The organism is Dyadobacter bucti, assembly GCF_005869225.1.
In the GTDB taxonomy this organism is placed as follows: domain Bacteria; phylum Bacteroidota; class Bacteroidia; order Cytophagales; family Spirosomataceae; genus Dyadobacter; species Dyadobacter bucti.
Genome location: NZ_SWFP01000002.1, coordinates 170363 through 227156, shown reverse-complemented (window position 1 = coordinate 227156; position 56794 = coordinate 170363). Strand labels below are relative to the sequence as shown.

Genomic DNA, 56794 nt, shown 5'->3' with positions numbered 1-56794 from the left:
TTCAGCTGGCTTGGCCGTGCCGATAATGTGATCAATTCCGGCGGGGTGAAAATCATCCTGGACAAAGTGGACGCCGCAATAGCTGAGGTATTATTTAGGTTAAACCAGCTGAACCCGTTTTTTTCATGGTTTGAGGCTGACGAGAAATTGGGGCAAAAATTGATCCTGGTTGTTGAAGGAACACTGTACGGCATCACCGGGGAAACTTTGCTTATGGAAATAAGGAAGCAGTTTTCGGCTTATGAAACTCCAAAACATGTTTACTTTGCAGATCATTTTATAAAAACAGCTACCGATAAAGTCGATAAACGGCGTACGGTACAAGCGCTTTTCAATTTACCCAATGGATAAAAATATTCAGATACCTGGCCGGTACATCATCCGGTTCCAGACCGCACCCGTCGTTCCTGCCCCATTTTCGCATTATTATACCTTGGAGCTTGATATTACTTCCGGCGATAAGCTTGATGTGGATTTCAGCATCACATATACCGATCGGGATGGTATGGACGAGGACGATATTCTGGACGAAGGATTTTCGCCCGACGATGATTATGCATGGAAAGGGGAGTTTCCGGTAATCTGGATCAGTGAATTCCAAAAAATATTTTCTTCTTCAAAAATCATCAGACAACGTGAAGAAAATGAGTATGAGGATTTTATAGAAATTGAGCTGGAAGAGAACAGTAAAAGGGTTACGGTATATCCGGTAGACAAAGAACGCTGGTCTTATTTCCTGGAAGAGATGATGCAGGCTATTTTTGAAACAAGCGGCAGGGAGAAGCCATTTGAGCTGTCATATCTTGAAATAGAGAATGATAACAAAACACTCCTGGAAATGCAGGCGTCCTTTTCTACTAAAACTTTTACTTTCAGCAAAAATAAAAATGCAGCTACCAAACTGGATTGGGGACAGCTTCAAAAAATAATGGATACCGTTTACAAGGCCGAATTTATACCTGACAATGCATCTTCCTCAACGCCAACCAAGAAAGGTAAATACATCACCGCCGGTGACGGACTTTGGTACCAAATGGGTGTTGCGATCGTAGAAACAACCTCGAAAAGCAAAGACCTTCCCCGGATAGAATCGTTGTTCAATACGCTGTCAAAATAAAGGCTTATTGATCCGAAAAAATTATTGTCTGTATTGATTCAGCTCGGCCTGCAATTCATCTACCAACTGGTTGACCCTTTCCAGGGAAGGCTGAGGTTCAGGTAATTGCAGGCTGATAAATGCCTTCACTTCCCATACTTCGATTACATCCTGCAACGGAACTTCCATGTTTGGAATAGCCGCCATATCCGAAGTCAGCAGAAGTATACCGGCTGACTTGACATGGTTAAAGGCATTCCGGTAAATGAATCCCTGATCGCGGAGAACAAACACATATTGCACGCCATCTTTGATATCGTACCAGTTGCGGACAAACGATCCCACCAGCAAAGCATTGGGATAGGCGAAGTCTTCACCACTTTCAAACGCCCTATAGTAGCCTGCCGGCAAATTAGGAAGCTGAAATGACGGCAGACGCGTCAGATATTCCGGGTTTTGTGAATTAAATATATATTCATCCGCCATGCTTTTCGCTACCCATTGAATGACCGGGTAATTGTTAGTTCTTTCCTGGGCAGGTGCTGCCGGCTGGCTGGGTTGGTATTGATTGTTGAAAACAGGCAGCTGGTCGGAGTGCTGGAGGGGCGAGGTTTCCCTTTGTGCTGCATCCGGAGTACTGTGAACTGGCGGCGGCACATCACCGCTCACTGGCTTCAGATTGACCTGCCTCGACACCATTCTGAGCGGCGGTGCTTCCGGCTGATATTTTTCTATGATTTTTGCCAGCGGCTGCGGTTCCGAAAAAGCGGGAATTCTTGCCGGATTGGCAGGTGGAATAGTTCCGGAGTGTGATACCGTCATGGGCCGGCTTGCATTCAGCGGCAGTGACATATCAGGCGTTTCCCTTAATTTTCGGAGATCGTTTTTTAGCAAATTGTCCACGGTAATACCGAAGGCAGCTGCCATATTCTTCAGATTAGTAAGGTTTGGATTAGCTCTGGCTTCTTCATAAGCGCCAAGAAGCGAACGTTTTATAGCAATTTTTCGTGCAAATTGTTCCTGCGTCAGGCCATTAAGCCTTCTCAGATATTTGATATTGTTGCTGACGATACTCATAAGATAGCCTTTCCGTGAAAGTACGTACTAATTGACAAATCTTTTAGTAAAAATTGAATTGAGCAACTTTATTGAAGTGTTTTTTATTTGGAGCGCGGCATTTGATGAAGTCCTTGCAGTCTTCACGAGCGCAGTCGAAGGATTTTTGCAGAGCGCTTGATGCACTTCGACTGTGCGTAGTGTGACAAAGTAATTATTTGATTGATAATGTATTATCCAATAGATACGGTTTTGAGAAACAGGTAAACCGGCTATTGATAGATTTCTTTTTTAGCAGCCTTGAATGTATTGGTTAGCAATCCGCAGATGGTCATGAGTCCTACGCCTCCCGGTACTGGCGTTATATAGCTTGTTTTTGGTGCAACATCATTGAAATTCACGTCTCCCTTTATTGCAAACCCACTTTTTTTAGTACTATCTGCAACCCTTGAAATTCCCACGTCGATTACCACCGCACCTTCTTTTACATAATCAGCAGTCACAAATTCGGGGCGTCCGAGGGCAACGATAAGTATGTCGGCTGTCTGACAGATTTCCTTTAAGTTCTGCGTTTTGCTATGCGTGATTGTCACTGTGCAGTTTCCAGGATATTCGTTGCGCTGCATCAGTATGCTCATCGGAAGGCCGACGATCTGGCTGCGGCCGATCACGACGCAATGTTTTCCGCTTGTTTCGATGTCGGCGCGGATCAACATTTCGAGGATACCAAACGGCGTTGCTGAAATATAAGCAGGGAGCCCCTTGCACATTTTCCCTACATTCACGGGGTGAAAACCATCCACATCTTTGGCTGGATTTACAGCTTCCATGATGGTGTTCTCTGAGATATGCTTCGGCAGAGGCAATTGTACGATAAATCCATCCACATCCGGGTCATTGTTCAATGATTCGACAGCTTCCAAGAGTGCCGCTTCGGTAATGTCCGGTTCAAATTTGAGCAAGGTAGAAGTAAAGCCTATCTCTTCACAGCTGCGTATCTTGGAGGCCACATAAGTTTCGCTGGCGCCGTCGGAGCCAACCAGAATTGCTGCCAAATGCGGTTTTTTGCCACCAGCAGCCGTCCATTGTTCAACTTCGGCTTTTATTTCAGATTTTATTTGGGATGATATAGCTTTCCCGTCAAGTAGTTGCATTCTTGTATGTAATGAAATAAATTATAATGTTAGATATCGGGAAAACGACCGCTTTCAGGCCAGAGCTTCCAGTTTTTGCGCCAGGATTTCCATCCCCAATGTGGCTTTTTCCCGGATGAAAGTCATGTTCGATTTCAGGCTGATTTCAGGTTGTGCGGGATCAATGATGTAAACGGGCTTTGAAGCAGCAACATAGTGAACCAGTCCCGCTGCCGGGTACACAGCGAGAGAAGTGCCGATCACCACGAAGATATCCGCTTTTTCTGTGATATCGACTGCTGTTTCCATCATAGGAACCTCTTCACCAAACCAGACAATATGAGGGCGAAGCTGACTGCCCAGTTCGCACAAATCCCCTGTTTTGAGCTCCCAGGATGTCATTTCGTAAACTAGTCGCGGGTTCTTAGTGCTTCTTGATTTGAAAAGTTCGCCATGCAGGTGGATCACTTTGGATGAGCCTGCGATTTCATGCAGGTTGTCCACGTTCTGGGTGATGATGGTTACGTCATAAGACTTTTCCAGTTCCGCCAAAGCATAATGCGCGGCATTTGGTTTTACGCTGGAAGCTTGCTTGCGGCGCTGGTTGTAGAAGTCGAGCACCAGCTCCTGATTCTTTTTCCAGGCCTCGGGCGTCGCTACATCTTCAATCCTGTGGTTATCCCATAAACCTCCGTTATCCCGAAAAGTACTGATGCCGCTCTCGGCACTGACACCGGCTCCGGAAAGAACTACGAGTTTTTTCATGGTTGCATTTCGGTTGATTTATACACTTTTGCCACGGATACACGAATATACACGAATTTTCTTCGTGCTGATCCGTGTATTCGTGGCAAGATTAATCAGCTTTTTTTGGCAGCTTTTTTAGCTGCTGGCTTCTTGGCCGCCGTTGCTTTTGCGGCTGGCTTTTTAGCGCCCCGTCCTGCCGGTTTGTCAGGAGTTTCAGCAGCCAGTTTCACCACTTCCTCATAAGTGAGCGAAGCCGGATCAGTTCCTTTCGGGATTTTTACGTTCTTTTTCCCGAATGTGATGTATGGCCCGTATTTGCCATTCAAAACTTTCGCCTCTTTATCTTCGGCAAATTCCTTGATGGTACGGTTACTGTCCTGCTGGCGTTTTTCGGTGATGATCTCTATCAGCCGCTCCTCGGTTACAGCCATCGGATCGTCGGTTTTGGCAAGAGAAACATACTTGCCGTCATGTTTTACATATGGGCCGAATTTGCCGACGTTCACGATCATCTCGCTGTCTTCAAACATACCCACTGTACGGGGAAGTTTGAAAAGTTCAAATGCTTCTTCCAGCGTAATGTTCTCCATCAGCTGGCCTCTCTGCAGGCTTGCAAATTTCGGTTTTTCCTCATCCTCCACATCACCGATCTGTACGTAAGGACCATATTTCCCGATCCTCACAGAGACTTTTTTACCCGTAACCGGATCTTCGCCCAGATCGCGGGAAGTGAGGCTGCGGTCGATTGCTTCCTCTTTTGCCTCAGCTACCTTTTTCTGAAAAGGAGTATAGAAATTTTTGATCATCTGACGCCACGCGAGCTGTCCGTCCGCAATGTTGTCAAAGTCTTTTTCTACGCTGGCGGTGAAGGAATAGTCAATAATATCATTGAAATGACTTACCAGAAAATCATTGACCACCATACCCGTGCTTGTCGGGAACAGTTTGGATTTTTCGGAACCGTAAATTTCTTTACTGACCTTACTTTTTATCTGGTTGTCGGCAAGTGTGATTTCTTTAAATTCTCTCTCATTTCCCGGCCGGTCTTCTTTAACAATGTACTCACGCTTTAAAATCGTGGAAATTGTCGGCGCGTAGGTGGAGGGACGGCCGATCCCCATCTCTTCCAGCTTTTTCACAAGGCTTGCTTCCGTATAGCGGGGAGGGTTTCTTGTAAACCGTTCCGTCGCTTTCATGTCCGCAAGGTTCAGCATTTGTCCGACGTTCAGCGGAGGCAGCATTCCTTTTTGTTCTTCGTCCCCTTCATCATCACTTGATTCCAGGTATACTTTCAAAAAACCTTCAAATTTGATCACCTCGCCCTGCGCAACCAGTTCTTCGCTTGTTGTGGAGATACCTATGGTCGCGGTGGTTCTCTCAAGCTGAGCGTCAGACATTTGCGATGCTATCGCACGCTTCCATATCAGTTCGTAAAGACGCTGTTCATTTCTGTCACTGCTGCCTTTCAGCTCCGAAAAATCGGTCGGCCTTATGGCTTCGTGAGCTTCCTGTGCCGATTCAGATTTCGTTTTGAATATCCGTTTGTTATAATAGTCATCACCGTACTCTTTGGTGATCTGTTGTCTGGCCTTCTCCAACGCCTCCTCCGACAGATTGGTAGAGTCGGTACGCATGTAGGATATTTTTCCCGCTTCGTACAATCGCTGCGCAACCGTCATGGTTTGGGCAACGGAGAAGCTCAGTTTCCGGGATGCTTCCTGTTGTAAAGTAGAAGTTGTAAAAGGAGGTGCAGGTGTTTTTTTGGCAGGTTTTACTTCAAGGTTTTTGATCGAAAACTGTGCGCCTACACACTTTTCAAGGAATTTCAATGCATCTTCTTCCGTTACAAAATTCTTTGGAAGCTCCGCGTTCAGCACTTTTCCATTTCCCAGATCAAAATGTGCGGTAACCTTGAAACTGCTTTTCGTTTTAAATGCGTCAATTTCTCTTTCGCGTTCTACAACTATACGTACTGCCACAGACTGCACCCGGCCTGCTGACAGGTTTGATTTTCCAATCCTTATTTTTTTCCAAAGTACCGGCGAGAGTTCGTAACCTACCAGCCTGTCGAGGATGCGGCGCGCCTGCTGGGCATCAACAAGGTCCACATCGATGATCCTTGGCTTGGAAATCGCATTCTGCAAAGCAGTTTTGGTGATCTCACGAAATACGATCCGCTTGGTGTCATCCGGCAGCCCCAATGCTTCTTTAAGGTGCCAGGATATTGCTTCCCCTTCGCGGTCATCATCCGTTGCCAGCCACACTTCTGCGTCTTTTGCAAGCTTTTTGAGCTCTGAGATCACTTTTACCTTATCTGCTGAAATCTCATAGGAAGGTTGAAATTCGTGCTCGACATCTACACCCATATCATGTTCAGGGAGGTCACGGACGTGCCCGAAACTTGACTTAACCGTGAAGTCCTGTCCTAAATAATTTTCAATGGTTTTGGCCTTCGCCGGTGACTCTACGATCACCAGATTTTTAGACATAATTTCGGGTTTAATATTCTGGGTAGCACTTTGGATGCTCAAATATAGGGGAGAAACAAGCAAAAAATCAAAGTACTTATGAAAACGTAACTGATAAATGTATTTAGCAGGGCCGGTGCAGGAGTGTATTTATCGTCAATTTTTTTAGAGTACCCGGGTGAGGTGAGGAGAAACCAAATTCAGCTGGTCCGGGTTAATTATATGTGTCCTAGTTCATAATAATACTAAATAAGATGAATTGAATATAGGACGCCGACAGATATTCGCGAATTTTGTATTTTCGCACGTTTTAATGACAACAGATAATCCAATTTTGATTAATGAATATTTATAAGGATTACATCAAAGAGATAGAAGAGAGAAAAAACCAGGGGCTTCATCCGAAACCGATCGATGGCGCCGAATTACTGGGAGAGATCATTGCACAAATTAAAGATGTGGAAAACGAGCATCGGGAAGACTCTCTTAAATTTTTTATTTACAACACTTTACCGGGAACTACGAGTGCTGCGGGCGCAAAAGCCAGGTTTTTGAAGGAAATCATCCTGGGCGAATCCGTAGTGGAAGAAATATCCCCGGCTTTCGCCTTTGAGTTATTATCTCACATGAAAGGTGGGCCTTCCATCGGAGTATTGCTTGATCTGGCCCTGGGTGATGATGTCTCTATTGCAAAACAAGCAGGAGAAGTTCTTAAAACACAGGTTTTCCTTTATGATGCGGACACAGACCGTCTGAAAGAAGCGTTTAAAAGCGGCAACGAAATCGCCAGGGAGATTCTTGAAAGTTACGCAAAGGCAGAATTCTTCACTAAACTACCGGACGTTCCCGAAGAAATTAAAATAGTTACGTTTATTGCCGGCGAGGGCGACATTTCAACAGATTTGCTTTCTCCGGGTAACCAGGCCCACTCACGATCGGACCGTGAATTGCATGGTTTGTGTATGATTACCCCCAAGGCGCAGCAGGAAATCAAGGCTCTGCAGGAAGAACATCCGGGCAAGAGTGTGATGTTGATCGCGGAGAAGGGTACCATGGGCGTAGGTTCGTCAAGGATGTCAGGTGTGAACAACGTGGCACTTTGGACTGGTAAACAAGCAAGCCCATATATTCCATTCGTCAATATTGCTCCGATCGTTGGAGGAACCAATGGTATTTCTCCGATTTTTCTTACAACGGTTGACGTTACGGGCGGTATCGGGATTGACCTGAAAAACTGGGTGAAAAAGGTTGATGAAAATGGTAATGTTGTTCGCAATGAAAGTGGTGACCCTGTGCTTGAAGAAGTATATTCTGTTGCTACGGGTACGGTTCTTACCATTAATACAAAAACGAAAAAGCTTTACAATGGCGATCAGGAGCTGATTGACATCTCCAAGGCGCTCACGCCTCAGAAAAAAGAATTTATAAGAGCCGGCGGTTCATACGCTATTGTATTTGGTAAAAAGATACAGACTGTCGCAGCGAAGATCCTGGATATAGAACCCACGCTTGTTTTTGCTCCATCAAAGGAGATTTCCAACGAGGGACAGGGACTTACGGCAGTTGAAAAAATATTTAATAGAAATGCTGTCGGCATAAGTCCGGGTAAAGTTTTACACGCAGGATCCGATGTCCGTGTGGAGGTTAATATCGTCGGTTCGCAGGATACGACCGGTTTGATGACCGCTCAGGAGCTGGAAGCGATGGCTGCCACAACGATTTCACCCATTGTTGACGGAGCATACCAGTCAGGTTGCCACACGGCGTCGGTATGGGATAAAAAGGCGCAGGCTAACATTCCGAAACTCATGAAGTTCATGAACGATTTCGGTTTGATAACTGCCCGCGATCCGAAAGGGGAATATCACTCCATGACCGATGTAATTCACAAGGTACTTAATGACATTACTATTGACGAGTGGGCGATCATTATCGGCGGCGACTCTCATACAAGGATGTCTAAAGGTGTTGCTTTTGGTGCTGACTCAGGAACAGTCGCGCTTGCATTGGCTACCGGCGAAGCTTCCATGCCCATTCCAGAATCTGTGAAGGTAACCTTTAAAGGCGACATGAAGGATCACATGGATTTCCGTGATGTGGTTCATGCTACACAGGCTCAGATGCTTCAGAAGTTTGGCGGAGAGAATGTATTCCAGGGCAGGATCATTGAGGTTCATCTGGGAACGCTTCCAGCCGACCAGGCATTCACCTTCACAGACTGGACCGCAGAGATGAAGGCTAAGGCTTCAATCTGTATTTCTGAGGATGATACCTTGATCGAATCACTGGAAATTGCAAAAGGAAGAATCCAGATCATGATTGACAAGGGTATGGAGAACCATAAGCAGGTTCTTCAGGGATTGATCAATAAAGCGGATAAGAGAATTGCAGAGATCAAATCCGGTGAAAAGCCGGCTCTGGTCCCAGATGCGAATGCTAAGTATTACGCCGAGGTTGTTATAGACCTTGATGTGATCGTAGAGCCAATGATCGCAGATCCTGATGTCAACAATAAAGAAGTTTCGAAGCGTTACACCCATGATACCATCCGGCCGCTTTCTTTCTACGGTGAAGATAAAAAGGTAGACCTCGGTTTTGTCGGTTCCTGCATGGTTCACAAAGGAGACCTGAAAATTGTGTCTCAGATGCTTAAGAACCTGGAAGAGCAACAAGGTAAGGTTGAGTTCCATGCGCCGCTCGTAGTGGCTGCACCTACGTATAACATCATTGAGGAGCTGAAAAATGAGGGTGACTGGGATGTGTTGCAGAAATACTCCGGTTTCGAATTCGACGACAATGCTCCGAAAGTTGCGGCACGTACCGAATACGAAAACATGATGTACCTGGAACGTCCTGGCTGTAACCTTTGCATGGGAAATCAGGAAAAAGCGGCTAAAGGGGATACTGTTATGGCAACCTCAACGCGTCTTTTCCAAGGAAGAGTCGTTGAAGATTCGGAGCGTAAAAAGGGAGAGTCCCTACTCGCATCCACACCGGTAGTTGTGCTGTCTGCAATCCTTGGACGCATCCCTAATGTGGAGGAGTATAAGGCTGCGGTTGTCGGCATTGACCTGACCAAGTTCGCACCGCCGGTTAAGCAACTAAGCAGATAGCAAGAGCGGTCCGGTTGTTGAGATGTGTGAATGTTTAAGCATTAATTTGAGAAAGATATGGCGTTTGACTTAGATATGATCAAGGGCGTTTATGCCCGCTTAAAGGAAAGAGTTGAAGCTGCCCGCAAGGTGACTGGGCAGCCCTTGACTTTGGCAGAAAAAATCTTATACTCTCATTTATGGGAGGGAACTCCTACGCAGGTTTACGAAAGGGGAAAATCTTACGTTGACTTCGCTCCCGACCGTGTTGCAATGCAGGACGCTACGGCACAAATGGCCCTTTTGCAATTTATGCAGGCTGGCAGGCCCAAAGTTGCCGTTCCCTCTACTGTACATTGCGATCACCTGATCCAAGCCGAAGTTGGCGCTGCTCAGGATCTTAAAAATGCCGTGGACAAGAATAAGGAAGTGTATGATTTTCTTTCATCCGTTTCTGATAAATATGGTTTAGGTTTCTGGAAGGCCGGCGCTGGTATTATTCATCAGGTTGTTCTTGAAAATTATGCATTTCCCGGTGGTATGATGATCGGTACCGATTCTCATACACCGAATGCGGGCGGTTTGGGTATGATTGCGATTGGTGTAGGTGGTGCCGACGCCAGCGACGTGATGTCGGGACTGGCGTGGGAATTGAAAATGCCAAGATTGATCGGTGTAAAGCTTACGGGGAGACTTAGTGGCTGGACAGCAGCAAAAGACGTTATCCTTTGGGTGGCTGGTAAGCTTACTGTGAAAGGCGGTACAGGTTATGTGGTAGAATATTTCGGCGAAGGTGCTGAAAACATCTCCGCAACCGGAAAAGCCACGATCTGTAACATGGGTGCTGAAATCGGTGCAACCACTTCGATTTTCGCCTATGATGAAAAAAGCGCTGCGTATTTGAGAGGTACCAACCGGGCAGACATTGCTGATGCCGCCAATGAAGTGAAGGAATATCTTCGGGCTGATGATGAGGTATATGCTGATCCTGCAAAATACTATGATCAATTGATCGAACTGGATCTTTCTACACTGGAACCACATGTGAACGGACCATTTACGCCGGATCTGGCGTGGCCTCTTTCCAAATTCGCTACTGCGGTAAAAGAAAACGGCTGGCCGGAAGTCCTTTCGGTAGGTTTGATCGGGTCTTGTACCAACTCTTCATATGAAGATGTGAGCCGTGCAGCGTCGCTTGCGCAGCAGGCTGTTGATAAAAAATTGAAAGTAACTTCTGAGTATACCATTACGCCAGGTTCCGAGCAGGTGAGGTATACAGTAGAGCGTGATGGTTTCCTGGATACTTTTGCAAATATTGGCGGCGTAGTGCTGGCCAATGCCTGCGGGCCTTGTATCGGACAGTGGGCACGTCACGGAGCTGAAAAAGGAGAGAAAAACTCCATCATCACTTCTTTCAACCGTAACTTCTCGAAACGTGCGGACGGAAATCCCAATACGCACTCTTTCGTTGCTTCGCCTGAAATTGTAACTGCTTTGGCTATTGCCGGTCGTCTCACATTCAACCCGTTGACAGACAAGCTGATCAATACGGAAGGTGAGGAGGTGATGCTGGATGAGCCAACGGGTCTTGAGCTTCCTGCAAGAGGTTTCGCCGTGGAGGATGCCGGTTACCAGGCACCCGCAGAAGATGGCAGTAAAGTTCAGGTTTTGGTAAGTCCTACGTCTGATCGTTTGCAGCTTCTCGAACCTTTCAAAGAATGGGAGGGAACAGATCTGAAAGGGTTGAAATTGCTTATCAAGGCAAAAGGAAAATGTACGACCGACCATATTTCTATGGCTGGACCATGGTTGAAATTCCGTGGTCATCTCGACAATATATCCAACAATATGCTGATCGGTGCGGTGAATTTTTATAATGAAAAGACCAACACCGTTAAAAATCAGCTCTCCAACCAGTATGCCGAAGTCCCTGCTGTTCAGCGCGATTACAAGGCACACGGGATCGGGACGATTGTGGTTGGGGATGAAAACTATGGTGAAGGTTCGTCAAGAGAACATGCCGCGATGGAGCCGCGCTTCCTGGGAGTTCGTGCGATCCTGACAAAATCTTTCGCGCGTATCCACGAAACCAACCTGAAAAAACAGGGAATGCTTGCGCTGACTTTTGCCAACACAGGCGATTATGATAAGATTCAGGAGGATGATACAATTGATATCGTTGGCCTGGAAACATTTGCTGAAGGACAACCGCTGACGATCGTTTTGCATCACAACGACGGTACAAGCGAGGAATTCCCTGTAAATCATACATACAATGAACAGCAGATCGAATGGTTCAAAGCAGGATCTGCATTGAATATTATCCGCAAATCAGTAGGAGCGACCTAGGCCGTTATAAGATTCATTACAAACTAGAAAAGCTACCAGTCGGTAGCTTTTCTAGTTTAACCAGGGTGCATGGAAGATGTCTAGCCAATGAATTATCCCAGGATATGGGTAGCCCCGCTGGGGCATCTGAAGGTTTATCGGCATATTCAGTGCAATTAAGATATTGCCCTGATGAGGCAGGGCATTGATTTCAGAGAATAGTGCAGATTGTTTGAATTACTGCCCGGTAACGTCTACGTAGAAAAATATGCAACTACTACCCGATAGCGGATATTTTAGAAAAACATTGACAACTGTGAAATTATTTAAAGAACAGCAGCTGAACTATGAAAAGCCCCGGAACGAGCCACTTCCAAAATGCCCCATCGGGGCAACCACTGGCATGATCAAATTAAGCTCCTATCAATTCCCAAGATGCCCCGTCGGGGCTACCCCTTTTCTCATTTAACTTTGGAGCACAGAAGATGTGGGTAACCAATGAATTATCCCAGTATATGGGTAGCCCCGCTGGGGCATCTAAGGGTTTATCGGCATATTCAGTGCAATTAAGATATTGCCCCGATGGGGCAGGGCAGTGGTTTCCGAGAATAGTGCTGACTGTTCCAAATAGTGTCCGGTAGCGGCTATTTAGACAAACATCCGAAACTGTAAATTTAAGTCAGTGATAAATATCTGAACAATAAACGGTTCCGGAACAAGCCTCTCCCAAAATGCCCCATCGGGGCAACCCCTGACTTGAACAAATTAAGCCCCTATCAATTCCCAAGATGCCCCGTCGGGGCTACCCCTTTTCTCATTTAACTATGGAGCACAGAAGATGTGTAACCAATGAATTATCCCAGTATATGGGTAGCCCCGCTGGGGCATTTAAAATTTATCGGCATATTCAGTGCAATTAAGATATTGCCCCGATGGGGCAGGGCAGTGGTTTCCGAGAATAGTGCAGATTGTTTGAATTACTGCCCGGTAGCGTCTACATAGAAAAACATTGACGACTGTGAATTTATCTAAAGAACAGCAGCTGAACTATGAAAAGCCCCGGAACGAGCCACTTCCAAAATGCCCCATCGGGGCAACCCCTGGCATGATCAAATTAAGCTCCTATCAATTCCCAAGATGCCCCGTCGGGGCTACACCTTTTCTCATTTTACTATGGAGCACAGAAGATGTGTAACCAATGATTTATCCAAGACTATGGGTAGCCCCGCTGGGGCATTAGAAGGTTTATCGGCATATTCAGTGCAATTAAGATAATGCCCCGACAGGGCAGGGCAGTGGTTTCTAGAATAGCGCAGATTGTTTGAGATAAGGTCCGGTAGTGGCTATTGATAAACATGCGAAACTGCAAATTTAAGTCAGTGATAAATATCTGAACAATAAACTGTTCCGGAACGAGCCTCTCCCCCAATGCCCCATCGGGGAAAAAGCCACTTCCAAAATGCCCCATCAGGGCAACCCCTGACTTGAACAAATTATGCCCACTATCAACTCCCCAAATTCCCCATCGGGGAACCCCTCACCCGATCATATTATGTTCCCTATCATCTCCCAAGATGCCCCATCGGGGCAACCCGTAACTTGAATAAATTATACCCCCTATCAACTCCTAAAATGCCCCGTAGGGGCTACCCCTTCACTAGCCGGGATTTTTGGCGGTTGTAGGATTGAATAAAAAATATGATCATACCCATCATGATCGACACATCCGCCATGTTAAAAATACCAGTCTGGAAAAGTCCGAAATTGATATGCAAAAAATCCGTCACGGAACCATGGATGAGCCGGTCGTATATGTTGCCGATCCCTCCGCCAATTGCGAAGCTGAGTGCCAGCGCGCTCATCAGCGTCAGGTTCTTTTTCACCAGCACATATATGACACCACCCATCAGCGCAATAAGCGGTATAATTGAGAGGATCAGCGTCTTCAGGAACCCTGGCAAGTTGCTGCCAATGCTCAAAAATGCACCTGTGTTTTCAACATAGGTAATGGTAACATGATTCTTAATGACACTGATGGTTTCATAAAAACCTACATTTTCCCGTATCACATTTTTTGAAATCTGATCACAGCCGATATTGGCGATCAGAATAATCAGTACGGCTATATTGCGCGCAGCCCGGTTTGATTTCACGTTTATTTTGTCAGCTGTTTAATAGGAGCAACTTCTATTTTTTTAAATTCTACCTCAGAACCTTCCGCCTGCAGGGCGATTTGTCCTTTGCGGGCAGTTGCATTATAACCGTAATTTACCATTTCCCCGTTCAGCCAGACCTTGATATTATTTTGATAACATTCTATTGTCATTGAATTCCACTCTCCGAGCGGTTTTTCGGTCTCGTCGGTCAGGTTTGGAATTCGGCGAAGCTTATCACCGTTTACGCCCCATTTCTCTTTCGGGCCGCGTCTTTTTTCCATGTCTGGCACAGTAATATCTTCCTGAATACACCAGAAATCGCCTGCATTTTCATGCATCATCTGCACTTCAATCGATTTGGGGAACATTTCATAAAGCGCGCGGGGAGTAGACACAAAAACCAGAGCACCGCAATTGCCCGGCTTTCCCGCAAAGCGATACTGAAATGTCAAGCGGAAGTTTTCGTATTGTGCATCCGTGATGAGGTGCCCGCCGGGGACCCCAAGGCTTACCAGCAGGCCATTACGAATAATAAAAGGGTTTGGCGCCGACGGATTTTTATCCATTTCGGGAATGTCAATGTGCCAGCCGACAAGGTCTTTCCCATTAAAAAGTGATTTCGTTTGACTTTGAGAATGATGAGAAATGCAACCGAAGACAATGGCAAGGATAATAAAGGCTTTTTTCATAAGTGGTTCAGGAATTGCAGGAATGACTGGAAAACTAAAATTTTAGCAATAATAACCCATCTTGCCTGAAATGTTTGCAGCCACAAAAAAATCAACCCTGCTTTTCTGACAAATACTTCCAGTAACGTTTCGGAACGTGGCGGATATGTAATTTCATGTTTTTTCTGGCAGGGATGTTGGTGCTGCGAAAATAATCCTTCCACAGTAACGAATACAACTCCTCTTTTGGATCGAGTACCTGTTGGGGCAGGGCATTGAGGTTTGCTGAGAATTCTGCTGCAAAATCGAATTCAATTTCTTCGACCTTTTCCAGGTCATAAAACAGGCCGTATTTTCTTTTCAGATCATAAATGAGCCATTTTTGATCGGCATATCTGTTTTTGAAATGGTCGGTCAGCAGGGGAAGTACATTGAAATCAGGATCAATATGGGCGTAATAGATCTGATCGGCAGTTTGCTGAAACCTGATGAACGCTTCCATCCTGTGCTTTTCGCGGTGGACTTTCTGGCTCATTTGGGAGATCGCCAGTACATGTTTGTTGCCATAATTTTCCGATGCTCCCTCCGCATGGTCAATAATGTATCTGGCAAAGTCCAGCAGATCCTGAAAAATATCGGGTTGCTCGGATAAAAAAGCTTTGTAAATCCGAAGCATCCATTCCCGGTCAAGTTTTTTCGCAAGGCCCGCCCAAACTCTTTTGGCCTTTTCATCTTCGCTGATCACGGTAAAGCTTTCCTGAAAAACATCAGGATGGAAATGCTCGCGGCTTACCAGCTTCACCTGCGCAGCTTTTTTCTGATAGCTATGAAAAACAGCAGTGAGCAGCCCTTCGAGCGTTCCGTCAAAAACATATAAGTCCATCAGAAAAGCGAAAGCTGGTTTTGTGCGGTCTTAAGATATTTACTGTTGCCCTCAGAAAGTATGACACCTTTGATATGCCCGGCCTCATATTCTCTGAGTTGTATAGGGCTATCCGCGTAACGGATGAAATGTCTGGCTTTTTTAAAAGATATGCCTATTTTTTTGAGCTGGTCCTGGTGCAACCTGCCAAATTTCCTGGCCTGGACAATTTTCAAAGCTGATGCTACTCCGATGCCCGGTACGCGCAGGATCATCCGGTAGTCCGCCGTATTTACATCTACCGGAAATTGATCCAGGTTCCGGAGTGCCCAGCTTAACTTGGGATCAATGTCAATATCCAGGTTTGGATTGGCGTCGTTCAGGATTTCCTGCACGTCAAAACCGTAAAACCGCATAAGCCAGTCCGTTTGATAAAGCCTGTTCTCCCGGATCAGCGGAGGCTGGGAGCCGATCACGGGCAGGCGGGTATCGTGACTAATCGGAATGTAGCCTGAATAGTAAACCCTTTTGAGCGAAAAATTTTTGTAAAATGCATTGGCCGTATGCATAATTTCCTTGTCCGATTCCGGCGTCGCGCCGATAACCATTTGTGTGCTTTGCCCGGCAGGGACAAATCTAGGCGTACTTTTTATCAATCCTTTTTCATCCGAAAATTGCACAATGCTTTGCTGAATGTAGTTGAGCGGCTTTTTGACGTCTTCATGGGATTTTTCCGGCGCTAATAATTTCAAGCCCAGTTCGGTCGGCATTTCCAGGTTAATACTCATCCGGTCGGCATACATGCCTGCTTCTTTCAGCAATTCCTCACTCGCTCCCGGTATAGATTTTAAATGAATATAGCCGTTGAACCTTTCCTCGTTACGAAGTTTTTTCACAATCCTGACCAGCCTCTCCATGGTATAGTCGGCGTTTTTGAAAATGCCCGAGCTGAGAAAAAGTCCTTCGATGTAATTGCGGCGATAAAAATTCATCGTCAGTTCCACCACTTCGTCCACAGTAAAAGCCGCCCTTTTTATATCATTGCTGCGGCGCGACACACAAAAGGCACAGTCGTAAACGCAATGGTTGGTCAGGAGAATTTTCAGGAGAGAGACACATCGGCCGTCCTCGGTATAAGTATGGCATATTCCGGTCCCTTCCGCGTCGCCCAATCCCTTATTTTCATTCTTTCGATTGCTGCCGCTGGATGAACACGACACATCATATTTCGCGGCGTCAGCCAATATCTCCAACTTTTCACGTATCCGCTCGAACATATAACAAAATCAAGAAGTTGTTTTTTATCTAAAATATTGAGACCTGTAAAACTGTTATAGCAACAAAGGTAGCCCGTGTAACGTGCGTTTAAATATCAATCTTTTGATATTAATTCAATCTTTTATCTATCAAAATCGTTCCAGATGAAATTAAAGAAAGAGGGGATTTTCATTTTGGTCAATTTTATTTGCTTGGCGGGGATTGTTCGTGCGCAGTCGGAGGAGCCGAAAGTAACAAGGTATAATGGGAAAATAAGTCAGCAGATTGTCATGACGAGGCCCTCAACGATCATCGATCATGCCACCGGAAAAAGGATCAGCTATGAAACCTATGATCAGGTGTTGAGGAAAAATCCAGGTCAGTATGCTACCCGGCCGGTTTTTGATAAATATGGAAAAGCATCGTCATTCGCTCTCGTCAAAAAGAGCCAGTTGGATATCCGGAGCAACGGAGCTGTAATGAACAATCCCGACATGATGCCTGAGATCGGGGAGCCAATTCCTCCTTTTGTTATGACAGGTCTGGACGGCAAGGAATACAACTCGGATCGGTTAAAAGGTAAATATGTATTGCTGGGTTTTTGGGTTAAATATGAAAAGCCACTTTATACATTGGCGAGCACGAAAGTGATTTCCGATTTTGTTGAAGAAAACCGGAAAAATGGAATCGAGATTGTTTCGCTGGGTACTACCTTGAATACCAGGGAAGAGTGTCTGGAGGCTATACCGAAACGAAACTGTGGCTTTGTTCCGGTCCCCGATTCTTATGGTTTCAATCACCGCTACCACATCAGCGAAACGCCCTATTTTATTCTTGTTGACAAAAACGGGATTGTAAAAGCCATGGCGCCGCATACGGAGTTTTTTCGTATAGCAGAATTGAGGCTTCGGTGATTTTGAATGAGTGAATGAGTGAATGAGTGAATGAGTGAGTGAGTGAGTGAGTGAGTGAGTGAGTAAGTGAGTGAGTGAATTTTTATGTTGCTTGCTAGCGCCGAGGTCTTCTCGGTTTCTCTATTCCGCGGATGCTATTCTCAAAGCAGATGCTACCCCAGCTGCCCGCTAATCCAGTTACAAAGGTTTCGCGGCTGCCAGACTCTCTTAGGGCCCAAATACATTCTCCTGGAAGTTTTCCGGAATACGAAATTGTTGTCCGTCACAAAATCCGCCGAAATCGTATTCTCAACAGGAAAAACCGCATTATCATAAGTCTGTATTCGCAGCTTCATCAATTCGGTACCGGCCACGTCGGTAACCGCGAGGACAGGCCCGTCGCCCCAGCCGGGGATGTAAAAACCTTCCACTTTTGAGTTGTTCACATAAAGCATTGCCGAATCTATAAAATCATTCAGAATCCCGCTCCGGTCTTCGCCCGAAACCTTGCGGTCGAGTTCCAGTACCTCTTGGCTGAATTTTTCTTCATATTCCAGCAGATTTTCTGACAAAACCTGACCTTCCGTTTTTTGATTTCTGATGTAGTGAGCATATTCTGTCTCAACTTGGAAACCGAGCTTTTTGTAAACCGGATAACCAAAATCCGTCGCATCGAGGTAGATCGTTGGATAATGTTTCCTGTCGATGCCATCGATCAATTCCTTCGTAATAGTGTTGCCAAGCCCTTTTTTTCTGTGATCGGGATGCACGACAATACATGCAAGCCACGCGGTATCCTTATGGAACATACTCGTTCCGATGGCTATCACCTGGCCCCGTTCTGTGATTTTAATGGGCTTGCAAAACGGAGAATCGATAAAGTAACGGAAACGGGGTACAAGGTCGCCCCAGTCGGCAGGTTGCAGATCACGGAGCTGTTCGAGATCGCTTGAAAAAAAATCGGTACTGACCATTTAACTTATGGTGATTTGAAGAGCGTGTTTTAACGGCAACTAAATTCTTAAAATTCTTCTTCCAATCGACTAAAATGGTCTATTTTTCTTTTCCAGGTAAGGTACGACAGGATAAAAAGCACCAGGTAAACGAGAATGGCCAGGGACATGATCAGGTATTTTTGGCCAGTAAAATGAATGCCGTTCATAAAAAAGGCCAAAAGTGAAACCGCATAAAGAGCCGAGGAAAACAGGGAAAACAACCTTACCCGTTTGAGTGTGGTAACTTGTTTATACAATGATAGTTTAATGTTAAATTCAGTAGCAGGAGTTTTTATAAAAATATAGCCGACGACATTATTCAGAATGTAAATACAGACGCTCAATACCAACAATACATTGAGGTATAAAGGCTTATTGATCCCGTCGAATCCGTCGTAATATCCGAAAAGGAGGGCCGTCAACATGATAGCTTCGGCAAGCATTTTAACCCGGATTTTTTTCAATGTAGGATGGCTGGTGATCTTCGTCATCATTTCTATTTCTTTTTCTGAATAAGAGCCGTTACCTGCATTTTGCCAGCCGGTCTTGAAATCATCGATGTTCATATTATTTTCTGTTTAAGATGGTTTTGAGTTTTTCTTTAATTCTGTTGATCCGAACTCCCGCATAATTTTCACTGATACCGGTTATTTCTGCGATCTCCTGGTAGGAATAGTCTTCGAGGTAAAGGGAAATAATAGCTTTTTCCGAATCGTTCAGCATTCTCAATGCCCCGTACATCCTCTCTTCGTTTTCCGATGGCCCCGGCTCCTCTCCGGGAAGCTCAGGAAGGTTTTCGGTTGCACGAATTTCCGGTTTTGGTTTACGGTATACCGCAATGGCCGTATTAAGCGCCACCCTGTAAATCCAGGTACTGACCTTGGATTCCTGCCTGAAAGCCGGAAAAGCCCTCCACAACTGGTACACAATTTCCTGAAACAGGTCCTGCTGATCTTCCGGGGTGTTTCTGTACATCCTGCTGATTTTGTGGATGATTTTCTGATGCGTTCGAATGGTTTGCAGGAAATTTTTCTCCATGGAAAGTTGATTTGTTATTGCCTTTCACAATTGGTAGTTTTTTTGAGCCGAAACTTACAGTACGGCATTTTATTTTCGCATAGCCGGTGATGCGTCTTTGTCAAAGTAAAGAGTATTTTTATAAATTGGGCATTCAACTAACCTAGCATCCATGAACATCATATCTGCTGATCAGCTCAAAACATATATTGGACAAGAATACACTGTAATTGTCGATGCGAGGGGAGGCGCAGATGCCTTGGAGAGGTATAAGGCCGGACATCTGAAAAATGCACTTTTTGCCGACCTGGAAACGGATCTCTCGGAAAAAACGGCCAACGCAGCGGATGGAGGCAGGCACCCCTTGCCCGATCCGGAAAACTTCTCCCTGTTTTTGGGGAAACTGGGAATTACGCCCGACTCTGTGGTGATTGTTTACGATGATAAAAAAGGCGCCAATGCGGCAGCGCGGTTCTGGTGGATGCTCAAAGCTGCGGGTCATGCAAAGGTGTACGTAGTCAGCGGAGGGCTGGACTCTATTCGGACTGAAGGTTTTCCTATTTCAAAGGACTTGCCGGCGAAGGGTGCCGGAAAAAGCGGTTATCCTTTCTCAGCGTGGAGTTGGCCGTTATTTGATATCAACGACGTTGCCGGTGCAACAGCGGACAAAGAAAAGCTGGTGATCGACGTGCGTGAAAATTACCGGTTCGTGGGGGAAAGTGAACCGATTGATCTGGTGGCAGGTCATATTCCCGGTGCAGTGAACATTCCTTACACCGGTAACTTGGATGAAACAGGTGAATTTCTTCCGACCGATGAACTGGCCGCAAAATACAGACAAGTGCTGGGTGGGCGCCATCCGGAAAATGTGATTGTGCATTGTGGTTCGGGCGTAACCGCCTGCCATACTTTGCTGGCGCTGGCCGAGGCTGGTTTTGAAGGCGCCGGATTGTATGTGGGATCGTGGAGCGAATGGTCCCGGAATGAGCGCCCTGTGGCCACAGGACAACCCTGAGCGTTTCTCCTGATGAGAGGGCAGGGTTTACCGTTCACGAAATAACCGGGCGTGGCGATGCAAAAGATGCTATTTTCGTAAGCTTTTCAAAGTATTGAAACATCAATTCATAAGAAAGTTTTTCCGAAAATGGCAGCCCTTGTTCTCAATTCCTCAGATATTATTGATTTCTCCACATTTCCGAGCCCGCAGGAAGTAGGTTTGAAGTTGCCGTCAAATACTTCGGGTGACTTTGCGACCCATTATCACCCGAAAGCAGGCACAATCAAATATAAAAGTATAGGCTTTCCTCACATGCATCTGATGGACATCCGCTGGACTACGAATGAGGAAATTAAATTGTATGACAGTACCCCGGACAGTACAGTCAATATCAATTTTCAGATGTCCGGGCAGCTGGACACCCATTTTTTCGGCCTGAAACAGGAACTTTGCATGCGGCCGCACAAGCATAACCTCGTATTCGCGCCGGAGGGAGGGGATCTGAACCATATCCGGGCAAACTCCAGTATTGAAATGTTCCACCTAAGTCTGGACAAGGCTTTTTTTGCTGATGCTATTGGCTGCGATGACGCCTGGAGCGAGGCCGTTTTGAATAATCTTGATCTCGGCCGACCTTTCGCGGGTGCGAAGGGAACGGTGGACACCACGCATCAAATGCTCAGGCTCATCAGTGACATACGTAATTGCACCGGAGCCGGGCCGATGCGTAATCTTCTGATCCAGTCCAAGGCGCTGGAATTGCTCGCATTTCAGATCGGTCAGTTCAGAAATCCGCTGCGAGTGCGGGAGGAAATCAGGCCGGACGATGCAGAAAAACTTCATCAGCTAAAAGATTATCTGGACCGTAACTTTCTTGCTGAGACCAGTTTGACGGAACTGAGCCGTATTTTTGTTTTAAATGAATTTAAGGTCAAAAAAGGTTTCAAGGCATTGTTTGGCACGTCGGTGTTTGCCTATCTGCGGCAGTTGAGAATGGAATATGCGGGGAATTTGCTCAGGAATTGCAATATGTCCGTGGAAGAAGTGGCCGATGTTCTGGGATATGAATACGCCCAGCATTTTTCGATAGCATTCAAAAAATTTACAGGCAGTACACCTTCCGGATTTCAGACGAGAGGCAGTTCTAAAACTGTTTCGGCTTAAAAGTAATGTTTGTTATGAGTAAAAAGAGATATTGCATCGCTGCTTTCGTCATATTCCTGCTAAGTTCATTCAGCCTGGTTTTATTGCACGACTGGGAAATTACCGGAGAGCATATCATAAAGTTTGAAGGTAAATATGCGCATGGTGTTTTCGAAAAATTGTCAGGTTCCATCTTTTTCGACCCGGATCATCCTGCTACATCAAAATTTGATGTAGAGGTGGATGTTAATTCAATCAATACAGGAAATGAGCTAAAAAATAAACATGCAAGAAGTGAAAAATGGTTTGACGCCGGGCGTTACCCCTTGATTCGTTTTGTTTCTTCAGGTATTTCCAGGCTCGACTCCGCATACATTGTGCGCGGCGATCTGCAGCTCCACGGTGTGACCAGGCAAATTTCCATTCCCTTTGTTTTTGTGCAGGATTCCGGGAAAGCAGTTTTTAAAGGAAGTTTTAAGGTGAACCGGGGCGATTTCGGAATTGGCAAAATATCAGGAAAAGAATCCGATTCAACTGCTGTGGTACTCTCAGTCCCGGTTATAGCGAGATAGCTTTTCCACCAGTTCGGCCAATTCCTGTTCAGCTTTCTTCAAGGATTTTGAGTCACTTTCCGCGAGCACATTTTCCGCAGGATCGTCGAAGTTTTTAGCTTCTTCCATTACGTCCGGATTTTCACGGTTTTCTGCCGAGAATTCCGATGTGAGATCCATGTTCGTCTTCTCGAATTCTATTTGCTGCCTTTTTGAAAGGATTTTCTGCTCCAGTTCTTTTTTTTTCGCTTCGGTTTGGCTATCCATGGTTTTTTATGTTTGATGTAGATACACATACCAGCAAAAATTGATCCTTTTACCTTTTGATCAATATAGCCTCCTATGAATAATCAGTTGTGGGAAAACTTTCAGACTTTGTTGAAATTTGGTTATACAGTATCAGCCAGGACCTGCTTTAACATAACACATTATCAGTCATGAAAAATCAAATCGAAAAATTCCTATCCTTCCTTTTTGTTATCGTCAGCATCATGCTGGTAATCGCGTTTGCGGGAAGCGCCTACATTTTTCATATCAATGACGAAGAAGCGAGGGTTAATCGTGCAGAAACGACTGCTTTGACCAAAATCTCCGGAGGTAGATCTGTAAACGATATCAATCGTATTCGAGGGAAACTGGCAGGAAACGGATACTACGCGTCCGACAGCCAACCCTGAATTTACGTTCTGCGTATAGCAGTTACCGGTTAGTGTTGATGTAATTGATACGTTCAGATTAAAACGGCGATATCCGGGTCGGTTAATTCTTCGGACCTGGGCTCTGAGTAAGCCAGCGCGATCTTTTTTCCGGTATTTTCTGCTATTTCGAGCAAACGAAATATTTTCTCTTCCCCTTCCAGTTTAAGCGCCTGAAACAAAATATTCCCATAATGAAATTCTCTGGAACCAAAGCCCTGGCGCTGGGCAGCCGATTGATAGTGATCGAATAATTCCTTTCCTGTCATAAAATCGCAAGGGTAATAATTAAACCTGGTATCCATTTTGGGTAAAGATGTCCAGGTTTAACCAGAAGTTGCATGGCTGACAGATCATTTCATGAATTTGTGCCGGAAAGGTGTGTTGGCAACGTTATTTTCAGGCTCGATTCGTCGGGTATCGGGGTCAGACGTTTTGTTTCCAGAGGAATTATCCCGGACCAGATCGGCAATTCGAGATCCTCTTCCTCGTCTTTGGGCATTCCCGTTCTGATTTTTGCCGATGCTTCTGCAAGCGAAAATGCCAGTACGGTCGTTTTTTTTGTTTCACTTGGTGTTGCGGGCCTGAGGTAGTCCCAGCCTCCGGGAGTAATTTTATCGGTAAGCCACTCAAAAGCAGACAGTTTCTCTTCCGGGTTTTCGATTTTTTCGGCTTTGGCAAAAATGACCACAGACCGGTAGTTGACAGAAAAACTGAAGGCCGATTTGGCAATAACCAGGGCATCCGTCAGCATTACCGTAATGCAAACCGGAATTCCTTTCTCAATTTCCCTGATAAAATGGCTTCCTACGGAACCATGAATGTATATTTTATCTTCGTAGCGAACGAAAGAAGTAGGAATCGAAAACGGCCGGTTATCCATCGCAAAGCTCATGGTACAAAAAAGTGCTTCATCCAGTATACTGTAAATGCTTCCTGCGTCAAAAGTGGCTCTTTTAGCTGAACGGCTGGGGATAAGATGAGATGGGGGAGTGTTCATGGTTTTGTTTTTGATCAAAATTATAGTTTAATTGGATGCTTGTAATAGTCCAATATTTTTAAAAATGGTGGTCCAATTATGATGCAGGTCCTTACAGCTTTATTGCCGGTTGAAAAAAACGGAAAACAGCCGGTTTATCTGCAGCTGGCCAATCAGCTCATGGCTTTGATCCGGGCAGGGACCTTAGAGCCTGGTTACAGGCTGCTGAGTACCAGGCAGCTGGCGGCATTGCTGAAGGTGCATAGGCGAACTGTGGTGCAGGCGTACGATGAGCTGCTTGCCCAAGGTTGGCTGGAAAGCCAGACCGGGAGCGGTACTTTTGTAGCCGGTCACATACCGGAAATAACGCCGGTGAAGTTGCCAGGGCAGTCAGTTCAGAATGCTTCTCCACAGCAGAAAGCTGGTTTTAAGTTTGACACAATGCCGCACCTGAATCGCGCAGTATTGAAGCCGGTTGCGAAATTTCATTTTGACGATGGTTTCCCGGATGCCAGGCTGGCACCGCTGGATGAGTTGTCGAGGGCATACAGGAGCCAGATGTTAAACGGGGATCCATATGTTCGTCTGGGTTACGGGGATACCAAAGGTTCGGCCTGGCTCCGACAGGAATTGTCCGTTTATCTCAACGAAACGCGCGGGATGAAAATAACCGCTGAAAACATACTGATCGTCCGGGGCGTGATCATGGGCATTCATCTGGTCAGTCAGGGGCTTTTGAAGCCCGGCGATCAGGTTGTTTGTGATGAACCGGGCTGGTTCGGGGCTAACATGAACTTTGTCCAGGCAGGGGCGAATGTATTGCAAGCCCCTGTTGATGAGCATGGTATGGATACGGATGCATTGGAAGCGATTTGTGAAAAGACCCGTGTACGCCTGGTTTACGTAACTTCCCATCATCACTATCCGACCACCGTAGCGCTTCGGGCAGACAGGCGGATCAGGTTGCTGAAACTTGCAGAAAAGTATGGTTTTATCATTTTTGAGGACGATTATGACTATGATTTCCATTATCTGAGCAAGCCGTTTTTACCATTGGCTGGTGCAGATCCTGCGGGTATGGTACTATATTGCGGCTCTTTTACCAAAACCATTTCGCCTGCTTTCAGAGTTGGATATCTGGTAGGACCGGAAGATGTGATCACACACCTGGCGCAGCTGCGCAGGATTATCGACCGGCAAGGCGACCAGATTCTTGAAAACGCGATGGCTGAATTGTTGCGTGAGGGAATTATCCAGAGACATCTGCGTAAATCGGTTCGGGTGTACAAGCAAAGGCGCGATGTATTTTGTGATCTGTTAAAAGCCCAATTGGGCGAGTTTGTTGATTTTCAGGTGCCGGATGGTGGCATGGCGGTTTGGGCCAAATTTGATCCTAGCATAGACTTAAAAGACCTTGCAGCAAAAGCATTAAAAAAAGACCTCTATTTTGCGGACGGTTCTATGCAGGGTAATCTGTCAAAATTCCATAATGCAACCAGACTGGGTTTTGCGTCGTCCAATACCGACGAACTGGAACAAGGCGTGAATATAATAAGGCAATTACTGGAGAAAGACTCTAAATAAAGGAAGAACAGACTTTTTATGGTTCAAAAAATTTTACACAGTTATCGTGTTTCTTTTAGCGGGCTGAGCAGGGAAACGTGGCTTTTGAGCATTGTGGTGCTGATTAACCGCTGCGGATATATGGCTGTGCCTTTTATGAGCATGTATATGACGCAGAGCCTGCACCGCAGCATTTCGGACGCTGGCCTGATCATCACATTGTTTGGGGTAGGGTCGGTGCTGGGTGCTATGGCCGGCGGCTATCTGACGGATGTGTGGGGTTTCCGGCCTGTGCAGATCGTGAGCCTGATTGTCAGCGGGATATTTTTTGTCCTTTTCAGCCTGGTAAGCAATTTTACAGGCTTATGTATACTGATCGTCTTCCTGAGTTTTTTTGTAGAGGCCTTCAAGCCCGCCAATAATACCGCTATCGCTTTTTACGCTGCTCCTGAAAACCTGACAAGATCCTATGCCCTGAACAGGCTTGCGATGAACATCGGGTTCGGATTCGGGACATCAACCGGTGGGATACTGGCTGCGATCAACTATCATTTGCTGTTTTGGGTAGATGGGGTGGTGTACATCGTCGCGGGTTTGCTGATCATTATTTTATTACCGGCAGGTATAAAAACTATTGACAAGCCATTGACTACTTTAAAATCGGACGACCGCGGTGGCTCTCCGTGGAAAGATCCGTTCTTCGTACGGTTTCTGATTATGGTTTCGATGTACATGATTTGTTTCGTGCTGCTGTTCAGGCTGGCGCCGGTTTACTGGAAAGAGGAAATGCACCTGGGTGAATCAATGATAGGCATACTGCTTGGTACGAACGGTCTGATCATTGCGCTGTTTGAAATGGTGATGATACAGAACCTCGCAAACCGGTGGCCCGATTCGCATTATATCATTGCCGGGACCGTATTTTGCGGATTGGCATTTCTGGCGTTGATTGTTCCGGGCGTGCTGCCTGTGGTACCAGCGGCAGCAGCAGTTGTATTGTTCACCACGGGTGAGATGCTGGCTTTGCCGTACATCAGCACACTGGTGGTAAGCAGGGCTACGGAGTTTAATAGAGGTAAGTATTCTGCTGCATACTCTGTTTCTCAGGCAGTTGCACAAATAATAGGACCGGCGGCAGGAGGATTTATCGCCGCCAGATACGGATATGATACGTTGTGGATGGCTCTTGTATTGCTGAGTTTGTGCTGCGCTTTCGGCTTCCGGATTTTGTTTTCAGTCAAAATCCGGATAAGCTGACAGCCTCATTTTTTTTCTTCGGGAGTTCTGGATTTTCCCAATTCCTCTGCTAAGCTTTTGTTTTTCTCTTCTTCCCTTTCCAGCGCTTTTCGCTGTAATTCAATAAGATCATCCTTTTTAATAATAGTATAATTTTCCCTTGGTTCTTCAAACATGGGTGTCTCGCCCATCAGATGTGAAACTGTTGTTTTCAGGATTTCAGCTACTTTTCTAAGATCTGATAAGGATGGGTCGCTCCTGTTGTTCTCCCAGCCGGAGATCGTTGCACGGCCTTTTTTGTTCAGTGCGATAGCCAACACGTTCTGGCTGAGCCCAGCGGTGTTACGGCACTTTTTTAATCTTTCTCCCAGTGTTGTCATTAATTGCTCACATTAAGTATAAAAATACTTGACATTGATAAATGAATTGTGTACCTTTGTATGTGTTAAAACCGTAACACGCAAATTACAAAACTATCAGCTAGGCGCAAAGCCGGGCACACACTAAACTTTATCTCATGGAAGAGCTACACGAACGCGTTTCCGAGTACGGCGGACTGTCGATAAAGGAGCGGCTATTGATCAGGTTCATCAAATCCCGGAACCAGGTCGGGAAAAACTGGAGAGGCGTCCTTGCTTCAAAAGACCCGTTTTTCAACACAAAACTAGGCGGTGATTATCTCACCTCGGTTGCACAGGCAGTTTCAGATAGCAGCAGAGGAAATGTGGACCGCATCGAGCGGGTTACCGTCGCACTTGAAAAAGTTGCCGGGATCAAGTCGTTTCCGGTGGTATAATGATGACCAGCTTTTACATTAATGCGCTGTTTCTCACGGAGGACAGTGTGTTAAGGCTTACGGAAGGCTCCGGGAATTACCTGCTGCTCATCATTGTCATCGTGATCATTTGCTTCGGCATTAAGTACATTCGGGAAGAGTGATCAGATTTGCCTTTTGAAAAATGCCCAGGACTCGACAAATATGTCGATGTCGGTAGGGAACTCGTGTTTTCCGTTGATTACTTTGAGCAGACGTACTTCCGGTTTGTTCTTTGCACGGAACGTATAGCTCTCTATCGTTACTCCGTTGCCGGGATCGGCGTCGGGCATATTTTCCTTTACGGGTGTACCTTTAAAACCATTGAGTTTGGTCCAGTAGCCGAAGCTTTCGTCGGTGGAGCGGACATTTCCAAGGGTAACACCGCCGGATATCATATGTCCTCCGTTGTATAGATTGAGAGGATCGCTGGTGCCGTTTGTGATCATGGTCGCTACCGGGATTTTCAGTTCCGGGCAGTCCATATTGTCCGGGGTGGGCATATTGGCTACTATGGCTGATATTGCCCTTACTTTGTCCGGCATAGTCATCGCCAGTTTGTAAGCCATGTGACCACCTCCTGAAAACCCACTCACAAAAACCTGCTTTTCATTGATCTGGTATTTCGTTTTGAAGTACCGGATCATGTCATTGAAAAAGGCATTCTCATCGATATTTTCGACATTGGCTGCGGCTGTGGAGGCTTTACGGCACTCGTTCCAGTAATTTTTATAACCGGCCGGATATACCACGATAAACTGCTCGGTTTGGGACATGCTTTCCAATTTTACAGTTTGCTTCATCATGTGCTCAGGTTTTCCACCGGAGCCGTGAATGACAAATACGAGACTTGAACCTGAGCTGCCGGTTTGTGGCTTATTGAATAAAAAAGACCGGTAATGTCCGTCAACAAGGAGCGAATCTTTGATAAGCTGCGCATGGGCGAGCTGTGTTGTACAAACTGCAAGCAAGAGGAAAGGCAGGATTCGCATCGGATCAAAGTATTTTAAAAGCATTTGCTGAAATTACATATTTAAGGATTCGGGTCTTACCGGATGCGTCAGATTTTCTTTCCCTGTATCCTGAATGCATTTAAAATTGCCAGAAGTGCGACGCCTACATCTGCAAACACAGCCTCCCAAAGCGTGGCAACCCCGCCTGCGCCGAGCACCATCACAAGCACTTTTACACCCATCGCGAGTGAAATGTTTTGATATACAATGCTTTTGGTAATTTTTCCGGCTCTTATAGCGGAAACAATTTTGGATGGTTGGTCATTTTGTATCACAATATCGGCAGTTTCGATCGCAGCATCAGAGCCCATGCCGCCCATGGCGATGCCCAGGTCGGAAAGCGCGATCACGGGCGCATCATTTACCCCGTCTCCGATAAACGCTATTTTTCGTCCCTCATTTTTTAGTGATTCTACCACCCGTACCTTATCCTCGGGCAGCAAATTTCCGAAGCTGTGCGCAATATGCAGCTGGCGGGCGGTTTGGGAAACGATCGCTTCCTTATCTCCGGAGAGCATAATGGTCTCAATACCCAGGCTTTCAAGGTCGGATACGGTTTTTGCCGCGTCTTCTTTTATCTCATCAGCAATGGTAATGTATCCCGCATATGTTCCGTTAATGGCCACCACCACAATCGTTTCCACAATATCAGCCAGCTCTCGGGGATACGAAACCGAAAATTTGTCGAGGAGTTTGAGGTTACCAGCCAAAACCGTCTCAGTGTTTACAGTTCCTTTTAATCCATGTCCTGAGATTTCTTCCACATCCTGCGGTTTCAGCAATTCAAGGGTTTCGTCGTGTTTTACAATTGCTTTTGCGACGGGGTGGGTGGAGTAACTTTCCAGGGAGGCGGTTTTGATAAGAAAATCGGTTGGATCAAGATTGGTTTCTATTTTTTGGACCTTAAAAACACCTTTTGTGAGCGTACCGGTTTTATCGGAAACAACCGTATCAATTTTCGTGATCACATCCAGGAAATTGGCGCCTTTGATCAGAATACCGTTTCTGGAAGCAAGACCGATACCTCCGAAATAGCCAAGCGGAATGGATATCGTGAGCGCGCAGGGGCAGGCAATAACCAGGAACACCATGCCTCTGTAAAGCCATTGTTGAAACTGATAGTCAGCCACAAAAAAGAGCGGGACGAGTATGATGAGCACCGAGAGTAAAAAAACGATCGGCGTGTATATTTTAGCCAGCCGACTGATCAGCAGTTGAGTAGGGGCTTTGCGGGCGGTAGCTTCCTGCACCATTTCGAGGATGCGGGATAATTTTGAATCTTTAAACAATGCCCTTACCTCAATTTCGACCGTCTTTTCTGTGTTGATCATCCCGGCCAGTACCTGCTGATTCCGGGATTTGACATCGGGTTTGGATTCACCGGTCAGTGCGGCGGTATTGAATGTTCCGTTCAAAGACGTCAATACGCCGTCGAGGGCTACTTTTTCTCCTGCTTTTACCAGAATCGTTTCACCGACCTGGACAGTGGCCGGATCGGCCTGCGTATTTACCCCGTTTCTGATCACCGTTACGGTATCGGGGCGGACATCCAGCAGCGCCTTGATCGATTTTTTAGAACGGCTTACGGCCAGGTCCTGGATCAACTCGCCGATTTCGTAAAAGACCATTACTGCCACACCTTCGCTGAACTCACCAATAAAAAAAGCCCCGAATGTAGCAATGGTCATCAAAGTGAATTCATTGAAAAAATCGCCCCGTCCGACACGACGAAATGCAGCTGCAACAGTTTTATTCCCCGCCAGGATATAGGCGGAGGCCATCAGAACAAATTCTGCGACCCTGTTGATCTCTTGTCTGAAAATAAAAGTTGTGACCAGATACCCGCCGAGAATCGTGAGGCTCAGCCACAGCATCCAGCGGCTTTTCAGGATACTGGCATTTTGGCTTTCACCATGATTATGTCCGTCATGGTCATGGTCATGGCTGTGATCATGCTGATGATTTTGACTGGCTGTTTTTGCAACTACCGGTGAGTCATGTGAGCAGCAGTGGTCATGATCATGAACTGAGTGAGTCTGGGTTTCTTGGGTTTTCATAAAAATCATAGTTTCGGGAACGGGACAAATATAGTCCTAAACAGCGTGCAACAGGGTTTCATGTCCTGAAAATCAGTTAATTGCAATATTGTTGCATGCCGGTTACATGCTTTTTATGAATCGGTTACTGTGAAAATTTCCCAATCAATTCTCCCAGTTTTTTCAGGCTTTTATCGATATTATTATTGTACGGACTGCCAAAACTGATCCGGATATAATTTGTAAATCTTGCATCCGTACTGAAAATCTGCCCAGGTGCGATACTGATACTCTCTTGTATTGCGCTTTCAAAGAGCTCGAATGCGTCGACTTTGCTATTCATTTCTATCCACAACGCGTATCCTCCGTTTGGATGGGTCACTTTTATATCTTCCGGAAAATACTCTGATATCGCCTGAATATAGCGGAGGCATTGCGTATGGAGCGCTTTTCTCAGATTCCGCATGTGCAGGTCATATCTGCCGGTTTCAAAGAACAGGGCAATGGCCGCTTGTGTGGGAGTCGCCGAAGAAACCGTGTGCATCAGTTTATTGGTAATCACTTTGTCGATGAATTTTCCGGGAATGCACCAGCCGACACGGTAACCCGGTGCGAGGGTTTTTGAAACGGAAGAGCATAGCATCACCATGCCATTTTTGTCAAAGCTCTTGCAGGTTTTAGGCCGGTTTTTACCAAAATACATCTCTCCGTAAATATCATCTTCGATCAGCGGTATCTGTCTGTCCGCGAGCAATTCCACGAGCTGTTTTTTGCGATGATCGGGCATGGAGATACCGAGCGGGTTCGTGAAATTGGTTACGAAAAGGCATGCTTTTACCGAAACTTCGCCCAGGCATTTTTCAAGATATTCGAGGTTAACGCCATCTTCGGGGTCCACCGGGATTTCCAGGACTTTCAGTCCGAGAATTTTTATGACATTGAAAATCCCGAAATAAACCGGGCTTTCGATTGCGACGATATCCCCCGGCTTAGTTACTGCTTCCAAACAAAAAACCAGCGCTTCCATACATCCTTGAGTGGTTACGATCTCATCTTCGGTAATGTTACCATTCCAGTTGAACGCATGCTTTGCAATCTGTTTTCTCAGATCACGGTTACCCTGGATTTCCTCATATTGCGTACATCTGGTGGGACTTTTTCGCAGTGCTTCCATCATTGCCTTGTTGAGCTTGGCTGCCGGGATCAGTTCAGCGGACGGCGATGCCTGCGAAAGGCGCACGACACCGTCCCGCCTCATCGTCTGGTAAACCAGCCGGATCATATCTTCCACTTCTGTTTTTTGTATGGCCGGGGTGGGCTGGCCGGACTGGAGTTTCTTGGGATACTGGGCTGGCGCAAATTTTACAAAATAGCCGGATTTGGGCCTGGCTTCCACAATGCCCTTGTTTTCAAGCTCGGCATAAGCCTTGTAGGCTGTGCTCAGACTGATCCCCTGTTCCTTACTTAATGCCCTGAGAGACATTAATTTATCTCCCGCCCTGAGCGTATTGTTCCCAATCTGCTGCTCAAATCGCTCCACGACCTGCGCATACAGAAAATCTTCCTTTGGATACTGTAATTCATCTGCCATAAACAGGTATATTCAGATAGATATAAGTGTCGTGAATCTGTTATGGTCGAAATTTAGAAAACTGAATCTGTTTTTACAATTTGTGATCAGCGAATTTTGTGCCGCATTAAACGATTGCAATCATGAATTCAAACACCAGGGCATATTTCGCGTTAGGGTTGGTCTGCTTTTTCTGGGGCACTACTTACCTTGTGGCGAGGATCGGCGTTTCGGGTTTTCCAGCCTTTTTCTTTATGGGTACCCGAAACGTTATTGCGGGGAGCATTCTGCTGACTTGTCTCACGATCCGCCAAAGATCATTTCACTGGAGCGCTGCCGACATCGGATTACAGGTTATTCCGGGCTTGTGTATGGTGACGCTCGGCACGGGCCTTGTGGGCTGGTCGGTGCAGTTTATTCCGAGCGGGCTGGCTGCACTGATATGCTCCACAATCCCGATTTTTACGATGATCATTAATATGATATTCGGGCGGGAGCAGGCGATAAACTGGCGGATCATTGTGGGAATGTTTCTGGGGTTGTGCGGAATCGCGCTGATTTTCAGGGATAATCTCGAATTTGTAAATAACCCCAAAGCATTCATCGGTATCATTGTAGCACTTGGTTCGTGTGTGTTCTGGTGTTTTGGAGGATTGTATACCAAGATATTCGTGCCCAGAACCGATTCCTTTTTTAATGCAGCCATACAAATGTTAGCTGGCGGGGTCGGATTATTCATTTTGAGCAGCGTCAATGAAGACTGGGGCCATTTACCCGCAATGACCACAAAGTCTCTCCTGGCTCTGTTATATCTCATTTTTTTCGGATCTATATTGGCTTTCGGTTCTTACCTGTATGCGTTGGCGAAGCTTCCCGTTGGCCTGGTTTCGGTTTATGCTTATATTAATCCCCTGGTAGCGATTATCCTTGGTTTTTTGATCCTGCAGGAGAAAGTTACCTGGCTCACATGTCTGGCTTTTGTAGTTACCATGACCGGCGTATATCTGGTCAATGCGGGTTACCGGGCTGGAAAAAGATCGGTTTCAGTACTAAAAATGAATATATCCCATGACCAGTGAAGAATTTCAAACATTGTATAGCAGAGATCTGAAGAAATTGCATGCCGAGATAGCACAGTATGCGTCGGATGACCAGCTTTGGAAAGTGCTGCCCGGTACCATCAACTCCGGGGGCAATTTATGCCAGCATCTCATTGGCAATCTCAGAACGTACGTTGGGCTTGCCCTTGGAAACTTTCCATATATCAGAAACCGCGATTCAGAGTTTGCAGACAGGATTTTTACCCAGACTGAGTTGCTGGAACAGATTGTTTTGCTCCAACAGATCGTTGCTGATTCGATCGCAAAAATGACTCCCGAAGCGCTGGTTTCGGATTATCCCCGCAGTGTGCTGGACATGTTTCCGCAGCAGACAATAAGCTTTATTTTAACACATATACTGGCACATCTTTCCTACCATTCGGGGCAGATTAATTACCATAGAAGATGGATCACTGGCGGTACGGGCAATTCGCAATGAATTCAGTTATTAAGAATGATCTGGAAACGATTTCCGAAATTCTGGATGACGTCAAAAATTATGGATTAGATTTTTTGCAAAATCTTCCGGAACTGACAACCTATGCCACGATCCAGGAGAAACCGCAGGGTAGTCTGCCGGAGAAAGGCATTGGTACGGCAGAAACACTTGAATTGTTTCGTAACAACTATCAGCAGCTTATTGTGGCAAGTGCCGGCCCGCGCTATTGGGGATTTGTCACTGGAGGCACCACACCTGCGGGCATTGCCGGCGACTGGCTTACCTCGGTTTTTGACCAAAATACCCAAAGTACAAAGGGCGCGGGGGATGTTTCCGCTATCATTGAAAAAGAAACGATCCGGCTTTTGATGCAACTTTTTAACCTTCCTCAACATTTCGACGGGGGCTTTGTTACCGGTGCAACGATGTCCAATTTTACAGGACTGGCTGTTGCACGCCAGTGGGCGGGAGCGAAATCGGGCAGGAATATTGCAAGGGAAGGTATGCAGGGCGATGTCGTCGTGATGTCGGCTACACCACATTCGTCGGTGATCAAATCGCTTTCGATGCTTGGTTTTGGAAGCAATAATCTGGTGCATGTCAAAACCCTGGAAGATCGTGAGGCGATTGATATACAGGATCTTGAAGGCAAATTGGAGCAATATCGGGGTAGAAATATTATTCTGAATTGCAGTGCTGGCACAGTCAATACCGTTGATTTTGATGATTTGAAGTCGATTGCCGTTTTGAAAGAAAAGTACGGTTTCTGGATGCATGTGGATGCTGCTTTCGGAGGTTTTGCGGCTTGTTCACCTGCACATGAAAATCTTCTGGAAGGTTGGGAACATGCCGATAGTATCACGGTCGATTGCCATAAATGGCTGAATGTACCTTATGAAAGTGCGGTTATTCTGATGGATCAAAAACATGCTGCGTTGCAGGTTGAAACGTTTCAGAACAGTAACGCACCTTATCTGGGCAATCCGGAAGAAAATTTTTCATATCTCAATTTTTTACCGGAAAACTCGCGGCGTTTTCGTGCATTGCCTGCCTGGTTCAGCCTGATGGCTTACGGTAAATCGGGATTTCAATCGGTTGTCGAAAACAGCATTGCCTGCGCAAATGTACTGGGGGAGTACCTAAATAATAATGCTCTTTTCCAGCTGGATGCGCCTGTGCGACTGAATGTGGTTTGTTTCAGTCTGAAAAACAATCCGGATAAAAACCATGAATTTTTGCGATTGCTCAATTCAAGGGGAAAAGTTTTTATGACCCCGACCAATTTGTCTGGAGCATTATGTATCCGGGCTGCTTTTGTGAATTTCAGAACAGCAGAAAAGGACATCAAATTGGCCATTGAAGAAATGGAAGCGGTGTCTGCATTGATTTAATCGGGGCTCCGTCCATCCTTAAAGTATCCGTTTGTGTCCCAGGCACAGACGGATACTTTTTTATAGAAACATAAATGTTATAATTGTACAGGAATAACCCACCTTTTGATCATGTTGAAACGAAATCTGATTGTACTCTTTATTGTGAGTACGCAACTTGGCGGTTGTAAATCAGCAGAATCTGTCTTAAAAGTCAGTGAAATGCCGAATTACGACAAAAAATCGGCTGACCGCATGCTATTCCTTAATTTCAGGATCAGTACATCCGGGAAGGCGGCGCCGGAGAAAATAGAGCTTGTCAATGCGGTCTCAGGAAATGCCCGACTAAAAAATCTGGTCCCGCCTGTGCATGATCCTTACCAGATCAAAGTTATACCACGTTATTCGGCCAGCCGAATGGAAAAAGAAACATTTTACGAACACCCGCTTTTCAGGTCAGTCGAAGTTTCGGCCCCTGATGGTAAACTCAGCCGAAGTGAGGAAAGGAACCGGGAGGGTATGCTCAACATCCGGTTGCAGGATGATATTTATCTGACCAGTCTGGAAGTATACAGCGTGACGCCTGAGAAAGGAACAGTAAAAATTTACACACTTAATTTTAAACGATGAAAACACTTTTTACCTCCCTATTTTTATTCGTTGCGGGTTTTAACGCCTTTTCACAGGAGTTTAAAGTTGACACTCTTTACAAAAACGGCCCATTCGGAAACCGCATCAATGTAGTGATCCTGGGCGACGGGTTCACGCAGGCAGAACTCCCCAAGTTCTCGCAGGAAGCAAAAAAGTTTGCCGATTTCTTTTTGGGATATAAGCCCTATGATCATTACAAAAGTTATTTTAACTTTTTTGCCATTCCCACTCCTTCAAAGGAAAGTGGTGTGACTAACCCAGGGACCGCCCCTGATGCATATCCCGAACAGCCGGTTGTTACAAAAGATACGTACTATGGGGCGAGTTTTGGTTCGTCGATACACCGCCTGGTTACGATAAGCAATTACGCTGCAATGTTCAATGTGCTGGCATACAACCTGCCTTCCTGGGATCTGATCGTGATGTTGGTCAACACCGAATTTTACGGCGGTTCGGGCGGTTCTATCGCGGTGCACACACTCAATTCGGCCGCCAACACCATCGGCGTGCACGAAATAGGGCATACTTTTTCCTATTTGTCCGACGAATACTGGGCAGGTCCTCAATACGGACATGAGTCGCCGAATATGACTGCCGAAAGCAACCCCGCAATAGTGAAATGGAAAAACTGGCTGAACACAACGAATATTGGTGTATTTCCGCACGGAATGTCGGGCGACGCAGCAAAATGGTTCAAGCCGACCAGCGCCAACTGTCTCATGGAACAGCTCGATAAGGAATTGTGCGCAGTATGCCGGGAGGCAACTACTGAAAAAATGCTCTCGCTTGTTGATCCCGTGGATGGCATAGAGCCGGACAATTCAGGTACTGTGGAATTGGCGGAAGGTGACAACATTTTTAAACTGAACCTTGTAGAACCAGAGCCTAATTCTCTCAAAATAGAATGGCGGCTCGACGGCGTATTGATAGGCGGCGGGCTGGATCGCGTAAATCTTTCCGGGGCGCAACTGACAAATCCAACTGCATTACTCACTGCGACGGTTTTTGACACCACTTTTACAAGCAGGGTCAACGACGCCGCTGCGCAAAGAACCAGGACCGTGGAATGGAAGGTAGACCGCACCAACACGCCGGTTACTTTCAGGCTGACAGCGGAGGCACCTGTTATTTGCGCTGGAGACAGTACCAAACTAACCGCCACAGGCTGCCAGGGAACGGTAGCCTGGTCGACCGGAGAAACCGGTAATGAAATTACGGTTAATCCGGCTGCTACAACGGAATATAGTGCAACCTGCACTGCAAATGAGACTGAACAACTGGCCGTAACAGTCACCGTTGTTCCGCTACCGGTAGTGACGGTGACCAACGGCGGCCCCTATTTCGAAGGTGCCACAGTACAGCTGAATGCAGAGGGCGGTCAGAACTATCACTGGACTGGCCCGGACAACTTTGATGCACAGATACCGAACCCGGTCATAGAGGATGCTACCGTTCTAAATTCAGGGGAATATGAAGTGGAAGTTTCGAATACAAACGGCTGTATGGTACTGGGCAGTACAACTGTGAAGGTGGACCCGATTTTGGCGGTGGATAATAATCCCGACGCATTTTTACAGATAGGCCCCAATCCTGCAAAGGACTTTATCCACGTCCATACCAAACTTCCAGGCACATCAGAACTTACAATCTACGATAGTAACGGACGAAGACTGATATCGAAATCATTCGTGAATACAGCCGATATAAAACTCAATGTAAACAGCGGTTTGTACCTGTACCGGTTCAGCAACAACCAGAAAGAATTCTCTAGAAAGCTGATCGTGCAGTAGGAGAGGGATCAACGAAAATGTCTCCACAAGGAGACATTTTCGTTGGATGTTATTCTGAGTAATTTTTTGGTTTTCGGCCTACTTTGGTCCTGTTCCGGATTTTGTCGGGCCTTGGACGAATTTCTTTATCCTGAAAATACAACTTCAGCGATTCCAGTATGATGTCTTTCTGAGTGAGCCCTTCCCAATATCCGTAGTCCTTCATGTTCTCCATCAAAACATAGTCACAATCAAAGGTAACTTTGGTTGGCGGCCCATCCACTTCAATCGGTTGTTCATTTGTTTCCAGTTCCTCCGCTACATCAGCAACCAGTGGAAGAGGTGCAAATTCAAATTTCCTTTCCTTCGCCATAGTGTCAGTTATTAATTCGTTCTAGTATTTCTTTTGTTAACTTATAATAATCTTCGGCCCCGTTACTGTTGGGCGCATAATCGAATATGGTCATTCCGCTTGCCTGTGCCTCCGAAAGGGCGATGTTGTCGCGAATGTACGAAGCCATAAATACATCACCAAGCTGCTCCCGGGTCGCGCTGATCAGTTCGTGGCTGATCTTTTTTCTGATCTTGGGGTTATAACGGGTTGCAAAAACGCCTCCTAAATTGGTACTCGGACTTATTTTTTTTATCTCCGCAGAATACACCAGAAAATTGCGTAACCCTTCATAACTCAGGAATTCGGCCTGCAATGGTACATAATACTGGTGGCACGATACCAGCGCCAACCGCGTGTTTCCGTATAGTGCCGGCGGGCAGTCGATGATCACAAAATCGTACAGGTCTTTCACTTTTTCCAGGGCTATTTTCAGGTTAAAAGGAAAAACCGGTGCCGACTTGATCGTGTCTTCCCGGTGGATCATTTCGGCCGATCCTGGCAAAATATCAATATCCCCAACTCTTTTGACAATCTCATCAAATTCATATTCACCTGTGATAAACGAGCCGCTGTCTTTTTTAAGCCCGGCATGTGTGATACCGAAACTTTTTGTGAGGCTGGCTTGGGCATCCAGGTCAATAACCAACACACGTGCATTGGCAAATTTGCTGAGACCAGCAGCAATACTTTGGGCGGATGTAGTTTTCCCTACACCACCTTTGTTGTTGACAATACTGATGATTTTCATTTAAAATTGATAAGTATTAGGACAGAAGTTATTCTTGAATGTGTAAATAAACATAAAATAATTTTATCCCTAATCGTATTAAATAGAAAGTGTCAAAAGTTTTTATCGTCGTAAATGTATAAAACTTTTTAAAAGAATAGATAGTATTAAAAGATTAAATTGAAGTGGAATTTGACACGAGATAGCAATGTGTTGATAGTCAAATTATTGTACTGGAATGTAGACGGGAAATTTTTTGCGGGTGAAAAACTCAGGTAAATCTCGAAGAGATCCCGACATTCAGGTAAATCTCGAAGGGCTGAAATTATTGTGACAAAACCGGACTCCTACGCGATACGAAACCTTGTGAGGGGTGAAACTCCGAAATAATGTCACCCCTCACGGGGTTCTCCGGTTGGCTGTGATGTCATTTTTTATAATAATTGCGTCCCTTCGGGATTGAGATTCTGGGTAGAGGATTCGCAGAAAAAAAGGCCGAATTGATGCGGCCCGAAACTTCAAAGGAAATTTGAAAACCTGCTTAAACCGAGGCACTGGGCGCTCCTGCCGGGACAGCCGCAGCCTGTTTGTCGGTAACGTACCGGTGGATACGGTACATGAGTAATATCGTTACGAGCACCGCAAATACAACTACGTTTCCGAGCATGGGGTAATTTTCGATGTAGCCGGTACTGGTTTCGGATACAATATGACCGGCAATAAGCGAAGCAATTCCGCCTGCAATTTGCTGGACCGATGAGTTGATACCCATGAAAGCGCCCCTGTCTTGCGGCTCGGGAACAGCCGTCATTAAGGCCGAGGCGGAGATCATCCGGCCGGTAATTCCTACAAAAAGCAGTACGTTTAGAATGATAATAATCCAAAGCGGAGTAACGCTGAGATTGCAATAGATCAACGTCATCGCACAGGTAATCAGCGAGCCGATGATAAAGATCTTGTACTTGCCGATCTTATCGCTGAGCTTTCCGATCAGCGGACTGAATACGAGCATACAAATACCGGTTATCATATATAAAGTGGGCAGCTGGGCTTCGCGTATACCGAGATTGTTGACTCCATAGGCAGTTCCAAAAGGCATCAGCATAAACCCGCCCGTTGCCAGCAAAGTAGTCGCAGCAAAGCCTTGCAGATACTCAGGCCGGCTCAGTGTTTTGCCCAAATGCTGAAAAGCGTTCCCTTTGGAAGGCAGTTTCAAATGGGAATCAATGGGCTTTACATACATCACGATCAGCACACCGACAATCAGGCTGACGGCGACAATCATCAGAAAAGGGGCATGCCAGCTGAACTCTTTGGCGAGATAAAGACCGATGGGAATACCCAGGACCTGGCTGCTTGCGAAGGCCATTTGCACGAAGCCCATTACCCTGCCGCGGACGTTGATTTCAAACAAATCCGTAATGATTGCAAAACTGATTGAGCCAATCACACCACCGAAAATCCCAGTGAAAATGCGCGCCATAAGCAGGAAATGATAGGTTGGCGCAATTCCGCACAGGAATGTACCTATTACAAAACCGGTGTAAAAGAATAGCAAAAGCTTCTTTCTGTCGAACTTATCGGCGAAGCCGGCGGTAAGTAACCCGGCCGCACCGGCACTGAATGCGTATGCAGATACAACAAGCCCAAACTGGCTGGTACTGATCGAGAGTTTGTCGAGGAGAATGTAACCAAGGGGAGAAAGGACCATAAAGTCCAGTACAACTGTGAATTGCAGTGTGGCCAGCAATGCAATAATGAATTTTTCGTAGCCTGTAAAAGTGTTTTTGGTTTGTTCTGACATATAGTATTGTCTTTAAAATTCAATCCGTAAGTTCCTCGCAATGGTAACCAGCCCTTGTCACCAGCTCCTGTATCCGCGAACAATCCGAAAAAGTCGATTCAATTCGCAACACGTTATCAATATCCGACAAATCAACATTCCAGCTGATAATATCCGACTGTGCATCCAGTATCTGGCCGAGTAGCTTAACATCTTTTTTGTGGTTAATGTTTGTTTTAAATACCAAAACAAATGCTTCTGTAGTGTAATTTTCTTCCATGGCAGAGTGTTTGTGCCGGAGATCGCCGCAAAACATCAGGGTTTCAGTGCTTTAAGTACGAGTCCAAGCGTAAGGTTTATTTGTTTTTCATCCAGTATGAAAGGCGGTCTGCCCGGCATACTGCTTCTCGAAATATGAAATTTGACCAGCTGGTACAACGGTGCAAAGGCCACAGACCAGTAAATCTCAACCGGTAGCGGTAACAGTTCGCCCCGGTCAATGGCATTATGGACAAATTTGGACATGGCATCCAGAAACCGCCTGTCCATCACAGACCTGTCCACGAGAGGGGAATTCCTCAACTGCTCTGTAAACTGCATGCTGTAAGGATTTTCCAGGCAATATTTTATCCGGTTGAGCCATTGTATTTTCAGTCCTTCATCGAAATGACAATCCGGATCAAAATTTATCAGCGTGGCGTCCGCCATTTTTTTGGTTTCTGCGGTATATAACTTTTGTATCAGATCTTCCCGGTCTTTATAATAGATGTAAATGGTGGCTACGGAAACCTCTGCTGCTTTTGCCAGCTTATGCATACTCAACCCATCAAAACCATGGTTCACGATTATTTCAATGGCTTTTTCCCGGATGGTGCTTTCCTTATTAATGTCCCTCGTTCTCATAATCCTTCAAATATAAATGAACGTTCGTTTATTTATGTTGACGATCGAGACAAACTTTATTTTAAAATTAACCTGATTGACCGTTGTCAGGAATTTACAGAGTGACAATAAAATTCTCTACCACTTTTTTATTATAACCCTTGTACCCGCCCTGGAAATCGCGCCCGGAAATAGCAATAAAGTCGGCCATCCGCTGTGAATTCAGCTGCTTTAAAAGGATATCATAATCGCCATCGTACTTGATAAAATAGCCGGAATATAACGTCGCTTCCGGATTTTCATAGAGCACAAAGTTTGGATAAAGATTCATGGGCGAAAAAACAATTTTCTTCCCGAAAGAACTGTCCAGCCCCTGCGCCCTTCCGAAAGCATACCAGGCTACTGCATTAGGCTTCCCATTATCACGACGATCGAGAGCAGGTTTTACTTTAAGAAAATAGGAATATGTGTGAGGAAATTTTTCTTTGAGGATGTTTTCAGGAATAATGCGGTGTTTTCCGGTCGCGTCTTTGGTGTAAGGGAACAATACATATTCTGTAACCGGATCGTCAGAGTTTTTAAGGCGGGAGCCTTTTACAATTGGTTTCAGCAGTTCTTTTTCGAGGTAAACGTTTGTTCCGTTTTTGCTTTGGGCTGTAACCAGATCTTCGTTTTCGCCCAGAATGGAGAAAAGGTAGTAACCATCTGCCAGCGTTGTAATCCCGACGGAAATTCGGCAAATCTCGCCCAATCTCTGCCCATTTGCCGGTACCGCTTCGGTTAACGACAGTTGCCACTGGTTGGCCTGGCCCAGTTCCTCGAATGCTATTTTTCTGTTATTGTATTGAAAATCAGTATTTTCACATTGTTCGTACTCGAAATTCTCATTTTTTGTTTTACCAAAAATCGTAATGGCAGGGTAGGTAGCGGCCTTACCAAAAACCGGGATAGAGCCGTAATTGGTGATGCACTTTAAATTTTGGTTCTCCTGAAAATAGGAACGCAAGGGTTTGCCCGTCTGGGACCCGAAGTAGGAGTTTGGCGTGATAAAGGCACAGGTGCCGTCGTTTTTTAAAAGAAGAGATGCGAGCTGGAAAAAGGCCACGTATGCGTCCGTAGAGCCGCTTTGACAAAATGAATAACTGGTCTGGATGTATTTCCGCTGTGCAACCGGCAAGTGTTGAATTCGGATATAGGGGGGATTTCCCAATATAAAATCGAAGCGTTCCTCACTATTGATCTGTTTCAGCGCATCCTGGCAGGTAAGGTTCCAGTTTATTTCAATACTCAGTGGCGCGATGAGCTCATCCAGGTTTTGGCGGCAAAGTATAAGTGCATCGGGATCAATATCCCAGCCCTGAACATTGAGTAGGGTAGACGCCAGTGTTTCGGGAGGCGTAGTTTTGATGATATGCTCAACAACCGCAACCAGAAAACGTCCGTCACCACACGCGGGATCTAAAATGGTTTTGTCCGTGAGGTGGGCTGCATAAAATCCGGAGTCTGCCAGGATTTTTTCGACAATATGGCGGGGCGTATAAATTTGGCCGAAAAGCTTTTTCTGATCGTAGGTGCGTGTTTTTGATCCCATGGTTTGTGTCAATCAAATGTACATATATTTTCAAAACTTCAATTCGCAAACCCGGAACCCTTTCATGCGTTTGATATGATCCGTAAGCACGGGTGGATCGATATCCCTGAAAAGGATTTCATACGTATTTTCGTTGAAAATGAAAGAAGATCCGTCTGCCCGGACGCGTTTAGTGCCTGTTTTAAAATAATTTCCTACTTCTCCTTTTTGTAGTGCCTGCTTATCAACGAAGCCCAGCAGGGATGCAACGGTACCGTCGGTGTCTGACTGATGAAATGATATGCAAAAATAATGGGAAGTTTTGGAGCCGGGTTTGTAAAGCTGGGATGCCGGGATATTCAGAACATAGTCGTAGGCCAGAATGCCGCTGCGCCTCTTCATAGATTTGATATCGACGCAAAAAGTGTCTGTCTCGGAAACGATCTTGAAATCCTGTCCCCAGTCTTGCCCGTCCACGGCACCGAAGGATCGGGTGGGGCGGGGCAGATGATACGCATCGGCGAATACGATTTCACCAAGGCTGCCGGTGAATCGCATCATTCGGGTTTGCGAAAGCTTATCTTCCTGCCGGTCCCAGATATTGGATACGTGATGGTGCCGAAGCGAATATTCGACCAGCTCACGGGCAAAAAGCTTCTGTTCGTCGCTGACGGAGATTTGTATGTACGAGGCGTTGTTCAAAACAATTTACTCCATGCAAATCTGATCGCTACCAAAGCAAGCACAAAACCGACTAAAATGGCGGTAAACGGAACGTAAGTCCATGCTACTAAGTGGATTCTGTCGACGAACCACATCACTCCAATGAGTGCAGCAATTAAGGTCATGAAACCCGATATTTTGCCAAAACCGGGTATCAATGCGAAAGGAATCTTGCTTTTGATCAGCATCAGCGTCAAGGCCATAGAAATTACCGGCAAAAGCTGTAAAATGATGTTGGCCTGCCAGACGCTCTGCCGTTCGAAGAGGAAAAGGTAAATATTGAGGGTAACAGCAAAAATCCCGGGAATGCAGATTGCGTACACCAGGACAGAATATACATAACTCCAGAATGTAATGTCTCTGCTTCCATTCGCAATCACCCCGACCAGATACGCCGCCAGCGGCATCAAAATAAAATAGAGAGCGGGTGGCCAGGGATTTTCAGAAACAGCAGTGAAAAACTGGGATAGGGTCATTTTTATTTGCGAGAATGTTTAGAAGGGAGGAAAGGGAAGAAGGAGGAAAGGGAGGAAGGGGAAGATGGAGGAAGGACGATGATTACGTTTCCTCCCTTTCGTCCCTACTCCCTTTCCTCCCCTTCAAAAAAATTAAAGTCCAAGTAAAAACCCTATCGTAAAGTTTGCATCCCAGTCGAATACGAACTGCTTGCAGCCTGTCGCGTCTGTTACTGCTTTATAAATGTTAATTCCCGCTTTGGATTTAGCGTTTGTGAGTTTAGAATATGCAAGCGGAGCGCTCAGGGTTGTGTAACGTTCTTTTCCCTTACGCACTTCCTTAGCCATTTCAAAAGGGACTCCGCCGATGATGAAACAGGTTTCTCTCAGTTCAGCTGGGATTTGTTTGGCCTTGTCACTAACTTCTTTGTATACTTTGGCATCGTCTGTACCTTCCTGAAAATATTTGGCTCCATAGGATTCCAGGGCTGACACTTTTTCACCCTTTACCCAGGAAATTTTGGTGTTGCCTGACCCTATATCGACTACAAAGGCCTTGTCTGTATATTCAGCCGGAAGAACGGATTTCAATGCAAGCTGACCTTCCTGTTCCGGTGTTACCTGGTTTACAACATAACCCAGCGATTTCAGTACCCGTGAAATTTTTTGTGTTACGTCCGCTTTTGCCGCTCCTGAGCTTACCACAAAGTGGATGTCTTTGCTGCCTACACCATAGTCCAGCATGCCGGAGATGTATTTTTTGAGACCAATGCGAACATCTTCATCAGTTGCCATATTTTCGGTAACAAGACTATTCCCGAATTCGGATTTTTCAAGTTTCCAGCGTTTTTGAGCATCGACTTTGATCACAAAGGAATTGAATCCACTGGCACCAAGTTCTACAACCCCTTTCAGTTTACCATCCACGGGCGCCGGTGGAGTATAGTTGAATGCAGTGGTCTGATTATCGGTAGCCTCCGAATTGCTGGATGAGTTTTCAGTAACCGGAGTTTCTGCCTCTCCGTTTGTAGTAGCGTCTGTTTGCGGGGTTTGTGCACGGTCTTCGGCCATCTGGTTGAGCGTCTTTTCGCCGCCCAGATATTTGTATCCAAGGAATATCGCTCCTAAAATCAGGACTGTGATGATTAGTCTGCCTGCTACTGTTAGTCTCTTCATTGATGTATGGTTGTTAATTGAATTATGTAAAGTGATTGAAAAAATGAAATTGTTAATCCAGAAGGCCCTTGTATGAAGAGTCCTTCGGTACATCCGTGGCGCGGCTCGGCGGCTTGGGGGCATCCAGTTGTATCAGTTTGAACTGCCCCGAATTATATGCTTCAAGCATCGCCTGACCTTTGTCAGAAAGTAGTCCGTTTTGTACGTCAACACCGTTGATGAAGTCAAGGGACAAATCCATCGCTCGTTTCATTTCACCCAATTTCTGGCTCATGTCGTCCTGGATGTATTCCATGGATTCGTCGAAATAGAATTTTTTGTCCGGATTTCCTTTGAAAATACTTACGGCAGTCCGCAGCGCATTGGAGCTTTCCTTTACAATTCTATATTCGGCCTCTTTAAGTTTTACCTTAATTTCCGTTTCCTTAATAATGTAGTCCGCACTTTTATTCACTTTTTCCATAAATTCAAGGACGGTTTTCATGTTCCGTTGCAGAGGAAAGAGCTTTTCGTTCATCTCCTGCAGTCCGGCTCCCTCGATGGTCGCCAGCGATGCAGTTTCCTTCATTCCCGGACGGTCGAGCATGGTACCGGCTTTGTTTGCTTCGGCAAATTTTTGTTTGATCTGCTCATTGTTTTCATTGATATTCTTGTTGAGCTTCACAAGCTGGCCTGCCAGCGTATTGATCTGGCCCTGCATTTTTTCTCTTTTTTCTTTCAGATCATCTATATAAATCTTCATGATAGCGATGGGATCCAGCTTGATAATGAGGCCGGTAATCTTTCGCATCAGGGTTTTGAACAAAAAGAACACGGCCGTGCGGACGTCCTTGCTTGTAAGCAGAAAGATCACCACAGCGAGTATAGCCATCAAAAATCCGAGGTAGAGCGTATTCTGGGTGACTTCTATCAGGAACGCCGCGAGTTTGTTCCAATAATATAATGCAGCAGCGCCCAACCCGCCCAGGAAAAGGAGCGAAGTGATACCTTCCGGTTTACTCCAGTACGAGCGCTTGGTATCTTCCTGCGCGCCGCCTATCTGACTGAAATCTGGTGTTGCCATTGTTTATGCGAAAGTTAGTTATGTAAATACTTGTTTATTTTTGTCAAATCGGAACTGATTTGTTCGACAAAACTTTTGTAGGTGATCTCGAAACTGTCCTTGTTGGCATTGATCTTTGCACTTTGCTCTGTTACTTCTCCGGAGATCTGCCCCAGACGGTTCTTGTTTTCGTCAATTTTTTTCTGAAGGTCTGCTATCTGTTGCGTGAATGCGGCATTGGCTTCTTCCAGTTTTTTTTGTTCATTCTGTAATGAACCAACCCGGTCGTTGATCGCTTTTTCCACATCTTTCAGAAAAGATGACCGGTCTTTATCCAGAATTGCCAGATAATGATCCGCGGAAGTTTTTAATATTGTGGTATCCTGCACGCCACCCATCGCTTTGAAACTAGCCCAGGCAGCTTGAAAAAGCTTTTCTTCGCCCAAATTAAGTCCTTCCATGTTCCGAAGAGCCTGTTTGTACTCGAAATAGTCAGGCCCGGGAAGATTGGCCTTTTCCAAAAGGTTCACGAAGTGTTCTACGAATTTTCTGTCCACGTCGGTAGTGCCCGCAGTATTTGAAACTTTTGCGGAAACCGCAGGTTTCTGAGGCTCCGAAGGCTTTGAAGTGCCCGTGTCCTGTTGGGCCGGTTCATCATTTTCTTTGATAAAAAAGCTGAGTATTTTTTTTCCAATACCCGGTTCAGAATCTGCCATAAGTGTTCTAATTTGTTTAGATTCGTCGATTTGTTCTATCAATATTACTAAAATTTGGAGGATTTAGTACGGTGGTATATTTACCAATGGTAGCCTGATTTGATGAAGCCACGTAAATATTGGATAGAGTTTAAGTTTTGTTTTAATTGAGACTCCGTTAGTGAATCAAAGTCACATATATTTCAATAAAAAAATTAGAAATACTAAAAACGCTTATGCTTAAACTTGGTTTTAACAGTGCAATTCTTGCAGATTTTGGATTTGAACATGTAGTTAAATTTGCAGGAAATCACGGATTTTCATGTGTTGAGATGATGTGCTGGCCAGCGGACAATGCAGACAGTCGCAGATATGCCGGGGTAACGCACATCGATGTGAATGACTTATCTGGACAAAGGGTATCGTCTATTAAATATGCGTTGAAGGAAGCGGGCGTCTTCATTTCGGCCCTGGGGTATTATCCTAATCCGCTTGATCCCACGCCGGGACGTTCCGAATTCTATATTGAACATATTAAACAGGTGATCCGGGGGGCGGCGAAGCTGGATATTCCGGTGGTCACTACTTTTATCGGCCGTGATCCGTCAAAGAGTATCAAGGATAATCTGGCACTTTTCGCTGATATCTGGCCGGCTGTTGTAAAAGTGGCTGAGGAAAATGATGTAAAGATCGGTATTGAAAACTGCCCGATGTTCTTTACAGACGATGAGTGGCCGGGCGGTAAAAACCTGGCGATCAGTCCTGCGGTTTGGGACCGGATGTTTGAGATTATTCCAAGCCCTGTTTTCGGACTGAATTACGATCCTTCACACATGATATGGCAGATGATGGATGAGATCAAGCCGATTTATAATTATAAAGAACGCCTGCACCACATTCACCTGAAAGATGCGAAGGTTTATAAAGATAAACTGGATAAGGTAGGGATCATGGCCAACCCGCTTGAATACCATTCGCCCAAATTGCCTGGACTGGGGGATGTGAACTGGCGTGGGTTCTTTGCCGCTTTAACGGACGTCCGCTACCGTGGGCCGGTGGTGATCGAGGTCGAGGATAAGGCCTATGAAAGCAATATTACAGATGTTCAAAGTGCGATTCTGACGAGCAGGAATTACCTGCGGCAATTCCTGGCGTAGGTACCGATCCCCCAACCCCGGGTTTAAACCCGGGGTTGGGGGATCGGCGCATGGCCTAAAGGAATCGCGAAAGCGATTGGAAGAATCGATCAAAATCCTCGATATGAGGCAAATGTCCAATGTTATTCAGTTCTACCAACTGGCTGTTTTTAATCCTGGCTTTGGTTTGTTTGCCCAATTCGGGATAATTCCCGAGTGTTTTACGGACATCCTCGGGAGCAAGATTTTTTCCTACCGCACTTCTGTCGCGCTGCCCGATTATGAGCAGTGTCGGCACGTTTATCTTCTCAAATTCATAGCAGACCGGCTGGGTGTAAATCATATCATAGGTCAATGCGGAGTTCCAGGCAATTTTCGGATAGTCCTTGTTTAGCGTCCAGCCGGCCAGCAGGTTCACCCATCTGGTATAACCCTCTTTCCATTTACCGTCGTAGTAACTCGTGAGCTGGTAGTTTTTGATGGAGTTGAAATCGCTTTTCAGTTCGCTCTGATACCATTTGTCAACAGACTGGTAAGGTACTTTCAGCTTGTAGTCTTCAAGGCCGATGGGATTTTCGAGGATCAGTTTTTCTACGGTTGCCGGGTACATCAGTGTAAACCGTGTCGCCACCATTCCGCCCATAGAATGCCCCAGTAAGATGGTTTTTTCGATGTTCAGCTTATCCAGGATTTTCTTTGTGTTAGCAGAAAGGTCATGAAAAGAATATTGGTAATGAGCCGGTTTGGAAGATTTACCAAAACCAATCTGATCCGGAATAATGATTCGGTAACCTAATTTTAGCAAGGCACTGGCGGTTTGTTCCCAATATGCGCCGTTGAAGTTTTTTCCATGCAAAAGCATGATCGTCTTCCCGGAAGGCTTTTCAGGTTTCAAATCCATATAGGCCATTTTCACGTTTTCCCCCTGGGATTCAAATTCAATAAAAGATACGGGAAAAGGGTATTGATAGTTTTCCAGATTGATATCCAGGTCACGTAACGCATCGTTTTGCGCATGAGAAAACAGTGGAGCAGCAAACAAGAGGAGAAAAAGTATTGCCGGATTTTTCATTATGGATTGGTTTAAAAAGCAAAAAGGATAACAGTCAAGTCATCCTTTCTTAAAATAATATACCAGCTTGTTTTCTATTGGATCAGTTTGGCTTTTGTTGACAGGAAGGCTGTTAAAGAAGCCAGGATGCCGACGATAGCAAACGACCAGCGAAGATCAGCAAACTGTGCTACGATCCCGATCAGCGGAGGGCCGATCAGAAAGCCGATGAAACTGATGGATGAGACCGCTGCCAACGCCATTCCTGCTGACATAGTGGTTGATTTTCCGGCTGCGCTATATACCAGCGGTACAACCGATGACACCCCGAAACCTACCAGCAAAAATCCGAAAGTTGCAGGAACCAGATAAGGGAACAACACTGCTATCGCGAGTCCGAAACCCATGAAAGCACCGCTGATCTGCAACATTTTCTTGCGTCCCAGACGGTTGGCAAGCCAGTCACCCGCAAAACGTCCGCCTGTCATTGTGCCCATAAAGGCAACATAACCCAATGTCGTCAGCGAAGCCGGAACGTGTACTGCCTCTTGAAAATATACGCCACTCCAGTCAAACATAGCACCTTCACAAACCATGGCACAAAAACCTATCAAACCCAATGTAAGCAGGTCGCGGTCGGGTTTTACAAACATAGGTTGTGCTTCCTGGTCGTTTTTATCGCTGTCGGGCATTGTGTGCTTAAAAGCAGTAAAAATGATCACAAATGCAGCCAGGGCGATCAGGCTGAAATGGATGTGCGGAGGAATATGTACTGAGATGAAAAATGAACCGATCATCGCACTGACAAAACCTGCAAGACTCCAGAGGCCGTGGAATGACGCCATAATAGATTTTCCGTATACCTGTTCTACTGCCACGGCCTGTGTATTGATCGCGATATTGGTAAGGTTACCCCACAAACCGAATGCGAAAAGTGCGATAACGAGCTGCTCTGTCCTGGTCACAAATCCGATAAAGGAAAGCGTCACAGCATAAAGGATCGCACCGATCAAAACCATCTTCTTGCTTCCGTAGTGCGTTACCATCCAGCCGGAGATCGGCAAGCTGGCCATCAGGCCGATTGGCAATGCAAGAAGAACGGTACCCAGTCCTCCCTCGGTGAGGTGCAGCATATTTTTTATATCCGGAATACGGCTTGCCCACGCCGCAAAACTCAGTCCCTGAACGAAAAAGAAAGCAGCCACTGCAAGTCGCAGGTACTTTCGGGAGTCGGATGGGGCGAAAATTGAATAATTCATAGGAGTCTTAATTTTTGCAGGGCAGCGTGCCCAACTGTTAATTCGTATTTATTTAATATGATTTTTTTAATATTGTCTTTTTCTAGCCTGGTATCGTAAGTGCGTGTCATTTATTTAAAACAAACTTACAGATGCAAAATTAACGCTTATGTTTTAAATAAGATTCAATTAAATTGTACTTTTTTAATAATATTAAAAAGTATGTGTTGTACAAAAGTAAGAAAAGGGGTTTTCTGCCAGAATGCGTCGGCACGAAGGTTCACCAAATTGAAAAATGACTGGAAAAAGCATTCAAATTTTCTTAAATTGACAATCCTTCAACTTAATTCTGTGTATATACTGATGAAATACTTTTTTACGTCAATTGTGGGGCTGTTTGCACTTATCTCATTCGGACAAGCACCACAATCCGAGAGGATCAGCAGAATCAAAGCTACTTTGCCAGTTGTTGAAAAGGTTTATCAGGAGTATGCAGAGAAAAACCATTTTCCTGGGCTGGCTTTCGGATTGGTCGTCGACGGGCAACTTGTTTATTCAGGAGCAAATGGTTTTTCGGAGATCGCCACTTCTACGAAAGCCAGCCCGAAGTCGCTTTTCAGGATTGCCTCTATGTCCAAAAGTGTAACTGCCATGGCTATTCTCGCCTTGCGGAAAGAAGGAAAGCTGAAATTGGATGATCCTGCTTACATGTATATCCCTGAGCTGAAATCCATGCCGTCGCTTACAAAAGACGCTCCGCCCATTACAATAAGACATCTGATGACCCATGCAGCGGGCTTTCCTGAGGACAACCCATGGGGCGACCGCCAGCTCGACAGCCGGGATGAAGAATTGATCGCGCTGATCAAAAAAGGTATTTCTTTTTCCAACGTGCCCGGTATCACTTATGAATACAGCAACTTAGGTTTTGCGATACTGGGAAAAATTATAGGGAATGTATCGGGCAAGCCTTATCAGCAATATATTGATGAAGTGATTTTTAAACCGCTCGGTATGAGCAGCACGATCTGGGAATATACCAAAGCGCCCAAAATGCTTCTTGCACACGGTTACCGTTTCGAGGATGAGAAATGGAAGGAAGAGGAGCTACTGCACGACGGCACCTATGGGGCTATGGGCGGGCTGATCACTTCGATCGAGGATTTCAGCAAATATGTAAGTTTCCACCTGTCGGCCTGGCCGGCAAGTTCCGGGGAAGAAAAAGGCCCGGTGTCGAGAAGTGATGTGCGTGAAATGCAGATGCCCTGGAATTTTAATTCACTGAACGCCAAATTCAAATATCCTTCGGGCCGTGAATGTGCCGTGACATCTGCCTACGGCTATGGATTGAGATGGAGCAAAGACTGCGAGGGACGAACCGGGATAGGACATACCGGCGGTTTGCCGGGCTTCGGTAGCCAATGGCAGATTTTGCCGGAATATGGCATCGGAATTCTTGCTCATGCGAACCGGACGTATGCCGGTATGGCGACCATTAACACGGCTGTTCTGGATACTATTATTGCCCTGGCCGGACTAAAACCGCTTCCTATTGCTGTTTCGCCCGTTCTTGCAAAAAGAAAAGAGGAGCTCATCAAACTTTTACCTACCTGGAACAACGCGGAACAAAGCGGGATTTTTGCTGAAAACTTCTTCCCTGACAAGTCTCTTTCACATCGGAAAAAAGAGCTGGACATATTGCTGGAAAGGGTTGGGGAAATTAGGGGTTCGACAGATATGGTTGCCGAGAACCAGCTTAGGGGAACATTTTCGCTCAAGACTACCAAACAGGATATCAAGGTTTATTTTACCTTGTCGCCAGAGAACCCCGGGCTGATTCAACAGCTTGATTTTTCTCTGACGGATTAATTTTAAGGTTTAAAATATTTTTTTTAGCCAGATAGGGGGGATGATTTTCTGAATTGTCAGGTAATAAACAATTCAGAAATCATGAAAAAGACACTTTTTTACCTGACTATCTTTTTTTGCGGACTATTTAGTTCCGAAGCGTTTGCCCAGGAAAACCAGACAATTTTCAAAAGCTCCGGCATCCGCCGCTCGGGTGGATATGCAGCCATCTCAAACAAGTTTACGAAAATCAATGGCCACTATGCAAACATGCCTGAAATATATGGTGGCTGGTTTGTTAATCAGCGGTTTTTGCTGGGGGTGGCGGCGGCTGCAACAACCAATTATATTCCTGTTCCGTTTGATGCTCAGAATTTTCCGGGAAATAAAGTTACTTATCAATACGGACAAGTGGGATTGATGACGGAATATGTGGTTGCTTCCACGAAACGTGTTCATTTCAATGTCAATTTGATGACGGGAACCGGATTTAGCATGCAATATGACCGCCGGGAGCTGGATGACTGGGATGATTTCGATTGGGACGACTATGATGAAGATGCTAAATTTTTCTTTGTGATGGAGCCGGGCGTACAGGTTGAGTTTAATTTGCTGAAATGGATGCGTTTCAGTCCCGGAGTATCTTACCGCAAGGCTTTTAATGCCAGGGGAAATGGACTGTCGGATTCTGATCTCAGTAACATTTCGTACAATCTTACTTTAAAGTTCGGACGGTTCTGATTGCGCGGGATTAATAGTTCGTGAACGATTCATGTACCATTAATCCCCATTTAAACTATCATAGGGGCATTTTAGTCCCGGGTTTGGTCGTATGTGATCAGGATAACGTGCTGATTACCATTAAACAAGTACAATAGGAACAGATATTGTACTGTTATATACTGAATTCACACACATCCGCGACCAAACCAAATCAAAATGAGAGTTTCAGGGATCGTATTTGTCAGCATCATTCTTTTTTCTTCGGCAGTAGCCAGGTCTCAGACCAACGTTTACGATGTAATTGTTGCAGGAAGGACCATTGGTTCATTAAAGGTCTTCGATAACAAAGAGACAGGAGGGGAAGCCGAAACGCACCGAATAGAATCCAACTTCAAGATTCTGTTTTATAAAGGGAATTATTCCACACAGACCAGTTATGTGCGCGGAAAGCTTGTATCCGCCGAGTGTGCGCACCATGTAAACGGGGATCTCAAAGAAAAGACCCAGACAAAAAGTGCCTCCAAATCCCTTTACGAGGTGTTCTTTTCAGGTGAAGATGGAAAAGACAAACCTAAAATAGAGCTTTTCTCGCCCATCATCTCCACTATAACGAGCCTGTATTACAAGGAGCCTGTCAATATCAACGAGGTATATTCTGAGCGGTACGGCAAAATGTGTAGCGTAAAAAAGCTTTCTGAGGGGAAGTACGGGGTTTCTCTGCCCGACGGTAAGCAGGGGATTTATTCCTATAAGAACGGGCTTTGCAAAGAAGTCAATACGGATCTTGCAGGATTCAAGCTCCGTATTGTGTTAATTGAAGGGAAAAATAAAATCAATTAAGGCCCTGTTTAAAGGATCAGTTTGAAACAAGCTTTTGATTTTTGATCTCAGACTGATCTCTGATTTCTTCGGTCACTGTTTTGATCAGCACATCACCTTCCTGAATGTCTCCGAAAACCTCTGTTTTGTCGTCACTGCTGCTTCCGGTCTTCACAGGCACCCATTGCGCTTTTTGATCTACGATTTTGATGACATAAATGCCCTGCGGAGAATTCAATACCGCTGACTTAGGTACCGCAAAAGTCGGTGTGTCACTGTTCAGCGGGACCGAAACTTCGGCTATCATACCAGGCAATAATTTTCTATCAGTGTTAGAAACGTCCATTTCTGCACGTTGGGCACGCAGGCGCACATCCAGGGCGCCAGCCAGGCGTGATACCGACGCAGAGAAAGTCTGATTTGGAAGCGATCTTACAGTGAATTCGACCTGACTCTTATTCTTCAAATGACTTGTATACGCCTCAGGTACACTCACTACTAATCTTAGCTTGCGCTGGTCTGCAAGTGTAAAAAGCGGAAATTCGGAACCTTTTCCTGACGGACCTACATAAGCCCCGGTACTGATATTCCTGGCCGTGATTATGCCGCTGAATGGCGCACGTATTTCAAGATAGTTGCGGTTATCCGTAATTTCTCTGCTTGCAGACCTTGCAGATTCCAGTTGCGCGAGGTCAGATTTTTGTTTGGCGAGCGCAACATCCAGATCATTCTGAGAAACTGTACCCGGTGTTTTACTGGTTTCAAGCAAGCGGTCATAGTTGGCTTTGCTGGCCTGGTAAAGTGCTTCCTGTGATCTTAGCCTGGATTCGCTGCCGCTCAGTTGAGCGCTGATTTCCGGCGCCTCCATACTGGCAAGGATCTGGCCCTGCTTTACTTCTGTGCCCACATCGGCATATAGTTTTTTTACAAAGCTGCTCACTTTGGCGTAAAGGTCAACCTGTTGATAAGCAATGAGTTCTCCGGGTATTTTAATGGTGGAGTTCAATTGCTGTTTTTGCAAGGTGAAAGTTTCGGTGCTGATGACTTCGGCTGGTGCTTTTTTCTCTTCTTTTTCTTCATTTGCTTTGGAAGAGCCGCAATTTTGCAATGTTGCAGAAACACTGGCTAGCAGCAATGCAAGGGCGATGTTTCGTATATTTTTCATTTTCTGGATTGGTTCGATTTCTGATTAATTGCCCATTGGAACATAAAACTTGCTTTCTTCATCCTCAGGATCGAGAGAAACACTTTGCGTGCTCGCTTTTCCCTGCCCCCAGGCAAACGCAAGCGGCAGTATAAATAGTGCCGCGAACGTAGATGCGATCAGCCCGCCGATCACCGCGCGTCCGAGTGGCGACGACTGGTCACCTGCTTCACCCAGGCCGCTTGCCATGGGGATCATACCTACCACCATTGCCACAGCGGTCATCACAATAGGACGGAGCCGTAAGCCTGCCGATTCGTGTGCGGCTTCTATGGCATTTCCGCTGTGTTTTCTAAGCTGTTCTGCGTTGGTAACCAATAGCACAGCATTGGAAATGGATACTCCCACAGACATAATAATTCCCATATAAGACTGAAGGTTCAATGTGGACCCGGTTACCATTAACAAGGCTAGTGAACCAAGTATAACGGCCGGAACTGTGGCAAGCACAATCGCGGACACTTTGAAGGACTGGAAATTCGCAGCCAGCATCAAAAATATCACAACGATTGCGACAACAAGTCCATTCTGAAGACTATCGAGGGTGTCGGTAAGCGTCTGGCTTAGTCCTACAAGCTCAACAGTCAGACCTCTGGGAAGCTCTCCGAGCGATGCAATTACTTCTTTTACATCTGCCTGGGCAACACCCAGATCCTGGTTATTCAGGTTTGCAGTTACCGACAACACCGGCATGGAACCGAGGTTGTCATTTTCTCCGTATGTAGTATCCGGAGTAATGGTTGCGATGTCATGTAAAACCGGGCGGCTAGCGTTTTTTAGGAGGGGAATTTCACCTATCTCGTTGATGCTGTTCATTTTATTCTCAGGAACCTGTATTTGCACGGCATAACTTAGCCCCGCTTTTTCGTCTACCCAAATGTTCTTATCCGTATACCTTGAAGAAGAAGTCGAGGCGATAAGCGATCTGGAAACGTCAGCCATGTCCACACCCAGCTGAGCTGCGCGAACCCTGTCAACTTCAATATTGATAGCAGGATATTTATTGGATTGACCTAACTGGATATCGCGCAAATAATCAATATGTTTCAGTTTATCTATGATCTTCTGTGCATATTGCTCATTGACCTTTTTATCCCTGCCCGACATTCTTACTTCGATAGGAGTAGGGGAACCCTGGCTTAATATCTTGTCTGTCAATTCAATAGGTTCGAATGAGAGCGCTACGTCCGGCAGCTTTTCGCTAACCTTATGCCTGATTTGTTCCTTCAGATCATCCAGATTAATATGAAAACCTTCTTTGAGGCCAATTTGTAAAACAGCTTCCTGAGGTCCTGCCATCCATAGATAAATCGGGCTCACAGAGAACAGGCCGGGATGCTGACCAACGTATGCAGAAGTTACCGACACATTTTCCTCACCGACGATATCTTTGATGAGCGCAATGGTCTGCAAAGTTTTTTCCTCAGTCCGTTCAATACGCGTTCCTTCCGGTGCCCGCAGCCTTACCTGGAACTGTCCTCCGTTTACTTTTGGTAAAACATCTTTACCAATATTATTCAGTAAAAGTACTGCCAGGGCAGAGGTAACGATCAGGTAAGTAACCACAATGGGTTTCCGGTAAGGGATCATACGGTTGATAAACCGCATGAAGCGTGCCCTGATCCTGTCGAAAC

General features: G+C 45.7%; 55 protein-coding genes (2 of these 55 cut by a window edge). 22 read left to right on the top strand and 33 right to left on the bottom strand.

What is annotated here, in order from left to right; genetic code table 11:
* Both FBF61_RS06245 and FBF61_RS06240 read left to right on the top strand, forming a co-directional pair.
* On the top strand, positions 1 to 351 hold the 3' portion of the coding sequence (locus FBF61_RS06245; protein WP_138476351.1) for an AMP-binding protein. 726 nt of this gene lie to the left of the window's left edge; only the last 351 of its 1077 coding nucleotides appear in the window; the start codon falls outside the window, past its left edge; the stop codon is at positions 349 to 351.
* Positions 344 to 1117 carry a hypothetical protein gene (locus tag FBF61_RS06240; protein WP_138476350.1) on the top strand — a complete coding sequence of 258 codons (774 nt, stop codon included), beginning with the start codon at positions 344 to 346 and terminating at the stop codon, positions 1115 to 1117. The genes FBF61_RS06245 and FBF61_RS06240 overlap by 8 nt, the downstream gene beginning before the upstream one ends.
* Before the next feature lie 21 nt (positions 1118 to 1138).
* On the opposite strand, the gene FBF61_RS06235 is transcribed toward FBF61_RS06240, so the two are convergent.
* The 4 genes from FBF61_RS06235 to topA form a co-directional block, all read right to left on the bottom strand.
* A complete protein-coding gene (locus FBF61_RS06235) occupies positions 1139 to 2173 on the bottom strand; it encodes a helix-turn-helix transcriptional regulator (RefSeq protein ID WP_138476349.1) in 1035 nt (344 codons plus the stop codon).
* A gap of 251 nt (positions 2174 to 2424) precedes the next feature.
* Positions 2425 to 3306, bottom strand: a complete 882-nt coding sequence (locus tag FBF61_RS06230) for a bifunctional 5,10-methylenetetrahydrofolate dehydrogenase/5,10-methenyltetrahydrofolate cyclohydrolase (protein WP_138476348.1) — start codon at positions 3304 to 3306, stop codon at positions 2425 to 2427.
* Positions 3307 to 3360: 54 nt separating this feature from the next.
* On the bottom strand, positions 3361 to 4050 hold the full coding sequence (locus FBF61_RS06225) for an SIR2 family NAD-dependent protein deacylase (protein WP_138476347.1): 690 nt from the start codon (positions 4048 to 4050) through the stop codon (positions 3361 to 3363).
* 95 nt (positions 4051 to 4145) lie between these two features.
* Complete coding sequence (gene topA / locus FBF61_RS06220; RefSeq protein ID WP_138476346.1) at positions 4146 to 6521, bottom strand: type I DNA topoisomerase; 2376 nt, start codon at positions 6519 to 6521, stop codon at positions 4146 to 4148.
* Between the two features lie 320 nt (positions 6522 to 6841).
* On the opposite strand from topA, the gene FBF61_RS06215 reads away from it, so the two are divergent.
* Together FBF61_RS06215 and FBF61_RS06210 are read left to right on the top strand one after the other, a co-directional pair.
* Positions 6842 to 9613, top strand: coding sequence for a bifunctional aconitate hydratase 2/2-methylisocitrate dehydratase (locus FBF61_RS06215; RefSeq protein WP_138476345.1), 2772 nt, complete (start codon positions 6842 to 6844; stop codon positions 9611 to 9613).
* A 57-nt stretch (positions 9614 to 9670) separates the two neighbouring features.
* A complete protein-coding gene (locus FBF61_RS06210; protein WP_138476344.1) occupies positions 9671 to 11941 on the top strand; it encodes an aconitate hydratase in 2271 nt (756 codons plus the stop codon).
* Between the two features lie 1625 nt (positions 11942 to 13566).
* On the opposite strand, the gene lspA is transcribed toward FBF61_RS06210, so the two are convergent.
* From lspA to FBF61_RS06190, 4 genes are all read right to left on the bottom strand, one after another.
* Positions 13567 to 14073, bottom strand: a complete 507-nt coding sequence (gene lspA, locus FBF61_RS06205) for a signal peptidase II (RefSeq protein WP_229214935.1) — start codon at positions 14071 to 14073, stop codon at positions 13567 to 13569.
* Between the two features lie 2 nt (positions 14074 to 14075).
* Entirely contained in the window at positions 14076 to 14765 is a 690-nt protein-coding gene (locus FBF61_RS06200) for a 3-keto-disaccharide hydrolase (protein ID WP_138476342.1), read from the bottom strand.
* Between the two features lie 91 nt (positions 14766 to 14856).
* Positions 14857 to 15627, bottom strand: a complete 771-nt coding sequence (locus FBF61_RS06195; RefSeq protein ID WP_138476341.1) for a TIGR03915 family putative DNA repair protein — start codon at positions 15625 to 15627, stop codon at positions 14857 to 14859.
* A complete protein-coding gene (locus FBF61_RS06190; RefSeq protein ID WP_138476340.1) occupies positions 15627 to 16883 on the bottom strand; it encodes a putative DNA modification/repair radical SAM protein in 1257 nt (418 codons plus the stop codon). Before FBF61_RS06190 ends, FBF61_RS06195 begins: the two co-directional genes overlap by 1 nt.
* A gap of 144 nt (positions 16884 to 17027) precedes the next feature.
* Here FBF61_RS06190 and FBF61_RS06185 point away from each other — a divergent pair, with 144 nt between their 5' ends.
* On the top strand, positions 17028 to 17777 hold the full coding sequence (locus tag FBF61_RS06185; RefSeq protein ID WP_138476339.1) for a TlpA family protein disulfide reductase: 750 nt from the start codon (positions 17028 to 17030) through the stop codon (positions 17775 to 17777).
* 152 nt (positions 17778 to 17929) lie between these two features.
* On the opposite strand, the gene FBF61_RS06180 is transcribed toward FBF61_RS06185, so the two are convergent.
* From FBF61_RS06180 to FBF61_RS06170, 3 genes are read right to left on the bottom strand one after another with little or no spacing between them, the layout of a single operon-like run.
* Complete coding sequence (locus FBF61_RS06180; protein ID WP_138476338.1) at positions 17930 to 18730, bottom strand: GNAT family N-acetyltransferase; 801 nt, start codon at positions 18728 to 18730, stop codon at positions 17930 to 17932.
* Positions 18731 to 18777: 47 nt separating this feature from the next.
* Positions 18778 to 19317, bottom strand: a complete 540-nt coding sequence (locus FBF61_RS06175) for a hypothetical protein (protein ID WP_138476337.1) — start codon at positions 19315 to 19317, stop codon at positions 18778 to 18780.
* Between the two features lies 1 nt (position 19318).
* The gene (locus FBF61_RS06170) at positions 19319 to 19789 is read right to left on the bottom strand and encodes an RNA polymerase sigma factor (protein WP_138476336.1); all 471 of its coding nucleotides are present in this window, start codon (positions 19787 to 19789) and stop codon (positions 19319 to 19321) included.
* A gap of 151 nt (positions 19790 to 19940) precedes the next feature.
* Here FBF61_RS06170 and FBF61_RS06165 point away from each other — a divergent pair, with 151 nt between their 5' ends.
* The 3 genes from FBF61_RS06165 to FBF61_RS06155 all read left to right on the top strand — a co-directional run bounded on the left by FBF61_RS06165 (position 19941) and on the right by FBF61_RS06155 (position 22480).
* Entirely contained in the window at positions 19941 to 20783 is an 843-nt protein-coding gene (locus FBF61_RS06165) for a sulfurtransferase (protein WP_138476335.1), read from the top strand.
* A 129-nt stretch (positions 20784 to 20912) separates the two neighbouring features.
* A complete protein-coding gene (locus tag FBF61_RS06160) occupies positions 20913 to 21929 on the top strand; it encodes a helix-turn-helix domain-containing protein (protein ID WP_138476334.1) in 1017 nt (338 codons plus the stop codon).
* A gap of 14 nt (positions 21930 to 21943) precedes the next feature.
* Positions 21944 to 22480, top strand: coding sequence for a YceI family protein (locus FBF61_RS06155; protein WP_138476333.1), 537 nt, complete (start codon positions 21944 to 21946; stop codon positions 22478 to 22480).
* Here FBF61_RS06155 and FBF61_RS06150 read toward each other — a convergent pair.
* Positions 22457 to 22726, bottom strand: coding sequence for a hypothetical protein (locus FBF61_RS06150; protein WP_138476332.1), 270 nt, complete (start codon positions 22724 to 22726; stop codon positions 22457 to 22459). The two genes, FBF61_RS06155 and FBF61_RS06150, sit on opposite strands and share 24 nt — an antisense overlap.
* Positions 22727 to 22896: 170 nt before the next feature.
* On the opposite strand from FBF61_RS06150, the gene FBF61_RS06145 reads away from it, so the two are divergent.
* Complete coding sequence (locus FBF61_RS06145) at positions 22897 to 23136, top strand: hypothetical protein (RefSeq protein ID WP_138476331.1); 240 nt, start codon at positions 22897 to 22899, stop codon at positions 23134 to 23136.
* Positions 23137 to 23189: 53 nt separating this feature from the next.
* On the opposite strand, the gene FBF61_RS06140 is transcribed toward FBF61_RS06145, so the two are convergent.
* Positions 23190 to 23459 carry a hypothetical protein gene (locus tag FBF61_RS06140; RefSeq protein WP_138476330.1) on the bottom strand — a complete coding sequence of 90 codons (270 nt, stop codon included), beginning with the start codon at positions 23457 to 23459 and terminating at the stop codon, positions 23190 to 23192.
* Positions 23460 to 23512: 53 nt separating this feature from the next.
* Positions 23513 to 24154: a pyridoxamine 5'-phosphate oxidase family protein gene (locus tag FBF61_RS06135; protein WP_138476329.1), complete on the bottom strand. Its 642-nt coding sequence runs from the start codon at positions 24152 to 24154 to the stop codon at positions 23513 to 23515.
* A gap of 78 nt (positions 24155 to 24232) precedes the next feature.
* On the opposite strand from FBF61_RS06135, the gene pdxR reads away from it, so the two are divergent.
* Both pdxR and FBF61_RS06125 read left to right on the top strand, forming a co-directional pair.
* Positions 24233 to 25717 carry a MocR-like pyridoxine biosynthesis transcription factor PdxR gene (pdxR, locus tag FBF61_RS06130; RefSeq protein WP_138476328.1) on the top strand — a complete coding sequence of 495 codons (1485 nt, stop codon included), beginning with the start codon at positions 24233 to 24235 and terminating at the stop codon, positions 25715 to 25717.
* 18 nt (positions 25718 to 25735) lie between these two features.
* Positions 25736 to 26953: an MFS transporter gene (locus FBF61_RS06125; RefSeq protein WP_138476327.1), complete on the top strand. Its 1218-nt coding sequence runs from the start codon at positions 25736 to 25738 to the stop codon at positions 26951 to 26953.
* A 5-nt stretch (positions 26954 to 26958) separates the two neighbouring features.
* On the opposite strand, the gene FBF61_RS06120 is transcribed toward FBF61_RS06125, so the two are convergent.
* On the bottom strand, positions 26959 to 27312 hold the full coding sequence (locus FBF61_RS06120; protein ID WP_138476326.1) for a helix-turn-helix domain-containing protein: 354 nt from the start codon (positions 27310 to 27312) through the stop codon (positions 26959 to 26961).
* A 137-nt stretch (positions 27313 to 27449) separates the two neighbouring features.
* Between FBF61_RS06120 and FBF61_RS06115 the strand changes: the two genes are divergently transcribed.
* Entirely contained in the window at positions 27450 to 27728 is a 279-nt protein-coding gene (locus FBF61_RS06115) for a hypothetical protein (protein WP_138476325.1), read from the top strand.
* Entirely contained in the window at positions 27728 to 27871 is a 144-nt protein-coding gene (locus FBF61_RS34500; protein WP_166444436.1) for a hypothetical protein, read from the top strand. The genes FBF61_RS06115 and FBF61_RS34500 overlap by 1 nt, the downstream gene beginning before the upstream one ends.
* On the opposite strand, the gene FBF61_RS06110 is transcribed toward FBF61_RS34500, so the two are convergent.
* The 3 genes from FBF61_RS06110 to FBF61_RS06100 form a co-directional block, all read right to left on the bottom strand.
* A complete protein-coding gene (locus FBF61_RS06110) occupies positions 27872 to 28762 on the bottom strand; it encodes a CE1 family esterase (protein WP_229214934.1) in 891 nt (296 codons plus the stop codon).
* 44 nt (positions 28763 to 28806) lie between these two features.
* Positions 28807 to 30816 (bottom strand): heavy metal translocating P-type ATPase, encoded by a 2010-nt coding sequence (locus FBF61_RS06105; protein ID WP_138476324.1) that lies wholly within the window; start codon positions 30814 to 30816, stop codon positions 28807 to 28809.
* Positions 30817 to 30940: 124 nt separating this feature from the next.
* Positions 30941 to 32386 (bottom strand): aminotransferase-like domain-containing protein, encoded by a 1446-nt coding sequence (locus tag FBF61_RS06100; protein ID WP_138476323.1) that lies wholly within the window; start codon positions 32384 to 32386, stop codon positions 30941 to 30943.
* A gap of 122 nt (positions 32387 to 32508) precedes the next feature.
* Here FBF61_RS06100 and FBF61_RS06095 point away from each other — a divergent pair, with 122 nt between their 5' ends.
* The 5 genes from FBF61_RS06095 to FBF61_RS06075 all read left to right on the top strand — a co-directional run bounded on the left by FBF61_RS06095 (position 32509) and on the right by FBF61_RS06075 (position 37715).
* Positions 32509 to 33444 (top strand): DMT family transporter, encoded by a 936-nt coding sequence (locus tag FBF61_RS06095; RefSeq protein ID WP_138476322.1) that lies wholly within the window; start codon positions 32509 to 32511, stop codon positions 33442 to 33444.
* Entirely contained in the window at positions 33434 to 33904 is a 471-nt protein-coding gene (locus FBF61_RS06090; RefSeq protein ID WP_138476321.1) for a DUF1572 family protein, read from the top strand. The genes FBF61_RS06095 and FBF61_RS06090 overlap by 11 nt, the downstream gene beginning before the upstream one ends.
* The gene (locus tag FBF61_RS06085) at positions 33901 to 35295 is read left to right on the top strand and encodes a pyridoxal phosphate-dependent decarboxylase family protein (RefSeq protein WP_138476320.1); all 1395 of its coding nucleotides are present in this window, start codon (positions 33901 to 33903) and stop codon (positions 35293 to 35295) included. The genes FBF61_RS06090 and FBF61_RS06085 overlap by 4 nt, the downstream gene beginning before the upstream one ends.
* Before the next feature lie 201 nt (positions 35296 to 35496).
* The gene (locus FBF61_RS06080) at positions 35497 to 35904 is read left to right on the top strand and encodes a hypothetical protein (RefSeq protein WP_229214933.1); all 408 of its coding nucleotides are present in this window, start codon (positions 35497 to 35499) and stop codon (positions 35902 to 35904) included.
* Complete coding sequence (locus FBF61_RS06075; protein WP_138476318.1) at positions 35901 to 37715, top strand: M64 family metallopeptidase; 1815 nt, start codon at positions 35901 to 35903, stop codon at positions 37713 to 37715. The genes FBF61_RS06080 and FBF61_RS06075 overlap by 4 nt, the downstream gene beginning before the upstream one ends.
* Before the next feature lie 49 nt (positions 37716 to 37764).
* Here the strand turns inward: FBF61_RS06075 and FBF61_RS06070 are convergent, their stop codons facing one another.
* The 11 genes from FBF61_RS06070 to FBF61_RS06025 form a co-directional block, all read right to left on the bottom strand.
* Positions 37765 to 38067, bottom strand: coding sequence for a hypothetical protein (locus FBF61_RS06070; protein ID WP_138476317.1), 303 nt, complete (start codon positions 38065 to 38067; stop codon positions 37765 to 37767).
* Positions 38068 to 38071: 4 nt separating this feature from the next.
* On the bottom strand, positions 38072 to 38836 hold the full coding sequence (locus FBF61_RS06065) for a ParA family protein (protein ID WP_138476316.1): 765 nt from the start codon (positions 38834 to 38836) through the stop codon (positions 38072 to 38074).
* 520 nt (positions 38837 to 39356) lie between these two features.
* Positions 39357 to 40619, bottom strand: a complete 1263-nt coding sequence (locus FBF61_RS06060) for an MFS transporter (protein ID WP_138476315.1) — start codon at positions 40617 to 40619, stop codon at positions 39357 to 39359.
* Positions 40620 to 40638: 19 nt separating this feature from the next.
* Complete coding sequence (locus FBF61_RS06055; RefSeq protein ID WP_138476314.1) at positions 40639 to 40878, bottom strand: hypothetical protein; 240 nt, start codon at positions 40876 to 40878, stop codon at positions 40639 to 40641.
* Between the two features lie 35 nt (positions 40879 to 40913).
* On the bottom strand, positions 40914 to 41501 hold the full coding sequence (locus tag FBF61_RS06050) for a TetR/AcrR family transcriptional regulator (RefSeq protein WP_138476313.1): 588 nt from the start codon (positions 41499 to 41501) through the stop codon (positions 40914 to 40916).
* 94 nt (positions 41502 to 41595) lie between these two features.
* Positions 41596 to 43071, bottom strand: a complete 1476-nt coding sequence (locus tag FBF61_RS06045) for an HsdM family class I SAM-dependent methyltransferase (protein WP_138476312.1) — start codon at positions 43069 to 43071, stop codon at positions 41596 to 41598.
* A gap of 30 nt (positions 43072 to 43101) precedes the next feature.
* A complete protein-coding gene (locus FBF61_RS06040) occupies positions 43102 to 43752 on the bottom strand; it encodes a hypothetical protein (RefSeq protein ID WP_229214932.1) in 651 nt (216 codons plus the stop codon).
* Positions 43749 to 44249 (bottom strand): hypothetical protein, encoded by a 501-nt coding sequence (locus tag FBF61_RS34495; RefSeq protein ID WP_166444428.1) that lies wholly within the window; start codon positions 44247 to 44249, stop codon positions 43749 to 43751. The genes FBF61_RS06040 and FBF61_RS34495 overlap by 4 nt, the downstream gene beginning before the upstream one ends.
* Before the next feature lie 132 nt (positions 44250 to 44381).
* Entirely contained in the window at positions 44382 to 45404 is a 1023-nt protein-coding gene (locus FBF61_RS06035) for a Ppx/GppA phosphatase family protein (protein WP_138476311.1), read from the bottom strand.
* Positions 45405 to 45456: 52 nt separating this feature from the next.
* On the bottom strand, positions 45457 to 46467 hold the full coding sequence (locus FBF61_RS06030) for a DUF342 domain-containing protein (RefSeq protein ID WP_138476310.1): 1011 nt from the start codon (positions 46465 to 46467) through the stop codon (positions 45457 to 45459).
* Between the two features lie 14 nt (positions 46468 to 46481).
* A complete protein-coding gene (locus FBF61_RS06025) occupies positions 46482 to 47162 on the bottom strand; it encodes a hypothetical protein (protein ID WP_138476309.1) in 681 nt (226 codons plus the stop codon).
* Positions 47163 to 47377: 215 nt separating this feature from the next.
* On the opposite strand from FBF61_RS06025, the gene FBF61_RS06020 reads away from it, so the two are divergent.
* Positions 47378 to 48298: a sugar phosphate isomerase/epimerase family protein gene (locus FBF61_RS06020; RefSeq protein ID WP_138476308.1), complete on the top strand. Its 921-nt coding sequence runs from the start codon at positions 47378 to 47380 to the stop codon at positions 48296 to 48298.
* A 55-nt stretch (positions 48299 to 48353) separates the two neighbouring features.
* Here FBF61_RS06020 and FBF61_RS06015 read toward each other — a convergent pair whose 3' ends face one another.
* A complete protein-coding gene (locus FBF61_RS06015) occupies positions 48354 to 49349 on the bottom strand; it encodes an alpha/beta fold hydrolase (protein WP_138476307.1) in 996 nt (331 codons plus the stop codon).
* A gap of 74 nt (positions 49350 to 49423) precedes the next feature.
* Positions 49424 to 50587, bottom strand: a complete 1164-nt coding sequence (locus FBF61_RS06010; protein WP_138476306.1) for an MFS transporter — start codon at positions 50585 to 50587, stop codon at positions 49424 to 49426.
* Positions 50588 to 50929: 342 nt separating this feature from the next.
* Here FBF61_RS06010 and FBF61_RS06005 point away from each other — a divergent pair, with 342 nt between their 5' ends.
* The 3 genes from FBF61_RS06005 to FBF61_RS05995 all read left to right on the top strand — a co-directional run bounded on the left by FBF61_RS06005 (position 50930) and on the right by FBF61_RS05995 (position 53977).
* Positions 50930 to 52435 (top strand): serine hydrolase domain-containing protein, encoded by a 1506-nt coding sequence (locus FBF61_RS06005; RefSeq protein ID WP_138476305.1) that lies wholly within the window; start codon positions 50930 to 50932, stop codon positions 52433 to 52435.
* 81 nt (positions 52436 to 52516) lie between these two features.
* Positions 52517 to 53155: a hypothetical protein gene (locus FBF61_RS06000; RefSeq protein WP_138476304.1), complete on the top strand. Its 639-nt coding sequence runs from the start codon at positions 52517 to 52519 to the stop codon at positions 53153 to 53155.
* A gap of 198 nt (positions 53156 to 53353) precedes the next feature.
* Positions 53354 to 53977, top strand: a complete 624-nt coding sequence (locus FBF61_RS05995; protein ID WP_138476303.1) for a DUF6134 family protein — start codon at positions 53354 to 53356, stop codon at positions 53975 to 53977.
* Positions 53978 to 53993: 16 nt separating this feature from the next.
* On the opposite strand, the gene FBF61_RS05990 is transcribed toward FBF61_RS05995, so the two are convergent.
* Complete coding sequence (locus FBF61_RS05990) at positions 53994 to 55121, bottom strand: efflux RND transporter periplasmic adaptor subunit (RefSeq protein WP_138476302.1); 1128 nt, start codon at positions 55119 to 55121, stop codon at positions 53994 to 53996.
* Between the two features lie 24 nt (positions 55122 to 55145).
* Positions 55146 to 56794: the 3' portion of an efflux RND transporter permease subunit gene (locus tag FBF61_RS05985; RefSeq protein WP_138476301.1), read on the bottom strand. It continues 1615 nt past the right edge of the window; the window shows 1649 of its 3264 coding nt (coding positions 1616-3264); its start codon lies off the right edge, out of view; its stop codon occupies positions 55146 to 55148.

What these genes read in the sequence shown, in the direction of transcription:
- FBF61_RS06085 (WP_138476320.1), top strand. Translation starts at nt 33,901, where the DNA reads ATGAATTCAGTTATTAAGAATGATCTGGAAACGATTTCCGAAATTCTG.
- FBF61_RS06025 (WP_138476309.1), bottom strand. Translation starts at nt 47,162, where the DNA reads ATGGCAGATTCTGAACCGGGTATTGGAAAAAAAATACTCAGCTTTTTT.
- FBF61_RS06000 (WP_138476304.1), top strand. Translation starts at nt 52,517, where the DNA reads ATGAAAAAGACACTTTTTTACCTGACTATCTTTTTTTGCGGACTATTT.
- FBF61_RS06015 (WP_138476307.1), bottom strand. Translation starts at nt 49,349, where the DNA reads ATGAAAAATCCGGCAATACTTTTTCTCCTCTTGTTTGCTGCTCCACTG.
- FBF61_RS06215 (WP_138476345.1), top strand. Translation starts at nt 6,842, where the DNA reads ATGAATATTTATAAGGATTACATCAAAGAGATAGAAGAGAGAAAAAAC.
- FBF61_RS06075 (WP_138476318.1), top strand. Translation starts at nt 35,901, where the DNA reads ATGAAAACACTTTTTACCTCCCTATTTTTATTCGTTGCGGGTTTTAAC.
- FBF61_RS05995 (WP_138476303.1), top strand. Translation starts at nt 53,354, where the DNA reads ATGAGAGTTTCAGGGATCGTATTTGTCAGCATCATTCTTTTTTCTTCG.
- FBF61_RS06230 (WP_138476348.1), bottom strand. Translation starts at nt 3,306, where the DNA reads ATGCAACTACTTGACGGGAAAGCTATATCATCCCAAATAAAATCTGAA.
- FBF61_RS06020 (WP_138476308.1), top strand. Translation starts at nt 47,378, where the DNA reads ATGCTTAAACTTGGTTTTAACAGTGCAATTCTTGCAGATTTTGGATTT.
- FBF61_RS34500 (WP_166444436.1), top strand. Translation starts at nt 27,728, where the DNA reads ATGATGACCAGCTTTTACATTAATGCGCTGTTTCTCACGGAGGACAGT.
- FBF61_RS06080 (WP_229214933.1), top strand. Translation starts at nt 35,497, where the DNA reads ATGCCGAATTACGACAAAAAATCGGCTGACCGCATGCTATTCCTTAAT.
- FBF61_RS06170 (WP_138476336.1), bottom strand. Translation starts at nt 19,789, where the DNA reads ATGGAGAAAAATTTCCTGCAAACCATTCGAACGCATCAGAAAATCATC.
- FBF61_RS06105 (WP_138476324.1), bottom strand. Translation starts at nt 30,816, where the DNA reads ATGAAAACCCAAGAAACCCAGACTCACTCAGTTCATGATCATGACCAC.
- FBF61_RS06070 (WP_138476317.1), bottom strand. Translation starts at nt 38,067, where the DNA reads ATGGCGAAGGAAAGGAAATTTGAATTTGCACCTCTTCCACTGGTTGCT.
- FBF61_RS06135 (WP_138476329.1), bottom strand. Translation starts at nt 24,154, where the DNA reads ATGAACACTCCCCCATCTCATCTTATCCCCAGCCGTTCAGCTAAAAGA.
- FBF61_RS06225 (WP_138476347.1), bottom strand. Translation starts at nt 4,050, where the DNA reads ATGAAAAAACTCGTAGTTCTTTCCGGAGCCGGTGTCAGTGCCGAGAGC.
- FBF61_RS06145 (WP_138476331.1), top strand. Translation starts at nt 22,897, where the DNA reads ATGAAAAATCAAATCGAAAAATTCCTATCCTTCCTTTTTGTTATCGTC.
- FBF61_RS06150 (WP_138476332.1), bottom strand. Translation starts at nt 22,726, where the DNA reads ATGGATAGCCAAACCGAAGCGAAAAAAAAAGAACTGGAGCAGAAAATC.
- FBF61_RS06195 (WP_138476341.1), bottom strand. Translation starts at nt 15,627, where the DNA reads ATGGACTTATATGTTTTTGACGGAACGCTCGAAGGGCTGCTCACTGCT.
- FBF61_RS06045 (WP_138476312.1), bottom strand. Translation starts at nt 43,071, where the DNA reads ATGGGATCAAAAACACGCACCTACGATCAGAAAAAGCTTTTCGGCCAA.
- pdxR (WP_138476328.1), top strand. Translation starts at nt 24,233, where the DNA reads ATGATGCAGGTCCTTACAGCTTTATTGCCGGTTGAAAAAAACGGAAAA.
- FBF61_RS06155 (WP_138476333.1), top strand. Translation starts at nt 21,944, where the DNA reads ATGAGTAAAAAGAGATATTGCATCGCTGCTTTCGTCATATTCCTGCTA.
- FBF61_RS06005 (WP_138476305.1), top strand. Translation starts at nt 50,930, where the DNA reads ATGAAATACTTTTTTACGTCAATTGTGGGGCTGTTTGCACTTATCTCA.
- FBF61_RS06140 (WP_138476330.1), bottom strand. Translation starts at nt 23,459, where the DNA reads ATGGATACCAGGTTTAATTATTACCCTTGCGATTTTATGACAGGAAAG.
- FBF61_RS06055 (WP_138476314.1), bottom strand. Translation starts at nt 40,878, where the DNA reads ATGGAAGAAAATTACACTACAGAAGCATTTGTTTTGGTATTTAAAACA.
- FBF61_RS06235 (WP_138476349.1), bottom strand. Translation starts at nt 2,173, where the DNA reads ATGAGTATCGTCAGCAACAATATCAAATATCTGAGAAGGCTTAATGGC.
- FBF61_RS06160 (WP_138476334.1), top strand. Translation starts at nt 20,913, where the DNA reads ATGGCAGCCCTTGTTCTCAATTCCTCAGATATTATTGATTTCTCCACA.
- FBF61_RS06010 (WP_138476306.1), bottom strand. Translation starts at nt 50,587, where the DNA reads ATGAATTATTCAATTTTCGCCCCATCCGACTCCCGAAAGTACCTGCGA.
- FBF61_RS06120 (WP_138476326.1), bottom strand. Translation starts at nt 27,312, where the DNA reads ATGACAACACTGGGAGAAAGATTAAAAAAGTGCCGTAACACCGCTGGG.
- FBF61_RS06190 (WP_138476340.1), bottom strand. Translation starts at nt 16,883, where the DNA reads ATGTTCGAGCGGATACGTGAAAAGTTGGAGATATTGGCTGACGCCGCG.
- FBF61_RS06030 (WP_138476310.1), bottom strand. Translation starts at nt 46,467, where the DNA reads ATGGCAACACCAGATTTCAGTCAGATAGGCGGCGCGCAGGAAGATACC.
- FBF61_RS06210 (WP_138476344.1), top strand. Translation starts at nt 9,671, where the DNA reads ATGGCGTTTGACTTAGATATGATCAAGGGCGTTTATGCCCGCTTAAAG.
- FBF61_RS06240 (WP_138476350.1), top strand. Translation starts at nt 344, where the DNA reads ATGGATAAAAATATTCAGATACCTGGCCGGTACATCATCCGGTTCCAG.
- FBF61_RS06125 (WP_138476327.1), top strand. Translation starts at nt 25,736, where the DNA reads ATGGTTCAAAAAATTTTACACAGTTATCGTGTTTCTTTTAGCGGGCTG.
- FBF61_RS06200 (WP_138476342.1), bottom strand. Translation starts at nt 14,765, where the DNA reads ATGAAAAAAGCCTTTATTATCCTTGCCATTGTCTTCGGTTGCATTTCT.
- FBF61_RS34495 (WP_166444428.1), bottom strand. Translation starts at nt 44,249, where the DNA reads ATGACCCTATCCCAGTTTTTCACTGCTGTTTCTGAAAATCCCTGGCCA.
- FBF61_RS06115 (WP_138476325.1), top strand. Translation starts at nt 27,450, where the DNA reads ATGGAAGAGCTACACGAACGCGTTTCCGAGTACGGCGGACTGTCGATA.
- FBF61_RS06060 (WP_138476315.1), bottom strand. Translation starts at nt 40,619, where the DNA reads ATGTCAGAACAAACCAAAAACACTTTTACAGGCTACGAAAAATTCATT.
- topA (WP_138476346.1), bottom strand. Translation starts at nt 6,521, where the DNA reads ATGTCTAAAAATCTGGTGATCGTAGAGTCACCGGCGAAGGCCAAAACC.
- FBF61_RS06185 (WP_138476339.1), top strand. Translation starts at nt 17,028, where the DNA reads ATGAAATTAAAGAAAGAGGGGATTTTCATTTTGGTCAATTTTATTTGC.
- FBF61_RS06065 (WP_138476316.1), bottom strand. Translation starts at nt 38,836, where the DNA reads ATGAAAATCATCAGTATTGTCAACAACAAAGGTGGTGTAGGGAAAACT.
- FBF61_RS06095 (WP_138476322.1), top strand. Translation starts at nt 32,509, where the DNA reads ATGAATTCAAACACCAGGGCATATTTCGCGTTAGGGTTGGTCTGCTTT.
- FBF61_RS06110 (WP_229214934.1), bottom strand. Translation starts at nt 28,762, where the DNA reads ATGCTTTTAAAATACTTTGATCCGATGCGAATCCTGCCTTTCCTCTTG.
- FBF61_RS06100 (WP_138476323.1), bottom strand. Translation starts at nt 32,386, where the DNA reads ATGGCAGATGAATTACAGTATCCAAAGGAAGATTTTCTGTATGCGCAG.
- FBF61_RS05990 (WP_138476302.1), bottom strand. Translation starts at nt 55,121, where the DNA reads ATGAAAAATATACGAAACATCGCCCTTGCATTGCTGCTAGCCAGTGTT.
- FBF61_RS06165 (WP_138476335.1), top strand. Translation starts at nt 19,941, where the DNA reads ATGAACATCATATCTGCTGATCAGCTCAAAACATATATTGGACAAGAA.
- FBF61_RS06090 (WP_138476321.1), top strand. Translation starts at nt 33,434, where the DNA reads ATGACCAGTGAAGAATTTCAAACATTGTATAGCAGAGATCTGAAGAAA.
- FBF61_RS06180 (WP_138476338.1), bottom strand. Translation starts at nt 18,730, where the DNA reads ATGGTCAGTACCGATTTTTTTTCAAGCGATCTCGAACAGCTCCGTGAT.
- FBF61_RS06035 (WP_138476311.1), bottom strand. Translation starts at nt 45,404, where the DNA reads ATGAAGAGACTAACAGTAGCAGGCAGACTAATCATCACAGTCCTGATT.
- FBF61_RS06050 (WP_138476313.1), bottom strand. Translation starts at nt 41,501, where the DNA reads ATGAGAACGAGGGACATTAATAAGGAAAGCACCATCCGGGAAAAAGCC.
- FBF61_RS06175 (WP_138476337.1), bottom strand. Translation starts at nt 19,317, where the DNA reads ATGAACATCGATGATTTCAAGACCGGCTGGCAAAATGCAGGTAACGGC.